Source organism: Romboutsia sp. D33t1_170424_H2, from assembly GCF_015669105.1.
Lineage (GTDB): Bacteria > Bacillota > Clostridia > Peptostreptococcales > Peptostreptococcaceae > Romboutsia_C > Romboutsia_C hominis.
The window spans coordinates 1-57,671 of sequence record NZ_JADOZQ010000002.1 but is presented as its reverse complement, the minus strand read 5'-3'; the positions used below and the strand labels follow the sequence as shown (position 1 = coordinate 57,671).

The window sequence follows — 57,671 nt, the reverse complement described above, 5'->3', positions numbered from 1 at the left end:
TAAACGCTCCAACTATTTCTTTATCTATAACTACAGTTGAACATCCTATTATTGTATTTTTTAATAGTCCTTTGTAGTTTATTTTTTTAGGTGCCTTTGCAACCTTTTTTGTTAATCTCCCGTCTTCTTTCATATATCTATATGATGTAAATGTAAACCCTAATTTATTTTCTAGCATATATTCTATTTGTATTTTTAACTTTTCTGGTTGCCATATATCATCACTATCTACAAATGCAATAAATCTTCCTTTTGCATTTTTTATTCCTGTATTTCTCGATACAGATGCTCCTGAGTTTTTCTCAAGCTTTATATATCTTATTCTGTCATCATTAGCTTGAAATTCTTTTATCATATCAGAAGATTTATCTTTTGAACAATCATCAACTAATACAAGTTCCCAATTCTTATATGTTTGGTTTTGTATCGATTTTATTGTATCACCTAGAAATCTTTCTGCATTATATACAGGAGTTATTATCGATACTAATGGTTCGTTCATATTTTATACTCTCCTTATCTAGTAGCAATCTTATTTGCTATTAATAAGTTACTCCTTTACAAATTTTCTTTGCTTTAAATATTTGTAATAACCTAAAGGGAAGCATAGTATATACATTATTTTATCCCCTATTTTATTTATTTCTTTAAAATACTTGCTATCTGATAATAATGAATATCTAGCTAAGTTTATATAATTCTTAATCCACATGTATGGAAAATCTTTTATTGGATAAGTATTTTGATTTGTTAAATATAAATACTCTAAAGCTCTTCCTTTTAAGGCGCTTTTTTTAAGGATATTTTTAGTTAATCCATCTTCTAAATATTCTCTTATTATCATGTGTTTGTTTATACATGTTACCTTATAATATTTAGAAATTTCATACCATACAACACTTTCTGGCAGGAATTTAATTCCTTCTCTTTCAGGAAATGGATACTTCTTTAATATATCAGTTACAAATACTATAGTTTTATCTCCCTTTACTCCAAATTTATAATATAACTGAGCAAAATGACTTATTTTATGCTCTTTTGGAATCTCAGTACCTAGAGTTTGTCCGTCTTCTTTTCTAGCGCAAAGACCTACTACACCACAAAACTCTTCCTTGTTATCTAACTTTTCCCATTCTTTTTCTACTAATTCCATAGAATCAGGCATTAATCCATCATCACTATCTACTATAAAGAAAAACTCTCCGTTAGCTTCTCTTACCCCTGTATTTATAGCTGTATGCTTTCCACCATTTTCTTTCTTTATATATCTTATATTTAATATTCCTTCATTTTTAAATTCTTCAACTAATTCTTTAGTGTTGTCTGTACTACCATCATCTACTATTAGCCATTCGAAGTCTTTATATGTTTGCTTTTTTAAGTCTTCATAAAGGTTAGCTAATATATACCCTCTATTATAAGTTGGTGTAAAAATAGTAAATTTATATTTATACATTTATCTTATGTCCTTCCTAACTTTTTTTTATCCCATTTATTCCGTAGTTTATAAAGTAGTATATAGATTTATGTAGTGGTATTTTTTCTATATTTCTGTATATGTTCCAAGTCCACATTGCTGATTTTACTTTATTTCCACTAAGAGATGTTGCTGATTTTCTGTATTGTGCTAAAACTTCATCTATTCCGTAAGCTAAATATCCTTTTTTAAGTATAGATAACCATAGTACATAATCTTCATGTTTAGCACCACTCATTTTTATCTTAAAGTCTAATTTTGATCTGTCTATTACAACTGTCAAACAACCTAGTATATTTCCTTTTAGTAGGGTTTTGTAATCTACACTTTTTGGTACTCTAACAACCTTATCTAGTTTTTTATTTTCTTCATTTATAAGTTCGTAAGATGTAAAAGATATTACACAATTATTTTTCTTCATAAATGATATTTGCTTTTCTAATTTATTTTTTTCCCATATGTCATCACTATCTAAAAATGCTATAAATTGTCCTTGCATTTGACTTAATCCTATATTTCTTGCATTAGAAACTCCTTGGTTAGTTTCTACTCTTATATATTTTATTCTTGAGTCTTTTTCCATATATTGTTTTACAATCTCTGGACCATTGTCAGTCGAACAATCATCTATTATTAGCATTTCCCAATAATCATAAGTTTGATTTAAAACAGATTCTATTGTATATTTTATAAACTTTCCTGAATTGTACATGGGAGTAATTATAGATACTAAACTTTTTTTCATATCGTCTTCCTCATACTTTTATATTATTTGTTTAATTTCTTTATTATACAGTTATAAATTCTTTCACAATTTTGATTATCATTATATGCAAAGAATTTATTTCTAGCATCTTCTTGGTCTTTTTTAACTTCAAAATTGCTTTCTATTAATTTTATTAATTCATCAACTGCTTGGTCCTTATTGTATGCTAGGTATCCAAACATTTCATTATCTAGATCTATATATGAATCTACCTCTTTTTTATACTTATCTACGTCAAATTGGTAGAAAAGTATCGGTCTATTCATATATAAAAAGTCCATCGCCACTCCAGAATAATCTGTTATATTAGCTATTGAAGATGTTATTTCATCTGCTACTGTTACATCTTTATCTAAAAATACTATTCTTTTACCTGTTATATTGGATTTTACATCATCTATAAATTCGTGCATTAAATGGTGCATATAAAACTTAATATTTACATTTTTTTCATCAAGCACATTGTTTAATCTTTCATCATTTAAAAACATCATTATATTTTTAAAATATTCTGTGTCAGTAAATTTACCTTCACCAAATTTTATCCAATCTCTCCAAGTTGGCATATACAATATGTCTTTACTTTTAGCTTCTTTATTTAGTGGAAGGTTGTCCTGTCTTGCGCTACCTAAAACACAAACAGCTTCATCATCCATCATCCACTCATTTACCATTATGTTTCTTTCAAAATCAGATATTGCTGTTGCCATATTGTAGCTTTTCATTAATTCATCTATTAATTTTTTAAGCTTTGCATTCATAGGCTTTCTCTTTTTAAAGCTTATAGCTCCATGATTTAAAAACACTTTAAATGTTTTTTTGTGGAATCTATTTAGCACAGGTACTGCAAAGTTATATGGTGCTATATCTGCTGATGGTGCATGCGAGAATATTATTGCTTGTGCATTGTAATAATATAAATAATTTTCTACGCTTCCTTTTATAAGCTTTTTGCCTGGTATTTTATTCTTTACCTTACTACTTTCATCTATCACCCAATAAATATCTATTTCTTTATGATTTTTTAGTATATATTCATATAAAAACTTTGAGTTATCATCATATATATCACCTGCATGTCCACCAATTAACCAAATATTTTTTCCTTTGAAATTAGATTTTTTAAATGGGTATATTGCTGCAGCCACAACCATGTTCATTAGTATCTTTATTTTGTTCATAAATTTACCTCATCGTATTTTTACAATTTGTATTGTCTAAATCCTTCTATTCTGCCCTTTATAGTAGCATCATGATAGTCTCTATCTTTATTTAATATGATACCACCAATATTTCTTATTATTTTATATCCCATTACTTTTATAAATTTATAGTTTTTTCTATAAACTATTTCCTTTTTACAAAGTGCTCCAAATCCTCTACCATAGTTAAAGTCTCTTTGGTATTTTTCCTTAGATTTAGAATGCTTTTTTGCTGGGTGGAATATTATCTTCTCACCAAAATATCTTCCTTTATATCCTTTGTTCATTAGATCTAGTACATAGTCTATTTCTTCTCCTGAACCAAATATCCCACCTACACCTAGCTTTTCATCAAATTTAGTATACTTATCATTTTTAAAGTTTATGAAAAATGTTATAGATGTTAATGTATCCATTATATTAGTAGTTGTTATTTCACACTCACCATCATACATCTTTTTAAAATAATCAACTTTATTAAAGTCCATAGTTTTGCAACTAAATAATCTATAGTCTTCGTTTTCTTTGAAAAAGTTTACTACTGTTTCTAAAGTGTCATCTTCATAGGCACAGTCATCATCTGGAAATCCTATTACTTGACCCTTAGCCATATCAATACCTATATTTCTATTTAAGCTTAATCCTGGCTTATCACTTTTTACGTATTTTATATCCATGTCATTAACATAGTTATCTATTATTTCTTTAACTTTATCATTTTTATTTTGGTCTATTACTATCAATTCAAAATTTTTATAAGTTTGTCTTTTTAAACTATCCATTAATAAATATATTTCATCATATCTATTTAAAGTTGGCATTATTAATGATACTAGCATATTAAATTCTCCTATCTCCTTATTTTGTCAAATATAAATCTAAATTTGTCTTCTAATATAAGTTCCTTTACTAAAAGCACTATCCCAAAACTAAATGCTGAGTTTACAAGCATATTTTCTGTAAATCCATACATTAAGAATATAAATACTACTACTAAGTACTCTTTTTTAGATTTTTTTATAAAACTGTCTATACCATGATATAATAAAAACATTAAAAATGCACATCCTATAACTCCAAGTGTACATAATATATACACATATGAACTATCTAGAGCATTTAATGCTATGGTAGTTTTGCTATATTTATTACCAAATAAACTTAAGAAATTACCTTGTTGATGTAAATATACATTCCAAAGTTTTGGTCTACTTGATAATAATTTATTTAATAAAACATTGTCTGTAAGTATAGTACCTATTGCTACACTTATAATAGTTAATAAAATTGGAGTAACCTTAAAAAGATTTGATAATATCTTATTGTTTTGTATATCAATTCTTTTCATTATCTCAACAAATATTAGCCCTCCTAATAATGAGTAGCATCCTGTTCTACTATAAGTTATAGAGTATATAAAAAGTATAGAACCAAACATAATTATTCTATCAATATTATTATAATTTTTAAATCTTAAAAATATATATGCCACGTATATTGGAACCATAAATAAGTATAAGAAGTTAGGATTTCCAAGACCAAAATCTAATCTAGGTATGAATATATTTAAAAACTTTATATATTTATAGTGAACTTCACTATTAGTTTGTAGCCATGGAAATGCATTAAATACAATAAGAGTAATTATCAATAATATAGTCGATATAATTAAATAATTCTTAGCTATATATTTATCACATATTTTCTTTCCAGCTATTGCTAGAAGCACTAGCACCAATATAGCTCCTTCTCCATTAAATACATATATTACTGATGATATTAGCACTAAGATTATTTCTGTTATATTTTTCTTAAAATCCATAAAAAACATAAGCCCTAGTATAGCCATAGAACCATAAAATAAAAGTGAACCTAATGGACCTGTATTTACTACTCTATTTGCAAATGTCATTATATATTTTCTAGATATTATAGCTATTAAAGCTAAAGTAAATAATATCTCCTTTATATGAAATTTCTCTAATCTTTCAAGCATAATTATCTTCTCCTTTTAATACTTAGTAAAGTATTACTTGCAAATATTTTTGCACACTTAACAAGTTTGTCTACTCCTTTTAAGTGTTTACTCTCTAAGAAGTAACTTCTTTTCTTAGCCCAACTTTTTCCCCACCAATGTATACTATAAGTATTTTCTGTTATACAGTCATAATAAAAATCTTCTTTATAACTAAATGGATAGAAAAATTCTTCATTGTATACTGCTATATTATCACTAAATTTATTTCTATCTATTTTTTCATATTTATTCTCTAATATGTAAGTTATTATTCTAGGAATTGTATAAAAATCTACATTCATAATATCTTCTTCATAGAAATCAAGCAATTCTTTTAAGAACTTGTGTCCTTTTGTAGAACCTATTATTGCTCCATTTATATATTTTTCGCACTCATACCCAAGTAATATATCACTCTTTTCAAGTAAAGGCGTTATATCTTTTAATACTTGCATATCAGTATCCATATAAAGACCTCCTTGTTCATAAAGAGCCTTTATTCTTAAATAATCTGATATAAAAGCCCATAATTTCTTTTCATAACATATTTCTAAGAATTTTTTCCCTTTTATGGCTTTTTCTATATCAACATTATGCTCATTCCATTCTACTATTTCATAGTCTGGCATTTTTTCTCTCCAAGAATTTATACATATATTCTCTATGTTTCCTTTAGGTCCACCTATCCAAACATAATGGATTTTCTTTGGTATCAATTCTATCACTCCTTTTATACACTTAAAATGTTAGAGATTAATCCCTAACATTTTAAGTTTTTATTTTATTAAATTATATCGATTCCACTAATGTGCTTATAGCATTCATTATATCTTCAATTTTCTTATCTGATTTTTTATGGCTATCTGAATTTACTCCAACATAGAACTTAATTTTAGGCTCTGTTCCTGATGGTCTTACTGCTATCCATGTTTTATCTTCTAATATAAACTTAAGTACATCAGCTTTTGGTAAATCATCTATACCTTCTTTGTAATCTAGAATTTTGTCTATCTTTATATTAGCTATTTCTTTTATATTGCTAGTTCTGAAATAGTTTATTATTTCTTTAATCTTCTCTATACCTTCTATGCCTTTTAAAGTTAGGGATTTTAAAGCTTCTTTATAGTATCCAAACTTTTCGTATGTATCTATTAAAGCTTCATATAAACTCATTTCCTTTGACTTATAATAAGCTGCCATTTCACATATCATAAGAGACGCTACAACCGCATCTTTATCTCTTGCATGAGTTCCTATTAAGTATCCATAACTTTCTTCATATCCCATTATGAACGTCTTTTCATTAGTTTGTTCAAATTCACTCATTTTTTCTCCTATGAATTTGAATCCTGTTAATGTATTTAAACAATCAACATTGTAATGCTTAGCTATTTCTGCTCCAAGTTCTGATGTTACTATTGTTTTTATTATTGTTGGATTAGATGGTAATTTGTTTTTATCAACTAAACTTTCAATTATATACCTAACTAATAATGAACCTGTTTGGTTACCATTTAATACAAAATACTCTCCATTGGTATCTTTAACTACTACACCAACTCTATCGCAGTCTGGGTCTGTCCCAAGTATTAAATCAGCACCATCTTTTTTAGCCATTTCTATTGCTATATTAAATACTGATTTTTCTTCTGGATTTGGATATGTTACTGTAGAGAAATTAGAATCTGGCTTTTCTTGTTCCTTTACTACTTTAACATTTTCAAAACCAACTTCTTTTAAAGCTCTTCTTACTGGTTTGTTTCCTGTACCGTGTATTGGTGTAAATATTACTTTTAAATCTTTTCCATATTCATTTATTATGTCTTGTCTTAAAACTTGCTTTTTAACTGCATCTATAAAAGCAGTATCTACATCACCATTTAGTTCTACTATTAATTTTTCATTTACAGCTTTATCAAAATCCATAGCTTTTATAGTGCTATAATCTTCTATTTTATTAACTTCAGCTATTATATCATTTGCCATATCTATACAAACTTGTCCACCATCTGGACCATACACCTTATAACCGTTGTATTCTTTTGGATTGTGGCTAGCTGTTATTACTATTCCAATTGAACAGTTTAAATATCTTACTGCAAAAGAAAGTTCTGGAGTCGGTCTTAACTCATCAAATATATATGTTTTTATATTACAAGCTGCTAAAGTTTTAGCTGCTTCTAATGTAAATTCTCTAGACATAAATCTACTATCATGAGCTATTACTACTCCTTTTTTAGCACCTTCTTCTCCCATATTTTTTAGTATATAATTAGCAACTCCTAGAGTAGCTCTTCTTATTGTATATATGTTTATTCTATTTGTACCAGCACCTATTATACCTCTTAGTCCACCAGTTCCAAATTCCAAGTTTTTATAAAATCTTTCTTGTATTTCTTTTTCATCATTTTCTATTGCTCTTAACTCATTTTTTGTTTCTTCATCAAAGTAAGAACAATTTATCCAGTTTTTATATGCTAATTTGTAGTCCATAATACTGACCTCTCTTTATGTCCATCTTCTTATATGTTATTTACGACTACCTTTTATCTTTTTATAGTCTTCTTTATTATATCAAATACTAATTTAACTTCATCTACTTTAAATAGTACTATTAATGCTGCATAAACTATTGCTCCTATTAAAACAGATAAGGCAACTGCTATTATTTCTTCTATTTTACTAGTTCCTATAAATGCATATAGGTACTTATATGAGACTATAGTTATTCCACCCATAATTATAGAAGCTATTAAGCTCTTTATACCTGTTTTTGCTATCTTATCTCCTCCAAAATATCCTTGCTTTTTCTTTAGAGATCTAAATAAAAGTAGTACTGTTACTATGGATGCAATACTTGTTGATAGTGCTAGTCCTGCGTATCCTAAGAACTTTATAAGTATAAAGTTAAGTACTATATTTATTAGTAAGGCTATACTACCATTTATCATTGGTGTTTTCGTATCCGCTAAAGAATAAAATGCTCTTATAAGTACATCTCTAATTGCTACTGCTATTAATCCTAATGAATATAATTTTAGTGCAATAGAAGTCATATGTGTTGATGTTGCATCAAATGCTCCTCTTTGGAAAAGTATCCTTACTATTGGTTCTGCAAGTACTATTGCTCCAACTGATATTGGAAGTACAATTAATGTTATACAATTTGAAGTTTTTACAATAGTGCTTACAAAACCTTCTTTATTATTTCCATTAGATAATCTAGAAAGTTTTGGGTATATAACAGTTATAATTGAGGCAACAAATAACGCCATTACAAAGTCATTTAATCTTGATGCAAAGTTTAAAGCAGATAATGGTCCGTCTCCTAATGTAGTAGCTAATGCTCTATCTACTGCTATGTTTAATTGACCTATTGCAACTCCTATAAGCATAGGTAATACTAATGCAGATAGTTCTTTTATATTTTCTTCTTTTAAATTGAAATATGGTTTATACCTATATGAACTTTTAAATGCAAAAGGTATTTGGAATATCATTTGACTTGCCATTGCTAATAGTGCACCTATTGCTAAGAATTTAAAATCAGTAAATGTACTTACTACTATTGCTAATATAATTATAAGATTATAAGGTATACCTATTAACGCTGGTACTGTAAACTTATCATTAGCTTGTAAATATGAGCTAAGTAATTTACTAGCACTTAAGAAAATAACTCCTGGCATCATTATTCTAGTAAATTTGACTGCTGTATCAAATTTTGCACCAGTAAATCCACCTGCAAGTACATCTATAAACTCTTTTGTAAATAATAATCCTAATATGGCTATTATAATTGCGATTACACAACAAATATTTAACATATTATTGGTAAACTTTAGAGCTTCTTCTTCACCATGTTTTTCTTTGGTTGAAATATATACTGGTATATACATAGTTGCAATAGCCGATCCTATTACTGCTATTATAAGACCTGGTATATTTAGTGTTACTAAAAATACATCAGTATGTGCACTCGTACCATAGAAATTAGCTAGTACAATCTCTCTAAAAAATCCTAATATTTTAGAAAGCATAGTACCTATCATAATCCATAAAGTTGCCTTAGCTGTTTTTGACATTTTTAAATCTCCTTACTTGTATATATACTAGGCTTTAACTCCTCTTATAAGAATTGCTATCATAGCTAAAATTATTATATAAACTCTTATAAACGATTTATTTTTTAATGTATCGATAATACTATAAGGTTCTACTGCTTCTCCAACCTCTATTACTTTATCTACATTTTTTTTAATAAATTCTTCTTGAGGGTATGTAAAGTTATCGTTACAAACTAATATAGGTATATCTTCCTTTGCTGCCACTACTGGTAATGATACATATTTACTTATATCTGCACGGTTCCCATAATCAATATTAACTGTATAAATCGTATCTAAATTTTTATTATTTTCTTTTATAGTATCTATGTTGGTTTCATATCTACTCATTTCTTTTATTATTTTAACATTGTTCATTTCATTTTTACTTGCATAAGTAAATCTAGCTGAATTTCCAACTGCATAAACATTATCATATTCTTGCTCTTCAACAAAATCTGAAGTATCTCTAAAAGAGTTATCATCTGCCCAAATTATTGGAGCATTCTTTTTACAAGCAAAATTAGATATTGCTATGGCATTTTCAAGACCTGCAGTATTGCTTATAACTACAACATTTGATATATCTTTTTCTTTTCCCATTTCTTCAGCTATACTTTGAGAGGTTTCATATCTGTTTTCTCCATGAATTCTATTAATATTTATTCCCATATCATGTAATTGTTTTTCAGCAGATTTTGAAACATTTTTAACGCCTCCGATTATAGTTACGTCTTTAACTTCTAATTCTTTAATATAATTAAGTATATCATTACTAATTTTTTTTCCATCTACAGCTATAATAGGCGCATCTTTTAAGTATGCTAATGGAGTTGCACTTATAGCATCTACTCCTGCGTTTTCATTTATAATTATTGCTTCATCAGCTTTTTTAAAATAACTTTTATTAAGCTCCATAGATATTTGCTTGTTATCTCCATTTATAAGTGTCTTTTTATAATTAGAGTCTGCATATACATCTATATATGTAGTAGCAAACATAAAGCCTACCAATAAAGTTAGAATTTTTTTCTTTATCATGTTAACCTCCTATCTTTTTTATAATTTAAAAAAAGCTCTTTAAAAAAGAGCTTTTTAGGTTAATAATCTAAGTTTTAAATTATCTAGCTCCATCACCTGTTAGTACGACCTTAACAGTTTTAAGAAGTATTTTCATATCTAGTAGTATGCTTCTATTTCTTATATAGTATAAATCTTCTACCAACTTTTCTTCTGGAGTAATATCGTAACCACCATTTACTTGAGCCCATCCTGTAAGACCAGGTTTTATCGCTAATCTATTTATAAATCCAGGAATGTATTCATTAAACTCAATAGTAAAAGACGGTCTTTCAGGTCTTGGACCTATTATACTCATATCACCTTTAAGTATGTTAAATAGTTGAGGTATTTCATCAATTCTAGTTTTTCTGATGAAACGTCCAACTTTAGTGATTCTTGGGTCATCTTTTTCCGCCCACTTAGCACCAAATTTTTCAGCATCAGTTCTCATAGATCTTAATTTATATATATAAAATCTCTTACCACCTTTGCCCATTCTTTCTTGCTTATAAGTCATTGGCCCTTTATCTTCTAACTTTATAAGGATACCAAATATGATCATTATAGGCACACCTACTAGTAATCCAATTAAAGATAGTACTATATCTAAACTTCTTTGATATACGCTAAATAATACTGAACCTTTAACTAAGCTGTAATCGATATCGTTGAATAATTGCTCTTTTTCACTATTATAAGTAGTTACATTCATTTCATTTCCCTCACTAGTATAATCATCCATATATTATGCCTCCATATATTGTTATTTTGCATAAAATATAATTCGACTCATTTTTATATTATACTCAATATTTTGTAGTTAATCAATAAAATAAATGCTTATTAGTTCAAATTATTCTTGATATTTCAATACTTTTGCTTATTTTCTTAAATTTTTCGACTAAATTTTTACTTTAAAGTTTGTTCTATTCCTTTACCTATTTGAACACCTAAAGTCTTTCTTTTTTCTAATGTATTTAATTTAGATAAATCACTAGAGTTATCTAAGAATGCACTTTCAACTATTACAGCTGGTGCATCAGTTCTTCTTATTACAGAATAGTAATCTTGACCACTATCAGTTGTTCTAGTTTTTACTCCTCTGTTTTTAAAGTCAAACTTGCTTAGTATACTATTTAATATATTAGTAGCTAGTGTTTTACTAGTTCCACCATTTCTGTCTTTATATTTGTAGTAAACTTCTGAACCACTTGCTTGTCCATTAAAAGAGTTAAAATGAACACTTACAAATAAATCTGCACCCATTGCATTTGATATGCTAGATCTTTCTGCTAGAGTTATATATTTATCAGTATCTCTTGTTAGAACTACATTAACATTTTTTGATCTTAGGTATTCTGTTGTTGATAATGATGTATCTAACGTATAATCTTTTTCTAAATTACTAGTTCCTGGGTCAGATCCACCGTGACCTGGGTCAACAACTACAGTTTTACTACCAGCATTATGAGGTGATAATCTATAAGCTATATCATCTATAACGCTTTGTCTCATTCCATCACCTATTTGATAAACCATATCTGCATTTTTAGCATCTAAGTTTGCTTCATGGTATTTTGATAAATATGTTTGTGGAGTTATAAGTACTGGTGAACCTAATTTTACTCCAAGTGGTCCTGCTACTAATGCATCTGTAAGCTTATCAGATCTTGCTACTAACATAGCATTTAAATTTGCTTGTGGATAGAATTTTGATATAACTTTTGCGTTAGTTTCATTTCTATCTGCACCATATACTCTATTTTTATATACACTTTGTCCACTAGCTACATTAGTTATATCTGCTATTTGGTCTATAACCTTAGTATCTAATGTTTCTGGTCCACCTATAAAATAAGCATTTTTTAATCCTTCATTTTTTAACCAGTTATAAGTAGCAGTTGGAACTTTGTATTTTTCTGTTAATATTACTGGTTGCTTATCTTGACCTGCTTTTGTTGCTATAGATACAGCATCTATATCTCCTTTAAATCCTTCTGCTAAATAGACTGTTTGAACATCATATTGATTATCCATAGCTTGTGCTATTTTTAAAGATGTATCGTGTCTATCTACTCCACCAATACGACTAATTCTAGCATTGTTTATTCCTGCTAATTGATTTTGTACTGATGTTGTTATAGTATTTGTTCCACCTACTATTATTATTTCACTTGGATTTAAACGCTTTATTTCATTTTTTATAACATCTGGTATATTATTTTGGCCAACTGTTAATATTGGTGCATTGTGTACTGCAGCAAGTGGTGTTGCAGTTATACCATCAGCTACTTTATCTCCATTTATTACAACTAACTTGTTGCTTCCATTTTTCCATCCTTCTTGACTTATCTTAGCCGCTGTTTCAAAATTATCGCTTCCTACAAGCTTTTTAACAGGTGATGAAGTTCTTTGTATATAGTTTGCCATGCTAGGTAAATCTGATACTATATATTCTTGAGTTATTTTGTAATCGTCTAAGTTTAATCCCATTTCTTTTAATTTAGACTTATCTAAAGTTTGTGCATTTTCATCACTATTTACTACTATATTTTCAATTTGCCAAACATTTAAATATTCTGGGTCTATATTGAAATTTATAGTTCCCTCATAAGATTTAGTTTGTGGATTGTAATTTAATGTTGTACTTAAAGTTTGGTCATAACATAAATAATTTAAAGTTATGCTATTTGCTTTTAAGTCTTCTTTAAAAGATATGCTTATTTTTGAAGTGTCTCCATATATAACACTTCTTTTTTCTAAGTTTATATTTATATCTGAACTGTTAACATTAGTTTCGTTAGCAAAAGCCATTGTTGGCACAGCTAACATAGTTGCCATTATTCCTGTTGACAACATCTTTCTTCTCTTCTTCATTAATATTCCTCCAAATTTACTTAATTAATATTCTCTCCAAATTTTGTAAAGCAAAAATTCTCCAAATTTTACTCAATATGTAACATTATATCATAACAACGTTGAAATTTACAATTTTTTACACACTTTTACTAACTTATCAAACTTTCAAATTTGTTCAATTTTTTTTCTAATTTATCGTATATTTATAAATTTTATAATTATATTTTTATATTAATAAAAGTAGGATAATTAATAAATTAATTTATTTTCTCGATTTATTTAAGTAATTTATTTAATGATATTTTGTTACATTTTTGTAATTAACTAACATAAATATTTACTTATTCACTCGACTTTTAAAATAAGTTATAGTATAATTGTCTTAGGAAGAAAGAAATTTCTAACATCTCTTTTTTCCGTATTTCTCACATAAAAGAGGTCATAGACTTAGTCTATGACCTCTTTACTTTTATAATATAAAAATAAAATTCCCCTAATATATAAAAAATTATATCTTAGGGGAATTAGCAAATTAGTTAAATTTATATAAATATTTTACAGTTTCAATTCTTATTGTTCTATTTAAATCTTCAAACATTTCATAACCTTGAATAGTGTATTCTTTAACTGGGTCTTTTTGACCAATAGCCGAAAGCCCTATAACTTGTCTTAACTGATCCATTGTATCTATGTGATCTATCCAGTTAGTATCCACGACTTCTAATAATACTTTTCTTTCTAATTCTTTAAGCTTATCTGGCCCTATCATTATTTTCTTTAGGTCATACACTCTCTTAGATAAATCATAAGTGTAATCAATTGTTTCTTCAACTGTCATTTTGTCCATACCAGGTATTATTAAAGATTCTTTTGGCATAAAACTAGCATTTAGACTATTTAAGAATCCATAGTAATCCTTTTGATGTCTTAAATATCTTTGTGCAGTTTCTTCTATTATATCTTTTACCATATTTTGTATTGATTCGCTTAAATCATCTTTATCTAGGACTTTGTTTCTTTCAGAATATATTACTTTTCTTTGCTCATTTATAACATCATCGTATTTTATTACGTTTTTTCTTATTTCAAAGTTTTTACCTTCTATTCCTCTTTGAGCTCTTTCTACTGCTTTAGATAAGCTCTTTCCTTCTAATGAGCCATCTTTATTTGGAGTAATTTTTTTAGCTATTTTTTCTATACTTCTTCCACCGTATAGTTTTATAACTTCATCTTCTAAACTAACAAAGAATCTTGAAGTACCTGGGTCTCCTTGACGACCAGAACGTCCTCTTAGCTGATTATCTATTCTTCTTGTTTCATGTCTTTCTGTACCTATTACATAAAGACCTCCAAGTTCTTTAACCTTAACTTCTTCTTCTTTATCTTCTGCTCCTAAAGATATATCTGTACCACGACCTGCCATGTTTGTAGCTATTGTAACTGCATTTAATTTCCCTGCATTTTTAACTATCTCAGCTTCTTTTTCATGATTTTTAGCATTTAATACTTCATGCTTTATACCTTTTTTCTTAAGTAAAGAAGATAAATATTCTGATTTATCTATAGAAACAGTACCAACTAATACAGGTTGTCCAGTTTTATGTATTCTTTCTATTTCATTAACTACTGCATTATATTTGTCTTCTTCTGTCTTAAATACTAAATCATTTAAATCAGCTCTAAGAATTGGTTTGTTTGTAGGTATTGTAACAACATTCATATTGTATGTTGATTCAAACTCACCTTCTTCTGTTTTTGCAGTACCAGTCATACCTGAAAGTTTTTTATACATTCTAAAGAAGTTTTGGAATGTTACTGTTGCTAGTGTTTTTGATTCTCTTTTTATCTCAACACCTTCTTTAGCTTCTATAGCTTGGTGAAGTCCTTCTGAATATCTTCTTCCATCCATTATTCTTCCAGTAAACTCATCAACTATCATTATTTCATTATCTCTAACTACATAATCAACATCTTTATCCATTAACTTATGAGCTCTTAGTGCTTGGTTAATATGATGATATATTTCTATATTTTCTATGTTAGTTAAGTTTTCTATACCAAAGAATTTCTCAGCCTTAGTCATACCACTATCACTAAGTGATATAGTGTTATCTTTTTCTTCTATCTCATAATCTTCTTCTATTAAGGTCTTAACAAAAGCATTTGCTAATTCGTATAGCTTATTACTTTCATCTCCAGTACCAGATATTATAAGCGGTGTTCTAGCTTCATCTATAAGTATAGAATCCACCTCATCTATAATAGTAAAGTTTAATTCTCTTTGTACTTTTTCTTCATTATTAGTTACCATATTATCTCTTAGATAATCAAATCCATACTCATTGTTAGTACCATATGTTATATCACAATTATACTGTGCTTTTCTTTCAGATGGATCTTGGTTTGCAAGTATAACCCCTACACTCATACCTAAAAACTCATACACAGGTTGCATGATTTCTTTATCACGCTTAGCAAGATAATCATTTACAGTAATTACATGTACCCCTTTGCCTTCTAGAGCATTTAAATATACTGGTGCTACTGCAACTAATGTCTTACCTTCTCCTGTTCTCATCTCAGCTATTTTACCCTGGTGAAGAACTATACCACCTATTAGCTGAACTCTATATTGACGCATACCTAAAACTCTCTTTGATGCCTCGCGACATACTGCAAAAGCTTCTACTAATATATCATCTAATGTTTCGCCTAATTTTAACCTTTCCTTGAATTCTTTAGTTTTTCCCTTTAATTGTTCATCACTTAAGCCTATCATACTTTCTTCAAGGCTATCGATTTGATCTATAATTTTATTTAATGATTTTATTTCATTTTCATCAGCTTTACTGACTAATCTATCTAAAATTGACATATATTTTTACTGCCTCCCCTAATATTCAATAGAATTCGTCTAGTTACATACATTTTTATCACTAGTTTTTTTAATTTATAACCTTATTATACCATATATCCCAAAATTACTTAATATAAGTAAAAACTATTAATTACATACCTCATTTTATTTTTTAATAATTTTTATATTATATATTTTAGTTTTTATATAGACATATATGTTTAGGTGGTATATAATGTAAATACTTGAAAAATTTAAAACATCTCTTTTTTCAAGTATTTCTCACACTGAAAAGGAGCAGACAATGTCTGCTCCTTTTCGCTTTATATTGTTGTTTTATTAACTTTTTGTTATTTCCTTATTTTAATCAAATCTATATCCTCTTTTCTCTGAGGCTTTGCATAAAAATATCCTTGTATAAATATATTATCGTAGTCTATGTTTTTTATAATGTCTACTTGTTCTTTATCTTCAACACCTTCTAATACTATACTTTTGTTATATTGCTTGCATATCTTACTTAAAAACATTATAACCTCATGATTAAATTCGTTATTTTTAATCTCATCTATAAAATATTTATCTATTTTTACCATGTCAAAATTAAATTTGGATAATATATCTAGATTTGAATATTTAATGCCAAAATCATCTGAAGCTATTTTTATATTTTTAGTTTGTAAAAACTCCATACCTTTTTTTATTTCTTTTAAATTCTCTGATTCTATATTTTCAACAACTTCAAATACAATCTTTTTACTCTCAAAACTCTCATCCATTTCAATTATAAAATTGACTGTTTGTAAGAATTTTTTGCTTTTTATCTCATTAAAAGATATGTTCATAGAAATATAGAACTTTTCATCCTTTAGATTTGTGTTTAATTTAAACCACTCATAATCTCTTAATATGGTTTTAAACACCCATATTGATAACTCCTCAGTCATATTACTATTTTCAATATCATTTATAAATAAATGTGGTGGTACTATTTTGCCTTCAGGATTTATATATCTAATTAAAGCTTCAAATCCTACAATTTTATCATTTTTAGGATTAACTATTGGTTGATAATAAACTGTATATCTATCTTTTATTAAGTCATCTTTTATTTTTTTTCTTAGATTATTTTTCTTTTTAGCTGGTATTATATATTTTATTAATATAAATAATATAAATATTGAGGATATTATATATAATAAAACTTCTTTCTTTGCAATTTTATTGTGAAAGTATTTAAAATATATCTTTTCTAATTCCTCTTTCTCTTCTTTAGTATAATTGTCTATAGTGTTATCAATTTTATCTATAATCCATCTATTATCCTTTGATGCTGCTATATATACAGGACCTGATAAAAACTGCTGAATTTCGTTGTATCTATCAAGTTTATTTTCGTCTGATGGGGAAATTGTTGCCACTACAGATTTGTCATCTAACTTTTGTAATGCTTCTTTATAATCATTTACCCATATAGGTATAGGATTTATATTATATGATTGTAAACAATCTAATAACCATTGTGATCCATATTCTTCTTTTATAAAAGCAACCTTTTTTTTGTCTAGATATTTTATATCTTCAGGTTCAGAATCTTTATAAGTGTAAATTGATATTCTCTCTACTCCAATATAATTTTTAGAATAAATAAACTTATCTTTTCTTTCCTTTGTATACTGAAGGTCCATCATAATGTCTATTTTACCTTCTTCTAAATCTTTGATTAATGAAGATACCTTTCCTTTTACATATTCAACCTTTATCTTTTTATTACTAGTACTATTTTTATTAACATCATGAATAATCTTATCTAAAATATCTTTATAATACCCTTTAACTTCTCCATCTTTAATATAAAAATATGGTTCATAATTATATACCCCTAACTTTATGGTTATATCTTTTTCATTGGCATATAAAATACTGCAATTTAATGCAACTATTACAAGTAATATATTTACTATTAAGATTTTATAAAACTTATTTTTTATCACATTCAGTTCTCCCCTCTAAGTTTCAAATACTACTTTATAATTAAGTTCCTTGCATTTTTAAATTTAATACTATTTCCTATTTTAAATTTTTAGTTAAATAACATTTTATTAATCTCAATTCAAAATTATTCTATCATTCAAATATTTTTATTTAATTTAATTTAATTTTAAAATTATTTTATTTATATATTTATATATGCTTTTCTACAAAATTTCAACACTTTTTTGATATTATTTGTATTTTTTGTATTTTTTTGTATGTTTTAGTATTTTTCTTGCCTTTGTGCTCGTTCTATTTTTTTTACATTGTTTATCTAAAAAAGGATGGCTTTTACAAACCACCCTTTTACTACTATCTATTATATTTTTTATACATATTATTAATTTTATATTTCCTTTACTCTGAGGCTGAGCATAAAAATATCATTATCTAAATACATTATCATTATCTATATTCTTTAAAATATCTACTTACTCTTTATTTTAAACACCTTCTGCTATTACTTTAATATTATTTACCATACAAAATATAGAAACAAATATAATATGCAAGTAAAAGGATATGATTATACTTCTTGATTTATATATTTATCACTATCTTTTTCTTTTCTATTTTTTAATGTTATCCAATAAAAACCTATTACTAAAATACCTATTATTCCTACTACTAGAGAGTACTTATTCATTATATTAACAATTAAATCCATATTATCTCCTATAAAATAGCCAACTAATATAAGAACTATATTCCATACAGATATTCCAATTGCAGAATACAATGTAAACTGCCATACATTCATTCTAGTAACACCTGCTACTATAGATATAAAAGTTCTAGCTAATGGAACTAATCTTGATAACATAACAGATATTTTTTCATATTTTGCTAACCATCTATACGATGCTTTTATAGATTTTTTAGTTTTTGGATATTTATTTTTTATAAATGATAATAGTGGTTGCCCTAATTTGTATCCTAAATAATAATTTAATACTGATCCAAATACTCCACCGATTATTGATACTAGTATAACTAAAAATATATTCATATCAAATTTAAATGCTAGTATTCCTACAAACGGTAATACTATCTCACTAGGTAAGGGAGCATTTGCATATTCAAGGGCTACTATTATAAAAATACTTATGAGTCCATAATTTATTATAAACTCTTCTATCAATAACTTTAATTACATTAAATTTATTTCCCCTTATATTATTTATCATGAAAATTATATACTAGAATAATAATATAATAATTCATGTTACTACCCATAACAAAACATCTATTTTTAAACTAGTATCACTTAATACCACATCTGTTGGTTTTCCTTCATCACTGGTATTAATAATATAATTGTGTCTAAAAATACCATATATTACAAATACAGTTGTAAATATCATATTAGGATTATCTATATTACTCGCAGAATAAAGCGCATATCAAACTATTGTACAACTTTGAACTACCATAATCATTTGATTTATTATTTCTTCATTATAATCTTTAAGTATCTTTCTATGATCACTTGCACTACTTTTTAAAGTATTTATCTCTTTCTTTTTCCAAGACCTAAATATCTCTCTGTTGTTAAATTTATAGTCTAGGTAACATTTGTACACCTAAGTTAAATATTTTTATAAAACCTTGCCCATTACTTAATATCACTGTAGTCAAAACTATAATTAAAAATAAATTTACACTTTTTATATTTTCACTTTTAATATTCTTACAAAAATGTGCTAATAATATTATTATTGCAAAACCAAAATGTATAGTCATTATATTAGCATTTATTAAATTAAATCCAACAATTCCATGCATAAAAATATTAAATAGTATTATAAATATAAAATATGGTATTAATATTCTAGGTATCCTTGAGATAATATATTTACCATATGATTTTTTATTACTTAATGAATAACTTGCTCCAGTTATAAAAAATACAACTGCCATCTCAAAAAGAAATAAGGATTTAATTTTAGTTCCAAAATTCGGAAACCAATATAATGTATGTATAAATCCAATGATATACATCATAATTAAACCCCTATATATATCTAATTTTTCATCCCTCATAATTATCCTATATTCTTAACCTCCTATAATTTTTCCTGTACCTTAATTTACGTTGCCTTATTGAATAGCTTAGAATATATTTAAATTCCAACCTTAATTTATATAAGTATCTGTATAAGCAAATAAAAAGGATATAACTATTATTGTTATATCCATAATTAATTACAATTTATTTGAAATTTTTGATTTTCTCAAATCATATTAACATCTACTCTAGTAATTATTAGATACTAAAATCATTTCAACATAATTTTCCATGTTTTTCACTATTTTTTACTTTTGCCTTTTTGCTTTATTTAAAGTTTTTATGTCTAATCTTTTAAATATTTATTTCAGCACAAACTATAAATGCTATATATATCAATAGATTGTTTTTTAATGTATCTATATATCATTTACTAGGAATGAGTGATTGTTTTTACCAAACATTTGTTTTAATTTTTTTACCATTTGTTTCCATATTGTGATACAATTATTTATAGATAGGAATTTCTATTTGAGATTTTAATTTATTTTATATAGTTTTATAACAGGGGGATTATTATGTTTTTTAATGATATTTTTATGGACAAAGATGTTGAAGGGTCGTACTCTAATAGCTATGATAAGATGATAAATTTAGCTAGTAGGGTTTTTGTTGATGATAATGTGGATGCTGATAGGAAAAAGGAGCTTTATTTGTTGCTTTGTTGTGCTTATGGGCAGTTGGATGATTTTGATAATAAAAAGATCTCTATTTAGTTATTGTACTAATACACAAAATTGAACTTTATACTGGAATGAATTTTCATTCCAGTATTTTTACTTTATGCAATCTTTAATTCTTATTCAATTCTATAATTTTTAATACATTTCTTGTTTCATTATTTCAAAGAAGTTTTCCATCATCTAAATGTGCTTGTAACTACATGAAATATTACGATAATAGCTGCTATGGCTATTATACTAGTTTTATACTTAAATAAGTTAACTATAAGCAACTTTAAAAAGAGTATAGACTTTCGTCTATACTCTTTTAGGAAGATTGATGAAATTATATTAAACAAATACTATTTTGTGAATAAGTTATTTATAGTTGACCAAACTTGAGCAGCTATACCTTCACCTATTTGAGTCTTATTTGTTATAGTTGGGTTTTTAGCTTTTATTACTGATTGTTGCTCAGCATTTACAGCATTAGTTGCTAATACTACTGGAGAATTAGTTTGACCAGCTAATACACCTGCAGATAAAGCATCAACTAATCCTTGGTTATCTGATTTAGCAACATATAAGTTTTTCATATTATCAGCTGTAGCAAATTCTTTTATAACTGCAGCATTAGTTCCTTGTCTATCAGCACCTGATAATCTTTCTGTAGCATTAGTCATACCAGCATCTTTTAATTGAGTTTTTATAGATTCTGGAGCTCTATCAGCACCACCTATTATATATGATTTAGCAGCCTTATTTCCTGATATATAATTTATTTGATCTGTACTTAATCCAGTTTTATCATTAGCTAATAATATTGGATTAGTAGCTCCTTTTCTAGCAGCGATCGGTGCTATACTCATAGCATCTGGTTCTGCATATCCACCAGCAACATATATGTCTCCATTTAATGTTGGTTCCATAACTTTAGCTATTGCTAAAGATGTTTGGTATCTATCGTCACCTTGTATTCTAGTTACAGTATATCCTTTAGCTTTTAATTGAGTTTCAACAGATTTAGATATAGTGTTTTCTCCACCTATAACATATACGTTTTTAGCTCCATTAGCTGGTAATACTCTTGCTATTTCTGCCATAGTCTTATCATTAACTTTATCTTTTCCTGTTAATAATATTGGAGCGTTTTTACTTGCAGCAAATGGAGTAGCTGTTAATCCATCAGCTAAGGCAGTTCCTGAAACTAAAACAACATTTTGTGCTGAGTTATTAGCTGTAAATGCAGCTTTACTTACTTGTACAGCTGTATCATATCTATCAGCACCAGCTAATGTTTTTATTGGAGCATTGCTAGTTAATGCTTGTTTTAATGCATTTAAATCATTATTACTTCCTGATATAACTGTTTTAGCAAATGCACCATCAGCTTCATTTGTAGCTACACTAGCAGCACCAGTCATCTCTTTAGTTTTGTCTACTGGGAATGTTATAGTTAATGTACCGTTTGTAACATCACCTATAGTAGCATTTCCTGCTGGAGTTTTTATTGCATTGTAGTCTTGTATAAATTTATATAATTGATTTCCTGCATCTGTAAATCTACCTATTGAAGAATCATATAAGTCTTGTGCTTTATAGTTAGTAGTTGCAACTGCTTTATAATCAACACCATAGTTTCTATTAGCTTCAAAATCACTTGCTTGTCCATTTTGAGCTGTTTGTAAGTTTTCTCTAGCAACTTCAAATCCTGTTACTACTGTATTGTCATTAGTAGCAGCTTGTTCATTAGTTGTTACACCAGCTATTACTTGTCCATCTTTATCTAAGTAACTTCCTGATTTATCTTGAGAATATATAGGAGCTTGTAAGTTAAGTATAGTATCTCCTGTTTTTATAACTAATGGAGTTTTGTTATTTTTTAATGTTAATGATACAGTATTATCATCTACTTTTGTTACATCTTCTATACCTGTATTACTTTGAGCTTTAGCTACTGCAGCTTGAGCATCTGTTACTGCCTTATCTGCTGCTGTTTTTGCTGCTTGTGCAGCTGTTAATTCAGTTGCTGCATCTGCTGCTGCTTTCTTTTGTTCTTCTGTAACTGAACCTGCTGCCTCTGTTACTGCCTTATCTGCTGCAGCTTTTTTAGCTTGTGCCTCTGTTACTGCATTTGCTGCATTTGTTGCATTTTGTTGTGCAGTTGCTAGAGCTTTTTGTGCAGCTTCTTTATCTAATGGTGTATTTAATAAAGCTTGTACCTCTTCTTGAGTGTATTTTCCTTCTTTCCAGTTAACTATTTGTCCATTAACTGTGTTATGTCCATTATCTATTACTTCTATATTTAAAAATCTATTATCTGTATTATTTAGTTGTGCTAAAGCAACATCTAATTGATCCATATCTGTTAAGTTAGATATGTTATTTTTAGCGTTCTCACATTTTACTTGTATAGTATAAACACATTGTCCTGCTACAGCTTTTGTTAAATTTTGTTTTTCTGAATTTTGATATGTTACATCCTTTAACATATTTGCTTCGTTAGTATACTTAGTGTTTAAAAATCCTTGTATTTCCCCTTTTAATTGATTAACTGCGTTAGCATCAGTAGAAGCTATTACTTGATTATCTAAAGTATCAGCAAAAGCTAAGGCTGGAGCTACTGAAGTTGCCGCACTAACTGCAGCTATTGTTATAGCCATATTTCTTTTTTTCATAATATTTCCCTCCGATTTATGTTATTTTAACATCTCTCAGGTCTTTGTATCTCTCACAAGATTAATCATAGTCCAGGAAAATATTTATTTCAATGATTTTAGCCAATATTTCAAATTTGCGAAGCCCCCTTTTTTCGACATTTTCTAACATTCAAATCCATTTTTTTACATTTTAATTTCTCTATATACTGCCATTACATAGCTAAAGCTATCCCCTTTTTTCGACACCTTTCCCCTTTTTATTTGAAATCACTACATTTTTGAACAAAAGATTCAATTTCTAACTTTATCATTTCAAACATTATTCACAAATATTTTTCTAAATCTTAACCGCATTTAACTATTCTTCTTATATGATTTACGCTCATTTTATATTCCCTAGCTAATATAGATGCATTAACTCCATTAAATCTTTTAATAATTTCTTCATTCCTTTTATCCCTTATAGCACTACTATAAGTTGGAACATATAAACTGTTACCTCCATATAGTTTGCATATCTCTAAATATACTTCTTCACCAACTAACTCATATAAAGCCTCTAAGTCTTCCCTTATCATACTTTCCTCCTGTTTTTTATTATTTTCCTTACTTTTTCCTTCTATTTATATAGTAGTGTCACTAAATACCTCTTTCCACAAAAGTATTTGAGAAACATATATCCCTTACATAAGTTGTCAACCTACATTATAACTACATATAATTTTTCTCACCTATTATATAAGTATAAGCAAGGCAACTTGCTAAAATAACTTAGCTAATTGCTAAGAATATAAGGAGGATTATTATGGCAGTAGTAGTAACTAAAAACCCATCAGGACTTAAATTAAGATATGATTGTGGAAAGGATGATGAGACTGGAAAAAGCATAGTTAAAAGTAAAACTTATGCTAATATATCACCAGATGCACTAGACCAAGATGTATATGATGTTGCAGCAGCAATTTCATCACTTCAATCTAATACTCTTTTAAGTGTATCTAAAATAGACACTAATACCTTATCAGAATAAAATTACTTATTTTATATGTTATTTTAAAAATTTAATTATTAAAATTAGGGGGATATATTATGGAAATAAAAAAGAAACTTGTAATGACTTTTAAAACTTCAAATGGAAAAAATATTTCTTTATCAGTAGATGATCCTAGAGAAAATCTAACTGAATCTGAGATAAAGTCTGCTATGACTTTAGTTTTATCAAAAGGTGTATTTGTTGTAAATGGAGAGGAATTAGCTGCTTTAGTAGATGCTAAGGTAGTTCAAACTGATACTACTGAATACGACTTAGTTGTATAATTAGTTGGAAGAAAACTTGCAAAATCTGATTGCTAATGTTGGCTTTCCTATTGCTCTTTCTATGTATTTATTAGTTAGAATAGAAGGAAAGCTAACTAAACTAACAGATAGTATTAGTGAACTCTCTAAAAATATAGGGGCTGTCTCTAAATAGAGGATAGCTCCTTTTTATTTTTCCTCCACTAAATAACATTAATAATTAATAGACTGAAAATGAAGTCTTTTTCCATTGTAGCAATAATGCCTATATCCAGTTTCTCCATCTCTACATTTTGCAACTATTAAATCAACTAGCTTTATTCCATTTTTCCTAGAATTTATAACCTTATCTCTATTTGTACCTATAGCTTTTATAGCATCCTCAAAATCAGAATTAACAGGCTCATGAATATATACTACATTGTTACTATCGTGAAATATAGCCTTACTATCTCTCATTGGTCTCTCTCCCCAAGGTCTAAAATCCTTCATCTCATCATTTAATTGACTAAGCTGAATAACAGGTATATTAAAATCTAAAGTTATATTTTTAAGCTCCCTAGATAAACTAGCCACTTCTCTTTCTCTATTTTGCATAGTAGATTCAACATTCATAAGCTGAACATAATCTATAATAACTAAATCTGGCTCTAACTCTCTTATCCTTCTTTTTAATGCACTAATAGTACTTATCTTATCATTTATATACATTAAGTTTTGACTAGAGTACTCCTTAAAAGTATCTATAACCAATTTCCACTCATCATCTTCTAATTGTTTATTTTTCATTTTCTTAGTGCTAATTCCAGTTTTTTTTGTAATATTTCTCATAAAAACTTGCTCATTACTCATTTCCCTACTAATAAATAATACCTTTTTCTTTTGAAAAACACAGTTTAACATAATCTGAAGAGCTAGAGCAGTTTTACCAACACCACTTCTAGCAGCAATAGTTGTAAGCTCACCTTTAAATAACCCTCCTATAATATTATCCAAATATTCAACACCAAATTTTATTCCCATATCTCCATCATTTTCTAAATAATCAAGCAACCTTTCACAAATATCTTTAACACTATCATTATAGTTTTGAGTATTTTTATTTAAAATTTCCCTCATTCTTTTCTCAAAATTATATACAACCAAATCCATATCCTCATCATCGCCTAGGTCTTGAAAAAGATTAGTACAATTTTTGATAATCTCTCTTCTTAAATACTTGTCCTTTAAAATTCTAATATGACTATCTATAGAATAATTTTCTCCAATAGCTACCATATCAGTTAAATAACTTACCTCTATATTAACATCTCTGTCTTTAAGTTTTGTATATACACTTTGAATATCAATAGCCATATTATTTTTATACAAAACTTTCATAACATTTAAAATATACTTATGAATATTTATAGTGAATAAATCCTCATATAACTCTTCTAGCTTAAAATTTAAAGTATTATCACTTATCAAGCTCCCAATAATACTTTGCTCTATATTAATAGCATCAAACTTTTTCATAAATCCCCCTAATAGTCAAATTCAATATCCCATACTTCACTAGACTCTTCTTTTATATCTTCAAAAATCTCTTCATTCAAATATCCTTCAAATTTATTGCTAAACAAAGTCTCAGGTCTTAAATACTTTTGCATATCACTATACATCCACTCCTTTGACTTAATATCTATGACTTTCTTAAAATCATATAATTCAAATCCTTCATTTATCCTTGCATTGATAAGATTTTTAGTTTTATTGGTGGTTGGTTTAAAATTCTTTTTGCACTTTTCATTCAAATAATTTACTACATCAACATATATATTATTTATTTTTTTATTTATATTATCTTTTTCTAAGTTACCTTCTTTAGTTACGCATTTAATATCATTATTAGTATCATCATCTAAATAATCTTTAAAATTTACATCTTTAAAATCCTTAAAATCACTAATGTACAATTCTTCATCCAAATTTATATTAGTATCATCTTTAGTAGTTTTTTTAGTATTAATTTTAGTATCACACTTAAAATCAGTAATGTACTCATATACAGAACACTTATTGGTTTTATTCCCTTTAACTACCCTATTAATAATACCTAACTCCTCAAATGTCTTAATTAATCTTTGTACCTTGCCCTTAGAAAAGCCAAGCTCAATAACTGCCCCACTTATAGTAAATGTAAAATACCCAGCTTCAAGTTTTTTGTAAATATTATTAGCATTAACCCTCCTCATAAGATAATGATTAAATATAATCTTATCTACATCCTTAATTGGATTAAACCTAAGGACTCTAATATTTAACTTACTATACATAAAATCCCCCTTTAAGTTTTGTATTCGTTAATTAGTTTTATTTTTGTTATCTTTAATTAAATTGTAGTTCTATTTACGTTAACTTTCAATACATTTTTAATATTTTTTTCTAATATTTGTTTTTTAGTTTACACCAACGAAACTTTATACTATACTTTAAGTATGGTGAGGTGGATTTAAAATGACTTTTGGACAAAGATTTAAAGAACTTAGGATTCAAAAAGGTCTAAAACAACAAGAGTTAGTAGATGATTTTAATAAGATATATGGTTATACATTCACAAAGTCAGCAATATCTCAATATGAAAACGACAAGAGAAAGCCAGAAACAGAAGCACTTAGAGATTTCGCCCTGTACTTTAATGTATCTTTAGATTACTTACTATGTATAAATGAAGACAGAGATATTAATATAGATATAAAAGACCAGTTCTTAGATTTTGTTGAAGAATTCTTTAAAAACAAAGATATTAGTAGAGATGAAAAAGACAAACTATTTAAAGAGCTATCTGCACTTTATTTTGATTCATTAAAATAGGCTACGCAAAGCGTGGCTAATTTTTCAGCTTAGTGCAAAACATATATTCTATATATTTACGAACCTTTGCACTATATATACTATTTATTTGAATTTTTGCTTCTTTTGGTTATTTAATGTCATTTTAAACAATTTTAATTATAATAATAAACTCAGGGGGATTTTTTATGTTTAGTGAATGTAAGTTTCTTAAATTTGAAGGTGAAAAACCTACGTCTAAGGACTTTGATAAGATAATGGAAATTGCTAGTGTAGTTTTTTCTAGTGATAATTTTAGTTCTGAAGAAAAGAAAGATCTTTATATGAAAATTAGTCTTATGTATGAAATGTATAAATAAAAGCTAGGCAAATGTCTAGCTTTTATTTTACTTGTTTTAATTATATATTACATATCTTTATAAGATTGTAATAGTCTTATATAATAAATTACTGATGTTCGTGAACATGACATTTATGACAAAGTGCTATAAGATTTTTATCCCTACAGTCACTTTTGCAACTATTTATATGATGAACTTCTAGTTCCTATCTTCTGTTAGAAAAATCTTTGCCACATTTTTCACATTTCCAATTGACCTTTTTTCTATAGGTTCTAGATAATTCATTCCAATTCTTAGGATACTCATTATCCTCTTTTATTATCCAACTTTTAATTTCAACATCTTTTGGTAAAAAACTCTTTTTCCTTCTGTTTTCCTCTAAAAACTTTTCTAGAGAAAATCTATTATAAATTTTATCTTTTTTAGCATAGTTATGTCCCGCTTTTTTGTAACCTTCATAGTCTAATTTTCTAAGACAAGATCTACATACCCTTATATGAGAAGAAGTATTCTTTTCCATAATACAATGTGTTTTTTTATTAATAAGAGTTACATTAAAGTTTTCATCATGTTTTCTAGTTATAACATATCTATCTATTTTATTTTTATCTTTTCTTTCTTGTAATGTATCTCACCATTCTATATGATATTTATATTCATAATCTGATGTATAATATTGATCTCTAACATATAAAACAACATTTACATTACCAACCCTTGTTCTATCTTGCGATAATTTCATATTATTAGAAAATGCATTTACATTTAACTGACTACTATCCTTTGTCCACTTGCTTGAAGTATGTTCGATTCTAGCTTTCTATACTAATCTCACTTTATCATAATTCGTTCTATTATGTATGTATATAATATTATACTAAAATCAATACTTCTAATTCTTTTAGTTGTTGAATAATCTGGAGCTGAAGCTCTGTCTAATAAATACATAAATTTGATATATCTTATGCATACTTTTTCAATTTCTCTAGATGAATACATACAGTTCATATTTACATAAATTACAATATTCAACATATTTTTTTGGATTATTATATTTCCTCTAATTTAAGAATAAGTCTTGTATAACTTTTCTAATTTAATCTCCTCAATAATTTGTCTTAATAAACTAATTAAATCATCTTTCAGAATTCTACAATCAACATTTAATAGTAGTTTAAATTTATAATTATAACTATAGTAGTATAACCAATTTGTTTAGTATTTTATTTTGCATATAACTATTATACAAAACCACAATCTTCTTTTAAATTTTGGCTTATTTTTATAAAAAAAAGGCGTCGCCCTATTTTTAGTGCGACAGCCCTTACATCATTTCTTATTATTCATAGTAATAATATAATTAAATTAAGCTTTTGTAGTAAATATACGTTCTATAAATTTAACAACAGATCTTGATACGCCATGACCTATGTTGAAAGCTTTACTAGATAATAACTCTTTATCTTTTACTTGTACATTACTTCTTATAGCAGTTTCTTGAGATTTAGTTATATTATTTGTTCCTAAAACTACAGGAACATTCATTTTAGCTGCTAATGGTCCTGCTGATAATGCATCTACTAATACTTTATCTTGAGCTATTAATAAACCTTCTGAACCTTTGTGGAATTCATTTATTACAGCAGCATTAGTTTCTTGTATATTTGCTCCGTCTATTCTTTGAGCTTGATCTACAACGATTTTATCAAGCTGTTGTTCAACATTTTTGTCTACTGCATAAGTTCCACCTATTATAGTACCTCTTGTATTCTGCTTTTCTATCCATATTTTAACATCGTCAGCAATTCTATTCTTATCTATTAATAATATTGGTTGCTCTACTTGACCAGCATGAGAAGCTATAGATAATGCATCTGCCTCTCCATTGTATCCACCTGCAACATATACATCATTTATTTTCTTTCCTTCAGTTTTTACTACCTCTTCTAGAGTTTTTGCTATTTCAAAAGATGTTCTAGTTCTATCTGATCCAGATATTCTCTTAACATTTAATCCCATACCTTCTAATTCTTTTATAACATCATTACTAACATGAGATTCTCCACCTACGATTATAACATTTCTAGCTTGTAATCTATCTATTTCAGTCTTTGTGAAGTTGTTAACTTTATTCTTCTCAGTTAATAATATAGGTGCATCTAATGCTGATGCTAATGGTGTTGCTGCTAATGCGTCTGGAGTACCATTCCATCCTGCTATTACTACTGTATTTGCAGAACCGTCTACCCATCCTTCTTGACTTACTTGTGCAGCAGTTTCGCATCTATCTATTCCTGCTAAAGACCCTATTGCAGAATCTTCTGTATTAACTGAAGGTGTTCCCCATACTGTTAATATAAATGATTGAGTATTTCCTGAAACTGTTAGTTTTTTTCCTGTCTTGTTTCCATCAGCTACTGTTTCAGTTTTTGTTATCTTAGATTGATCTTTTTTAAAGTGTTCTTTTAATCTTTCACCCATTTCGCTATACTTTCCATTTGATTTAAATAATAAGTTAGCATCTATATTATATTCATTAACATTAGTTTTAGTAGTTATAGTTATTTGAGCTACTAATTTTTCCGGTAAGTTATTTCCCTTTACATCATGATCATAAGTAACTTCTACTATATCATTTCTATTAGTAGTCGGATTCCATCTAGTTTCAAATTCTTTTCTATGTCCTCTATCAACTACTTTTATTATTTCTTTTCCCGCTTCACTAGTTCTTTCCACTCTATAAACCGGAACATTTTGACTAGTTTCACCTAGTGAATTCTTTTCAAATTTTACATATCTTACAGTATACTCGCCTTGACTATTTGTTGTTTTTCTATCTGCGCTATACATTATCTTTTCTGCTTCAGCTAATTTTTCATTTATTTTTGCTATCTTTTCAGTTTCTCCACTAGATACTTCTATATTCTGAACTCCTGAAGTATTTGCAAATGCTGGAGCAACACTAGTTGCAACCGTAGTAAATGCCATTGCCATTGCTATATTCTTTTTCTTTAACATGTTCGTTCCTCCCCAAAATTATATAAAATAATTACATCTCTTTATTTATGTAAATTCCGTCTACCATATTTCTCACAAAGTTGTATTTCTCACACAAGTAGATGATAATATAATCTCTTGTAATTTTCACCTATTTTTGTTTTACATTTTTCTGCATATTATTACATTATCTTCTTTATATTTTTAATTTTTCTATTTTTATACATTTTTCTATATTTTTCATCGTTTCATCCCTGTCTTTTTATGTCATAAATATTATTTTTATTTTATAAATATTTTAATTTTAAAATGTTTTTGTCGTAAAATGTATTACACTTTTTTACTAACTTGATGTGACTTTTTATGACTAACTGTAATCTTTTTGCCAATTCTATAACCAAGACCACTTATATCTTTTTTTGAATACATTTTTATTTGTTCAAATTATTCAATACGCTAAATAATAATAAAAAAGAAGGCTCAAAAAATTTTGACCTTCTTCTCTTTATTCATTATATTTTTATGTGTATTTATTTAAGTTTAACTACTACTTGATTACCTCCTAATGAGCTATCAAATTGTAATTCTAATCCTGTTGCATCTTTAGGAACTTCAACTACATATTCTCCAGTCATTTTTCTTCCTGGTCCTATTGTTCCATCTAATTGACCGTTAGCATTTTCTACTATAGTTTGTTTCATAGCTCTTCCATCTTTATCTACTACTTTAAACATTAGCACAGATGATACAGTTTGTTCTTTATCTGATATATTTTCTACTGTTGCATCTACGTATAAAAATTCATTATCTTCTTGTGGCTTTATAAAGTCACTTCCATTTGTAGTTTTTACTTCGTTTACTGTTATTTTAAATTTATCTAATTCAATAGTATCTCCTATATTGAATACTTCTGTTTTATTACTTTTTTCTTCTTTTGTTACTATAGGTTTATCTTCTGAAACTAATTTTGGTTTGTTTGAACCAGCCCCTCCAATTGCAGCTATTATTATTACAACTAAAACCCAAAACCATATCTTTTTATAAAATGGTTTAGAATTTTTTGCCCCACATTTAGGACACGCTTTTGCGTTAGATGCTATTTCATTACTGCAGCTTTTACAATTTATTAATTTTGCCATTATGTAATCCTCCTACAAGTTGTCTATATTTTTTAAGTCCAAGGTATATTATACATATTTACTTTGTAGTTTTTTGTCATTTATTGTTAGAATTAGAACTTTTTTATAATTTTTTCTTAATAAAAAAGGAACATCAATGAAGTCCCTTATTTGTATTAATATATTTTAGTTTAAATCTATTATTGTGCATCCTTTAGTGATGTATTCCAGATTACACCTACTTTTTCAGTTTCAGTTTTTCCATTTACATTAACGTCTAAAGTAAGTTCCATAGTTAGATATTTTATCTCCATGTCGCCTAGTATTGTACTTCCTTTTATATTCGTTTCTTTGAAAAATTTTGTAAGCCCAAGTATATCTATATCTAGACCATCTAAATTAATTTTTTCACCTGACTGTGTAGATATTTTATTTAATACTCTATCACCTATAAATGCTTCTAATTCTTTTTTATTAGCTGTATTAGATGTAGTATAATTAATATTATATTGTGGTTTATCTTTACCTACACGATTCACAATATCTAATCCTTTTATAGTAACTTGAGTATTATTTTTTGTATTTTTATTTAATACTCTATAATTATCCTTTATAAAACTTCCATTCATATTTTGTGGTTGATCTTTAACTAAGCTATACTGTAATGACTCTATATCAGTAATATTTGGTATTAAATCAACATCTATTGAAGATTTACAAATAATTTCACCATTAGTTAATACATTCTTAGGGTCATATTTTGATTCGATAATAGGCTTTACATCTGGTTTTACAACGTATACATTTATCTTTCCAGGGTATGAATTTTTCGGTATTGTTAGTGAGTTTAATTGCCCATTTTCTTGTGTATAGCCAATTTCAGCATTCATTATTGCAGGATTTGAACTTCTACCTACTAGATTTCCATATACTTCGAATCTTCCTAGTACAATGTCTTTACCTTCATAGTATCCACTATCTTCTACTCCTGTTTCAATATATATAATTTGATCATTCAGACCCTTAAAGCGTTCAAAATTAGTATTTACTTTTCTTCCAGTTTCACCATAATATACATTATCACTTAGAGCACCAAATTCTGTTGTTAAATTAGCTACTTTTAGCTTATATATCACTATCTCCTACTTGTTCTACATCTAAAACTGTTCTAGTATTTACAAATTCACCATATTTATCTATTTTAGGAACATTTTAAATTCCATACCTTTTAATTCAAGAGCTTCACTATTTTCATATTTTATTGTAATTTCATCATTTTTGTTATTGCTGTTATCTTTTATTGTATTAGAATTTATTTTTATAACATTATTTGCTTCTAATTCTCCACTAAATAGTGTCACTAATTTATTTTCCTTTGTATATGCTGTTTTTTCTATATTTATTGTACTTTTAGCTTCATTATTTGATATTACGCTTATTTCATTTGATATATTATTTATAGCACTATTTATCTTTTCATCTATTTTTGTTTATTAAAGTAATAACTATATATCTAAGATTTCTTTTATATATGGTATAATATTTATTTGGATATATTACATTTTACAAGGAGTTGACATTTTGAGAGACAAAAAACTAGATATTTATCGTGGTCTTATAATGATGTATGTAGTCGGAGTTATACATACTCTATTTTGGTTCCCTGTTTCTAATCACGTTTTAAAGTCACTTTTCTTATTTGAAATGGCTGTGGTATTTTTTATTACTGGTGCTAGTTATTCACTTAGCTCAAAAAAAAGCTACATTAAATACCTTATATCTCGTGTTCCAAGGGTTATAGTTCCATATCTTATTTTTGGACTATTTGTTATTTTCATTCAATATATAGCTTATATTTTAGGAACTTCTATTACTGATTCTCCTATAAATATATTTGTATATGATACACTACATCCTTTAAAGAAACCTGGGATTTTCATACCTTTTATTACTTGGCATTTATGGTTTATGCCTGTGTACTTATTGTTAGTACCTTTCATACCCCCAATGTTTAAGTTATTTGAAAGTCTAAAAGGTATTTTTAAATTTATCCCTTTATTATTTATTTCAATATTAGTATTCTATTTTGAAAATACTACTCTTAATATTGATTTTAAAAGTGTTATTTTCTATGCTTTTTGGATTTATACAGGATTTTTCTATACAAAATTTAAGGATGTTAATATTTCAGTAGTCAAAAATATAGCTATATCTTCGATTCTTTTTATAGCTTTAGTTTTAATTGTTAAGGGTGATAGATATGTTTTAAATATGTCTACTAATAAATTCCCCCCAAATTTTGCATTCTTAGTTTTTACTATGACTGCTTTTAGCTTTTTATATATGTTTAGAAAAGTTATATTAAAATTTGGGGATTTACCTTATATAAGAAATATTGTTGATATTTATAGTGCTTATGGTTTTACCCTTTATTTATATCAACCTTTTACTTATTTATTACTACAGCCTATTTATCTGTATTTATTTAATTTAACTGGATACAACTTTGTTTTAAGATGCGCTTTAACTCTTATAAATATTGTTGCTGTTATTTTAATTAATATTATATTTGCCAAAACTTTTGGTAGGTTTGAGAATTTTAAGCTTAAATTTAATTCATCTAATATAAATATGAAAAATAATATGGATATGAAAAAAGCGTCATAATTTTATGACGCTTGTTTTTTAAATATTATTACTTTACTTAGTACATAGTTTAGTACTATTACTAATATGTTTGTAAATATCTTTGTTATAAAGTCATTTATTCCCATCATATCTATCATCACATACATTAATATCATTTCCATTACACCTGATAATAGTCTACAACTTACAAATGACGTAAATTCTTTTATTAAAAATTTTAGCTCTGTATTATTACTTTCAAATACAAAAAACTTATTTGTTATATATGCAAATATTACTGCTACTATCCATGCTATTATATTTGCTACCATATAGTTTAGTTCTATTATTCTTGTTAATCCTATATATGTAGCTATATTAACACCTACTGTTAGTCCCCCAAAGACTAAATACATGATGCTTTCTCTATACTTTTTTAATATATCCATATCATTCTCCTATTTAGTATTTAACCACCAATTTTTAATACTGGTGGTTAATGGTTATAGCTATGCTTTTTGTATATATTTATGATTTATTTTTTCTTTTATACTTCCATCTTTTTTGTTTACTAGATATGCATTTTTTACTAATTCAAACATTGGCATATCACTCATTGAATCTGAGTATGAATATGAATTTTCATAGTCTATTTCTATATCTAGTTTATTTAGTACTTCTTCAATTCTTTTTACTTTCTCTTTTCCCTTACAGTTGTTTCCTATTATTTCATTTTTATATCTATTATTTTCATATAATAATTCTGTACCTATCACTTCATCTGCATATTTATATTCTTTGAAATATTTCATATATGCTTTTGGTGATGCAGTTATCATTATTATTGTTGAATCTTTTTTTGATTTTTCTATTATGTCTTTTATATTTTTATTTATCTTAACTTTTAATTTTTTATCAAAAAATTCTTTTAATTCTTCTTCACTAAAGTTTACTATTGGGCTAAATACAGCTTCTTTTGCTTTTTTCAAGCTAGTTAACTTTAATGCATACCCTACTAGAGTTATAAATATATATGGTATTTTTATTATTGTTTTTAATGGCTTTGTTTTTAGTGAGTATAGTATAAAGTCTATCATACTATCTGTATTTATTACTGTATAGTCTATATCTAGTAATAGTACTTTCTTTTTCATATACCCTCCTACATTAATATTAATAGGCAACTTAATACCCATAATATCACATTTATTTGTAGAGTTCTATCTTTTAATACTACATCAGTTGGGTTTCCTTCTTCTGTTGTATTTATTATATAGTTATATCTAAGAACTCCATATACTACAAATATTGTTGTATATATCATTTGAGGTTTATCTGGATTACTTGTTGAGTAAAGTGCATAACATACTATCACAGAACTTAATACTACTCCCATCATTTGGTTTATTATTTCTGGATTATACTCTTTTAGTATTTTTCTATGTTCTCCTGCTTGATTTTTAAGTCCTTCTATTTCTTTTTTTCTTTTACCTAGCCCTAAGTATAAAGATAAGAAGAATGTACATAATATTATCCAACTTGATAATTCTACTCCTATTGCTACACTCCCTGCACATACTCTCAATATAAATCCTATTGCTATTGAAAATACATCTAGTAGTACTACATTTTTTATTTTAAATGAATATAATAAGTTGTTTATTAAGTATATAAATATTATGGCTGTTAGTTTTAAGTTTATTTTTGATGATAAAACTAGTGCTACTGCTATTAATCCAATTAACAATACTACTGCATTTTTTATTTTTATTTTCCCACTTGCTAGTGGTCTTTTACATTTTTTAGGATGTAATTTATCTTTTTCTATATCTACTATATCATTTAGCACATATACAGCTGATGATATTAGGCAAAATGATATAAATGCTATTATTGTTTTATATATTAAATCTAAATTTCCTATGTTATTTGAAAATATTAATGCTGCTACTACAAATAAGTTTTTTATATATTGATGTGGCCTCATAAGCTTTATGTATTGACCTATTATGTTTTCTTTTTCTCTACTTTCCTCTAAAGAATTTTCTATCACTGAGTTTTCCATATACTTCCCCCTTTATATTTTATTTAGGATAATTATTTATCCCTATTTCTAATATTTGTAAAAATCCTTGTATGTTGCTTATTATCATAGTTAATAATACTACTACTAAGAATATAATGAATATTTTTGTATATTTTTTAGGTAAAGATTTTGCGAAATAAGCTAAAAGTATTATTATTGCAAATGAAAAATATATAGCCATTATGTTTGCATTTTTTAAGTTATATCCTATTATTCCATGTAATGTTATATTCGCAAGTATTGCCCCTAAACATAATTGAGGTATTCTTTCTTTATAATGTTTTATACCTCCTATTATTGCACATACAAATAATACTAAAAATAATATGAAGAATAGTAAATTTGGAAGTCCTTGTTGTAAAAACATCCCATTTTCAAATTTTGCACTAGGAAAATACATTGTTGGGTATAGTAATCTTACTAATGTCATCTTTAGTTTTTCAAACATAGGTATTACTTGTATAAATTTTGTATCACTTTTGACTATATCTTTTACCATGAAAAAGCTATTATATGCTCTTGATGATACGATAATTGCATATGTAGCTAATACAAATACTCCAATATGCTTTACTATTTTTTTTATGTTTATTTTAAACTCTAATAATAAGTTTATTCCATACATATATATATTAGTAAGAGTCATTCCAAATAGAGGTATTGCAGCTATATCTATCCAGTATGATTCTTTATTTTTAAGTTTATTTACTAAGAATACAAAGAATACTAATGATAACTGGCCATATATAAATCTCTCTACATTCATAGTCATAAATATTTGAGGGAATGAAAATACCATCATACTTATTATTAGTGCTAGTATTTCCCTTTTTATATTTAATTTCTTTATTGTACTATATACCATTGTTATTGACGCTGAACTTACTAATATTTGTAATAGTATTAACCCCATACCATATACATGGTTAAACCCTATATTAAAATTAGTAGCTATGTTCGTACTCAGTAAATGTATTGGATATCCTATTAATGATACTATCTGCATGAATAGTATATGTTTACTATTATCTTGCGCTAACGCAAATGTATTCCAATTAAATAATACACCTGTATCTGTATCTAATAATACATCATACGTATTATTTGTATCATAGAATATTGTTGTTTTTGAATAAAATATTATAGCTATTGCTAAGTATATAATTGCTACTGATATAAATAACAATATCTCTGATTTATGTTTTGCTATTTTTTCTGTCAAAGTTTCCACTCCTTTTTGCATAAGTTTATAGCTTGTTTATTATACCATATAATCTCTATTTTTATATATGAAAAAAGGGATGTATTTCTACATCCCCTCTCCGAAATCAATTATCACTCCATTTTCATCTATTATTACTCCATTACCTACTACTGTGTTTCTTTCCATCTCTCCATATTCATTAAAGTAATAGCTTTTACCATCTATCTCTACTATTCCTTTTTGAAGCACTCCATCACCATTAAAGTAATATGTTTTTTCATTTATATTTTGCCATCCTGTTCTAACTGCTCCATCAAATCCAAAGTAATACATATTTCCATCTAGTTCTTCCCATCTTTGTTGCATTGATCCATCTGGATTAAAGTAATATTTTTTACCATCTATTATTTGCCAACCAGTTCTTACTACTCCATCATTTCCAAAATAATATTTATTACCATCTAACTCTTGCCAGTACCATAATGATACTCCATTTAGTGGATTCAAATAGTATCTTTTACCATCTATTACTTGCCACTTTATTTTCATTACTCCGTTATTATCAAAGTAGCTTCTTCTACCTTTTATGACTTCTTGCCATCCTGTTCTCATTATTCCATCATTTCCAAAGTAATATTTTTCATTACCTACTGTTTGAAGTCCTGTTCTTAACACTCCATCTGGTCCAAAATAATATTTATTACCATCTAGATATTGCCAATTCCAAAGTGCCACTCCATTTAATGGATTTAAGTAATATTTTTTTCCATCTATTACTTGCCACTTTATTTTCATTACTCCATTGCTATCAAAGTAACTTTTTCTTCCCTTTACTACTTCTTGCCATCCTGTTCTCATTATCCCATCATTTGCAAAGTAATAGCTATTTCCATTTAAGTTTTTAAGACCTGTCTGCATTACTCCATTAGCATCAAAGTAATATTTTTTTCCTGATATTGTCTGCCATCCTGTTACTTTTTGTCCTTTAGAGTTGTAGTAATATTTTTTTCCACCTATAGTTTGCCATCCTGTTTTTATTTCATTTCCATCAGTTAAACTTATTTTATAGCCTGCTGCTATTTGTTTAAAGCTTTGATCTGTATACTTTATTATTACTTCACTTTTATTTGGTATTTTTTCAAATAAATCTCTAATTTCCTTGTTGTGCATTCTTATACATCCACCTGATACATGTTTACCTATTGAGCTTTCATTATTGTTTCCATGTATTCCATATGTTGTTCCATAAGTTAAGCCTACTTGAAGCCCTAACCATCTATCACCTAATGGATTTCTAGGATCTCCTCCTGGTATCCCCCCTGAGTAATATGGTCTATTTTTAATCTTATTTACTATTTTAAATTTTCCTTGTGGAGTTGGTGTACTTTTTTTGCCTGTTGCCACCCTGTATTCCCTAACAAACTTATTATTAACATAATATCCCATCCTATTAGTTTTTGAATTTATAACTAATAGATGTGCACTCGCTGCTTCTATGTTTATTATGTTTATAAAAGAAAATGCTAATATTAATACCATTGTTGATATTATAGATATGTATTTTTTTAGCTTTTTTTTCACTCTTATTCCTCCCCCCTGATTTCTAATATATTGCTTGAATTACTTAGTTAGACTTATTTAAGGAGGTTTCCTTTAGTGTTATTAATTGCTATTTTTCCTTGTTTTTTCATTTACTTTTATTTTATTATTTTTATTTCATTATTTTTTGTTATGAAATTAAATTTTTTATTACTTTGTATATATATTTGTATATATATTATTACAATTAAAAATCCAATTTGCTAATTTAACTAATACTATCTAAATGTTTTATATAAAAAATCCCTTGAAATAATAACTATATTATCTCAAGGGACTTTTTACTATTATATTTTTAATATATAATCTTAGTTTTTACTTTTACAGTTTGATTTTTTTATGTTTTTTATAAATAGTATTATTACTATTCCAACTACTAATACTGTTGTCACCATTACTATAGTATTTATAATTCCGCCACTTGCTAATACTTTGTTTCCTATAAAGTATCCTCCACCTATTAATACTAAGTTCCAGAAAAGTATTCCTATACTTGAATATAGTATAAAATACCATACATTCATTTTCACAGTTCCAGCTACTAATGAAATAGCTGTTCTTGCTACAGGCACAAATCTAGATAACATTATAGCTGATTTATTATATTTTTTTATAAAATTATAAGATGCTGAAAGAGATTTTTTAGTTTTTGGAAACTTTTTTCTAATATAATCTAAAAGTCCATCTCCAAATTTTGCTCCTAACCAATAATTTAATAAAGATCCCACTATTCCCGCTATTGTTGTTGTTATAAGTATAGTCACAAAATCCATATCATATGATGCTCCTACCATACCTATAAGTGGTAGTACTACTTCACTAGGTAGTGGAAAATTTGCATATTCTAATGCTACTAATAAAAACATACTTATTAATCCATATTCTCTAATAAAAACTTCTAAAAACTGTTCTAAAGCCATTGAATCTCTCCATTTATAAATTTAGTCAGTTTCTATTATACATTATTACAGTTTCTATTAGTAGTCATAAATGGTTAGATTTTCTATATTTTATAATAACTTATGTTATTTTATATTTCAAAATATAATTCATATGTTTTGTATTCATCACTTTGATTAATTATTTCGTAGTTATTGTTTATATAATCTTTCTCTAAATTTTCTCCTAATATTATTTTATTTTTAGGTGTATTTACATCTTCTGTTATTTTATTTTCAACATATATAGAAGGGATCTTGCTGTATATAGTATCACTTGATTTTATTACATTTTCATCATTTAAACTATTTGTCACCCTTCCTTCTAATATAAGTTTTGATACACGATTTTTAATATAAGATTCATTTAAACTAATTGTAGATTTATTACTCTTTCCTACAATATTATCTACTTTAACATTTGAACTTGAAATACTTATAGCTGGTAAAATTTCCGATTGTGTTTCTATATTCATATTTTTAAGCTTTATATCTGAACACATTTGTATAGATATAGATTCTTGTCTTGATTTTATATTAAAATTTCTAAGCTCTACTCCATCATGACCTATAAATATTCCTGGATTTTGCAAACTTAGTGTTTCTATACTATAATTTTCTTCACCATTACTTCCATCTATAGTTACTTTACTATTTATATTTAAATAGTTGTTTGTTGCTATTTTAATATGATTTTCTAGTTTTATTATAGTTTCCTTGTCTTGTGATGCTATTTTTATATACTTTCTTATTTCATCTTCATTTTTTACAAATGCTATATTTTTATCTACTCCATCTAAGTTTTCTATTATTATATCTTCTTCTATGATATTGCCATATTTATCTTTTATGCTTTCTTTTTCTATTATTATCTTACTATCTTTACCTACAATTTCTTCTTGTAATTTTATTATTAGGTTGTTGTTATCTATTTTTACATCATCATATTTACTTAATTTAATATATTTTACTTCATCTAAAGTTGTATTAAAATCTTTATTTTCTAATTTTAATATACAATTAGGATCTACTTCTATTTTTATTTTTTCTTTTATATAATCTACATTGCTATCTATGTCTTCATCAAATTCTATGTTTATTATTCTCTTTTCATTATCAGTACTATGATTCACATAATTCGGTGCTAATTTATCTTCTATCTCTAGAGGTGGTTCTATTGTTGTTGGTGGTATTAATTCTTCTGGTTCTGTTGGTGGTTCTATTGGCGCTGGAGGTATTGATTCTTCTGGTTTTATTGGTGGTGTTGGTTTTGATGGTTTTGTAGGTGGATTTACTGGTTTTGGTGGTTTATAATTTTCTTTAATACTAATTAGTTCATTCTTTGCATTTTTATGTATCCCATACCCAACTTGTACAAGTTCTTTTATTTCTTTTCCTTTTAGCACTTTTTTTTGAGTATTGTCAATACTCTTGCCTAATACTACAATAGGAGATTGTTCTTTTGTAGCTAACGGTGTTATTAATACTCCGTCTACTAAATCTTCACTATTTCCTTTACAGTAATATAATTTATTTAATTTATCAGGATAAAATTCTCTTATTATTTTCCCATTAGTTTCATATCTATCTTTACCACTTATTCTTTTTGGATTTGGTAGTTTTTTAAATATTTCATTACATATTGAATCTTCCCCTCCTATAACATAAGTCTTATCTATATACTTATCTTCTATCCATCTATAACCATGTTCTATGTTATCTCTTTTTGATAATATGATTGGGATATTTTTACTTCCTCCTACTGGTGCTATTGATATTGCATCTACTAAAGTTTCTTGTCCATTAACAACTATTACTTCATCACATTTTTCATTGCTTATGCTGTTTATTTTATTTGCTATTTGGACTGACGTTTCATATCTATCTTTTCCATTTATTCTTTCAATTTCTAAGTTATTTTCCTTAAGCTGATTTTCTACGTTTTTATGAATTACGGATTTCCCACCTATTATATATACTTTTTCTGTTTCTAGCCTTTTGATTTCTTCTATTGTTTTATTATCTATTTTGTTATATTTAGTTAGAAGTATTGGTGAGTTTATTTGAGATGCTAATATACTTGCACATAGCATATCTGGAATTGACTTTGAATTTACTATTATTACTTCTTTAGATATTTTAAAATTCTTAGATATTTCTATAGATGTTTCAAATCTATTTTCTCCTCCTATTACACATTCTGATGCATATATTTGTATGGGGATTAGTGTACTTACTATTGTTACTAAACTTATGAATTTTTTTATATCAATCTCTCCTTTTAATTATTTTTATTTTACATTATTTCCTTTTTGTGCTTTTTTATAATAAATTTTAAACAAAATTTCATCTACTTAAATATTTATTTTCTTTGTAATTAAAAAAGCTATTTTAATATGTTCTACATAGAACCTATTAAAATAGCTTGTATACTATTCTTTGCCAATTGCTACTTCATCAAACTTTTTTACTTCATATCCATTTGGATTATTACTTTGCCATCTCCATGAATCTTCACACATCTCTTCTATTCCATACTTAGCTTTCCATCCAAGCTCTTTTTCTGCTTTTGAAGGGTCTGCATAGCAAGTTGCTATATCACCTTCTCTTCTTGGTGCTATTTTATATGGAATTTCTTTATTACTTGCTTTAGAAAATGCCTCTACAAGTTGTAATACACTATATCCTTTCCCTGTTCCAAGGTTGTATGTAACTAAACCTGGATTTTCATCTAGTTTTTCTAGTGCTTTTACATGTCCATATGCTAAGTCTAATACATGTATGTAATCTCTAACTCCAGTTCCATCTACTGTATCATAATCATTTCCAAATACATTTAAATATGGAAGCTGACCTACTGCAACTTTAGTTATATATGGCATTATATTATTTGGTATTCCAACTGGTTCTTCACCTATTCTTCCGCTCTTATGTGCACCTATTGGATTAAAATATCTAAGTATAGCTATATTTAAATCTTTATCTGCATAGCATATATCTCTTATCATATCTTCTATTATTAATTTCGTTCTTCCATATGGGTTTGTTACTGATAGTGGGAAGTCTTCTTTTATTGGGCAAGTTTTAGGACTTCCATATACTGTTGCTGATGAACTAAATACGAAGTTTTTAACATTATATTTTTTCATAAGTTCAAATAGGACTAGTGTAGTTATTAGATTATTTGAATAGTATTCAATAGGCATAGATACCGATTCTCCTACAGCCTTAAGTGATGCAAAATGTATTATGGAATCTATATTATTTTCTTCAAATACCTTATCCATCTTTTCTTTATCTGTAATATCTATTTCATAAAATTTTGGAGTTTTACCACTTAGCTCTATTATTCTATTTACAACCTCTTTGCTACTATTACATAAGTTGTCAACTATTATTACTTCATGGTTTTCTTCCAATAGCTTTATTACAGTATGGCTTCCTATGTACCCAGCACCACCACTTACTAAAACTGCCATATTCATCACATTCTTTCTCTAATATTTTTTATTTTTAAAGCCTAGTCATAATATTTTTGCATAAATTTATGTCTAGGCATACTTAATAGTTTAAATATATATTATTGTTTTTAGTCTTTGTTTTGGAATTTAAATATATAAACTATTACTCTTTATCTGATGCTACTTCTTTATCTGATACTAATTCTTTTTTATCTTCTTCATTTACTATTTTTCTCATGTAGTTCATTAAATCATCTCTTAAGTTATCTCTTTTTAAAGCAAAATCTATAGTTGCTTCTAAGAACCCAAACTTATCTCCTACATCGTATCTTCTTCCTTCAAAGTTGTATGCATATATTGCTTCTTGGTTTCCTAAAGTCTTAAGAGCATCTGTTAATTGTATTTCTCCACCTTTTCCTGGCTCTTGATTTTCAAGTATATCAAATATAGCTGGAGTTATTATATATCTTCCAAGTATAGCTATGTTTGATGGAGCTTCTTCAACAGCTGGTTTTTCAACCATGTCCTTAACTTTATAAACTCTATCTTCTATGTGTTTAACATCTAATATTCCATATTTACAAGTATCTTCTTTAGCAACTTCTTGTACTCCTAATATACTTGTTTTGTACTCATCATAAGCACCTATTAATTGCTTTAAACAAGGAGTTTCATTGTCAACTATATCATCTCCTAAAAGTACTGCAAATGGTTCGTTTCCTATGAAACTTTTAGCACAATGTATAGCATGACCTAATCCTTTTGGTTCTTTTTGTCTTATATAGTGTATATTTACCATATTAGATATATTTCTTACCATTTCTAACATTTCAGTTTTTCCTTTTTGCTCAAGTTCAAGTTCTAATTCAACAGACTTGTCAAAATGGTCTTCTATTGACTTTTTATTTCTTCCTGTTATTATTAATATTTCCTCTATACCTGATTCTATTGCTTCTTCTATTATATATTGTAAAGTTGGTTTATCTACTATTGGTAGCATTTCTTTTGGTTGAGATTTTGTAGCTGGTAAAAATCTTGTTCCTAATCCAGCCGCTGGTATTATAGCTTTTTTAACTGTCATCGCATTTACTTCCCTTCATAAATTAATATAATAATTTTCTATTGTATATTTATCTGTAATGTTATTAACATTTTAATTATCATTCTATATTATACAACAATTTTCAATTTAATGAAGTTTATTTGATAAACTTTATACTAAATTATCTAGTTTTATCATTTAAAGTAATATAATGCTACTTCATATTCATAAATTTAATACCTATACCTATACCAAATATCGCTATTGTTGTCATCACTTCTGGTGTTAATAAACTACTTTCTTCTTTATTTTCTTCCTTCTTTACTTCTTGTTTTTGACTTTTCTCTTTGCTGTCTTCAATTTTACCATCATCGGTATTTGTCACTTCATTATTAGAGTTATTTTTTTTATCTATATTTGCTTCGTTTACATTTATATCTTTGTCTATATTATTATCTGTTCTATTATCATTATCAACATCTTTATCATTGCTTGAATCTAAATTTTCACCTTTATTTGATTCTTGATTATTTTCTTGTTTATCATTATTTATTGAGGATACATCTCCTCCCACTTGAAGATACTTATATGCTCTACCACCAAATACTAAGTGCTTCCCATCTTTGTTTACATTTTCTTCAAAGTTATAGTATAAGTTATAATCCTTAAAGCTTTCTAAATCATCCCACAGTACATTACCTTCTACATATTTTCCATTATCACTTATATAATTTGGTACTATTTGCTTGTTATCTAGATTATCTATACTATTATATATTTTATACTTATTTTCTATTATACTCTCAATTCCAAGATCTATGATTTGATTTGATATATTTACACTTTTTAGTTTTCCATTTGTAAATAAGTTTTTTATTTCATTTATACTTTCTATATTATTATTTGATAAATCTATACTTTCTAGATTCGTTGCATATTCTAGGCCTGACAGACTTTTTATATTTTTATTGCTTCCATTATCTGAGCTTATACTTTTAAGACTTTCTATTTCTGATTTTGTTACAGACGAGTTTATATCACTTTTATCTAATTCTTTATTTATTGCTCTTTTTAAATTTACATCGCTTATATTTATAATTTCACTTATTTCTTTTTCGTCTATTGTTTCTTCATTATTTTCTGGTTCTATATTTTCTAATTCTTTATAGCATTTGTCCTCTGCATAAGAGTTAATTTCACTGATGCTAACCAATAAAAATATAGCAATTAACATTGTTACGACTTTATTCTGCTTCACACGCTGATTCAATATTTATTCCTCCATAGTATCTTTTCTACCATTCTAGTATCTAAAACTTTATGATATTTTTATATATTAATTTTACGTATTGTAACTTTTATTATTTATAGTGAAATTATTAATTATAAAAAGCTCCACCAAATAATTTAGTTTATTCTTTTTACTTATACCTTTCATAATTAAATCATTTCATTTATTTTTTATTACTTGTTATTATATATTCTTATGATTCACTAACTATATCATTAGCCTTTTTATCTTGATCTACATTTATACTCTAAAAATTTTTATGCTAAAACAAAGAAAAACAATACTATATTATGGAATATATGGTGAAAAGTATAATTAATATATTGTAAGCCTTATATTGCAATTAATTGATTTTGATTATATATAATCAAATAGTATAATCAAACTAGAATTACAATATAAAAACCACATTCATCTACTTATTAATAGTAAATGGATGTGGTTTTTATATTATTTTACTAAACTACTCCCAAGTTCGCATTATATTAATAATGCGAATTAAAAAATATTATTTTTATACAATAGATTTTAATGTAATAATTGTATTTTTCATTATACTTTTTTTATTTATAAAAATACTAAGTCATCTGACTTAGTATTTTGTTTTTATTAATACTTCTAGGTTGTATACTATTTTTATAATAATCTTTAAATTTACTTAAAGTATTAATTAATCTATTTAAGTAAGCTTTCAATATCTTTTTCTATCTTTTCTGGCTCACAAGTTGGAGAATATCTTTTTATTACATTCCCATTTCTATCAACAAGGAATTTAGTAAAGTTCCATTTTATTTCATCACCTTCTGTTGTGAATCCACCTTGCTTAAGCATAGCATAAAGACCTTCTGAAGCAGCATCTTCTTCTGCATTTGGAGCTTGCTCTCTTAAGTATTTGTATAACTCAGATGCATTTTCTCCGTTAACATCTATTTTAGCAAAAGTCTTAAAAGTAGTATTGTATTTAAGTTGACAGAAAGTTACTATTTCCTCATTAGTTCCTGGTGCTTGCCCGAAGAATTGATTACATGGGAAATCTAATATTTCAAACCCCTTATCATTGTATTTATCATATATTTTTTGAAGACCTTCATATTGTGGAGTAAATCCGCATCCAGTTGCAGTATTTACAATAAGTAATACTTTTCCTTCATAGTCTTTCATTGTAGCCTCATTGCCACCTATTTCTTGTACATTGAAAGTATATATCATATTTAATCTCTCCTTTTATTTTATTATTATAGATTTATTATTTGTTTAAGCAATTTTCTATTTTTTCAGCAAGAATTTCTTTTGGTGAGAACCCTACTATCATATCTTGCTTTTGACCCTCTTTGAAAATTGCTATTGTAGGTAGTCCAGCAACACCATACTCCTGTAGTATATTTACAGACTCATCTGCATCTACCTTTATAAATTTAACGCTATCCTTCATTTCTTCTGCTAAACTATCAATTATCGGAGATAGCATTTTACATGGACCACACCATGTTGCAAAAAAGTCTACAACAACAACTCCTTCGCTAATTTCATTTGCAAATTTACTTTCATTTATTATTTCAACCATTTTTGAACCTCTTATTCTTTTCTATAATGCAATTTCATTTATTTTATTTTTTGAACATCTTTTTAGCTCATCTATATATGACACAGCTGATAATGCAGCGATATTTCCTTCACCTGCTGATTTTATATATTGGTATGGAGTTCCAACAATATCACCAGCTGCAAAACATCCTTTTAAATTAGTCTGCATTTTTCTATCTACTTTTACATGATTTCCATCCAGCTCTAACCCTGGAACAAGTTGCCCTGGCGATATACTATCTCTAAGGATAAATATTCCGTCAGTATCTATTTCTGAATTTTTTAGAACTAACTTTTCTACTTTCATACTACCTTGTATTTCTAATGGAGTATCATTTATTATTTCTATTTTTTCGTCAACTTCAACTTCTTCTTTATACATTGGTATATAGTAAACCTTAGATGCAATTGTACCTATAAAGTTCGCCTCATCTTCATCATGCTTATTATAAGCAATTATTGCAACAACTTTATCTTTGTAAAGAGGAGCATCACAAGTAGCACAATATCCTACACCTTTACCTAAATATTCTTCTTCACCTTTAAATGTCTTTCCGAAATTAACACCAGTGGCTAATATTACAGCAGATACTTCATAAATCTTATCCTTTGCCATTAATGAGTAGTAATCTCCCATAGCATATATGTTGTTTATCTTTTCTTCTGTAATTTCTATATCCATTGACTCAAGATGGTTCATGAATTCATCTCTTATTTCTTTTCCACCTTTTCCATAGAACCCTAAGTAGTTATTTATCTTTTCTGCTTTAGTAAGCTTTCCACTAAGCTCTTTAGTTCCAAATATTATAAAACTCTTCTTTCTTATTTTGGCATTTAATGCTGCTGATAATCCAGCAGGACCACTACCTATTATAGCTAAATCATATCTTTCGCTCATATTATCTTCCTCCTCTTTATATTTTTAATAGAAAATACTACTTTTATGGTAGTAATTTTTCTATATCTTTTCTTATTTTACTAGGAGTTGTAGTAGGTGCAAATCTATCAACAACATTACCTTCAGCGTCTATAAGGAATTTAGTAAAGTTCCATTTTATTTTATTTCCTAATATTCCTTTTGCATTACTCTTTAAGTATTTATATATTGGATGTGCATTTTCTCCATTAACATCTATCTTTTCGAACATTGTAAATGTAACTCCATAATTTACAAGACAGAAGTCACTTATTTCTTTGTTTGAATCTAACTCTTGATTAGCAAATTGACCACAAGGGAATCCAAGTATTTCAAACCCTCTATCTTTATAGTCTTTGTACATTTCTTCAAGTTCTGTTAATTGTGGAGTAAGCCCACATTTACTAGCTGTATTTACAACTAATAACACCTTTCCTTTATACTCATCCATTTTAACTTCTACACCATTCATTTTATTTGCAGTAAAATCATAAAATTTCATAATATATCCCTCCAAATATTTTTAATTTATATAAATTTAATTTAATTCAATCGATTAGTATATAAAAATTAATATAATTGATACATGAAAGTATCAATGTAATCAAAGATGATGAATTCACTTAAAAAGTGAACTACATCTTTAATTATATAAAACCTTCTAATATCTTATCTAAATAATATTTAAGTTGAATAGCATCTTCTCCAGAAATTTTAGACTCGCAAAATACTTTTTCTGGAATTGTAATAGCTTCATCTTTAAGTTGTCTTCCATTTTCAGTAAGCTCAACAATTACAATTCTATCATCTTCTTTACTTCTGTACTTTACTATAAACCCCATAGACTCAAGCTTTTTTAATACAGGAGTAAGAGTTCCAGAATCTAAATGAAGTTTTCTTCCAAGTTCTTTAAATACTATCTTTTCCTCTTCCCACATTACAAGCATTGCAATATACTGAGTATACGTAAGATTGAATTTATCAAGATAAGGCTTATATAGCTTTATTATCTCTCTTGATAATGCATATAAAGGAAAGCAGATCTGGTTTTCCAATTTTAAAACATCGTATTTACCCATAGCAACCTCTTTCTTGTAATTATTTTAATTAATTAAAATTTAATTTAACTCAATTAATTTATCTTTATAATAATCGATATTTTTTTAGTTGTCAATAATAAAGTAAATATATTGTTGGTTTCCTATAAATTATTAATCATTTTTCTAATTCAAAAATTTCTTATTCGTGGATTTATTCTTTTACTAATATTAAAATCATAGGAATTGAGCTTAGTATAAATCTATCTCTTAATTAATAATTACTTCGTAATATATAACAATTGTGATTTAATTAGATTATATCATTATAGCTTGATTATTGATTATATATTTTACCTTATATTTATAAATAATAACGATAAAAAAAGATACTGTATATTAGCCATACAGTATCTAAATTAGTAGTTTGATTATATAAATTTTACCCTATATAATATAAAATAGTATTGTTTTTCTTTGTTAATACTTATCTATTATTATTTTACTTAAAATAGTATTTATATATTATTTAAAACTGGTGCTAATGTATTATCAGAGAAAAATGTATTAGCATTATATAAATAAAGCATATCAGTTACATTTTCTTTGTATATTAATTTTTCTATATCTTCATAGAAATATCTAGGGTCAACCATTATTATCTCGCTAAAATAAGGAGTTAAAAACTGAACCATACTATTTGCATAAGAATCCTTAACTAATAATAGCTTTCTATCACTAGTTGATGTTGTACTTATCTTAACTAATGGATGGTTGCCTCCTAAGAATACTCCATACTTATCCTTAGTTTTTAACTTCTCACTATTATATATAGATGGTGCTTTTTTCTTTTCCTCAACATAATTAACTACTACTTGGTCACTATCGTCCTTTGGAATATATACATCTATAGTATCAGTATCCTTAGATGCAAATCCACTTTTTGAGTATAATGTTCCATAAAAATCATTAGCTACTGGTTCTATATTATATTCTTTTCCTTTATTATCTAACTTCATAGCTTTAGCAGTTTCTAAAAATCCATAATAAGCTCCTAAAGTCGTCCAGTGATGGTCTGTTTTATAGTATATATATTCATCCTTATGTTTATCTAGTGCATTATATGAATCTATAAAGTTTATTTTATTATCTAAAGATTTATTTAAATCATCTAGATATTTCTTTTGATCTAATACTGGAGCATATGTAGGTAATTTATCATCTAGTATGCTAATTGCATTTGGTGCTATAAACATATATTGATTTATATCCTTATGCTTTTTAGCAAAATCATTTATAGCTTTTATATTTTCATTTAAACTTTCTTTATCTGGCTTACTAAACTCTTCCATAAGATATCCATCATCACATATATATACTCCGTTGTTTTGTTTTTTTCCAAGCATTCTATCTATATGTGACTTTACATTTATAAAGAAATCTCTTCCTATAAATTGGTCTACCTTATACTTTTCATATTTTGTTGTAAATCTACCTTCTAATAGTCTCTCAAAGGTAAACTTTGGTTTCTTTGCAAGCATTCTATTTTCCGATTCTGAAAAGTCCTTATCCTTAGTTACAATATTTAATGTAAATACTAAAAATATAAATACTAAAAATACTATAGTTAAGACTTTAAAATATCTATTTTTATATCTAGTTTGTTTATATATTTTAGATTCATTTTTATTTTTTAAGCATCTTTTTTTCATAATAATCTCCCTTCCTAGAATCTAAAGTATAAGAAAGGATTGTAGGTTGCATTTACTAGATATGCCGTTGCTATAAATAGTATTATTAAATTTATAGCTATTCCTAGTATAATACCCCATTTTTTCTTATACACTATCTTTTGATATACCATGTTAACTATTGGTGTTGAACATAGTATTATAGGAATTAAAATTATTATATTAGTATAGAAATAATACATAAAAGTACTATCTATGATTGGATTTCCGTTTAATCCAAACATAACACTTATATACAAAAGTCCAGTTCCTAGATTATCATATGAGAAAAATACCCATCCTATCATAACTAGTATCATAGTGTATAGATGTCTTATAAATGATGGAATGCTTTCTAGTACATTTTTTAAGAATATCTTCTCTATAAAAAGTATTACTCCATAGTATAATCCCCAAACTATAAAGTTCCAACTAGATCCATGCCATAGACCTGTTAAAAACCATACTACAAATAAGTTTCTAACTTGCTTTGGTATTGAACATCTATTACCACCTAGTGGTATATATACATATTCTCTAAACCAGCTTCCAAGACTTATATGCCATCTTCTCCAAAATTCTGTAACACTTTTAGATACGTATGGATAGTTGAAGTTTTCTATAAAGTCAAATCCAAACATTTTTCCAAGACCTATTGCCATATCACTATATCCACTAAAATCAAAGTATATTTGAAGTGTGTATGCTATTATTCCTAGCCATGATGTAAGCACTGAAATAGAGTTTATATCCATTGCTTGTACACTTGTAAATAACATACCTATGTTGTTTGCAAATAAAACTTTCTTTCCTAGACCTTGTATGAATCTTTCTGCACCTTCTCCAAATTTACTAACAGTTTCTTTTCTATTATCTATTTGGTAGTCTATATCAGAATATCTAACTATAGGTCCTGCTACAAGTTGTGGAAACATAGATACATAAAGTCCAAATGATATAACACTTTTTTGGACTTTTACCTTATTTAAATACACATCTACTACATAAGATAATGTTTGGAATGTGTAAAAAGATATTCCTATAGGTAAAGGTAGTTGTGAATAGGAAATATTTAAAGAAAATAAAGTATTTATATTTTCTATTAGGAAACCATAATATTTAAAAAATCCTAATATTCCTAAGTTAACTACTATTGTGAGTATAAATATACCCTTTGACAAACTTTTGCCTCTATGCTTGTCTATAATAAGCCCCATAATATAATCAAATATGGTTGTAAATATCATTAAAAATACATACACAGGCTCTCCCCATGCATAAAACACTAAACTTATAAGAAGTAATATAAAATTTCTAAAACTTCTAGGAGCTATATAATATAGCATTAGTGTTATAGGTAAAAAAGTAAACATAAAAATTATACTACTAAAAACCACACCTTTACCTACTTTCTATTTTCTTTATTTAATTAAATTAATCAATTTTTACTTAATACTATTACGTTTAAATATAAATATTTATTTAAAGCAAATTTCAAATCTTAATAAATATTAATTTAAAACTTTCTCATTTTATAAAGTATACGTTAATTGACTTTTATATCGATACAAATCATATATTTTGCATAATTTGCCATTTGTATATTGTATTTATTTTAAACTATATTACTTAACAATACTTTCTTTAAAAGCCTCTTTCATTTCTTCTGCCTTTGGTGATACAGCAAAAAATATGTACTTACCTTTAACTTTTAATTCATAATTATCTAAAAGCTCACATTGCTTTGGTCCATACCCACTAAAGCTTTCTAATTGTTTATTAACTCTAGAGTCTATAACATCTTCTATGAACTGAACTTGACTTTCATCCTTAACTTTTACTATTAACATCTCATCTACATCCATAGTAGACTTTGGAGTGTATAATATAAAACCATCTAAGTCATTTGAATTTAATCCATAGTATCTTTTTAAAGTTTTGCTATTTCCTTTTTCCATCTTATCTAAGCTAACTTTACTACTTATATCTTTTTCTATATCTTCTAGTTTCTTATTTTGATTAATTCCACATACGCTCATAAAAATCATAGAAAACATAACTACAAGAATCATTAGACTAACTTTTAATTTCTTTTTCAATATAATCACTTCCCTTATAGATTTGTCCATAAATGCTAATCTTATAAATTCATTTGTGATACCATAGAATTTAACCACAATTTATAAGCACTTGGTAGAAAGTGTATTCCATCTGGTTCATAATACTTAGAGTCTAAAGTACCTACATTTATATATCTAATTCCTAATTCACTACACATATTTTCTAATGCTATATTAAAACTATCTAAATTTTTAAGCATAGGTTGTTTGTTTATGGCTTTTTGTTGTACTGGGAAAATAGATGTTAGATAAATTTTAGAACTTGGTAACTTACTTTGAACTTCTTTGATTAGTTTTTCATAGCTTTTTATAAAATCTTTAGGATTACTGTATAATTCTAAGTCATTCATTCCATAAGTCATAATTACATTTGAAGGTGATAAATCTACTACGGTTGATACATCATCTTTTGCCTCTACAGTAGTTCTACCTTTATAGGCAACTACTGATGATCCACTTAATATCTCATACTCTGTAAGACCTTCCGCCCTTGAATCTCCCATTATAACTGAGTTTTCAAACAAAGTGCTATAGTCTACCTTCTTATTTTTATCTTTAGGTTCATTCTCTTCTTTTTTACGTTTAATATCATTTATTTCTTCTTGAATCTCTGTAATATTTTTACTTTCTAATCGCTTTACTGCTTTTACACCTGACTCTACTGTTTTATCACTATTAGCCATTTCAAATACTTCATTGCTATTAGTATTATCGTTGTTATTCTTGTCTTTACTTATTTCTTTACTATTACTAATTTTTTCATTACCTGAGTTTTTCATTTCTCCTCTAATTACTGTGAATAGGGCTAGTATAGCTACTAGTGGTAAAAATGTTGCTATTGCTACTCTTTTTTTATTAAGTTTTCTTTTCATAGTAGTTCTACCCTTCTCTTAGTTACTTTTTAATTATTATGAATTCTATTATAATATAAATAAAATTTTTTATTAAATGTAATTTTTTCTAATTCTAAATTTCTCAATTTAAAATCTATGTTTATATATTTTTTTATATAAACATTTCTGTATTGTTTATATTTATTTATATAATCGATTATCTAAATAAATATAATATTATCACTTTAATCTTTATTTAGATATAAGCACCACCTCTTGTCGAATTTTGTAAGTTGCAATGCTAATTATAAGGTAATACTTTTGGTTAGTAAAGGAACAAATTGGATAAACAATATGTCAGAAATGTAACAATTTTACCGGAAACTTTTTACAATAATTTAATTCAATATATTCTAACATATGTATAAATTTATACATATATTATCAATGCTTCTCTTGATATATAGCTCTATTTTAATATTAGATATGATATTTTAAAAAGATTATTTGAAATTTTAATAGAATATAGTTAATATAGATTTTTTTATTTTTCAATACATTTTACGTATAAGCTCTATAGTTTCTTTTAACCCCAATATTTATCCTCTTTATTTTTCGATATACTCAATTTAGTTTAATTGTTTTTTATATAAATTTGTGCAATAAAAAAACACTAGCTAAACTAGTGTTATAAATAATAAGCAAGTCTATAAGCGGAGTTCTGTATTTGACAATCATCTTTCTAGGCTTATTGTCACCAATAAACTCAAGCGGCCTACCAACCGGAGGGTACGAGCAATACCCTTTTTATCCTATTCTGGCCTTGCTCCAGGTGGGGTTTACACGGCTTTGCTAGTCACCTAGCAAACGGTGAGCTCTTACCTCACCTTTTCATCCTTACCACAAAAGTGGCGGTTATTTTCTGTTGCACTTTCCTTAAGATCACTCTCACTAGGCGTTACCTAGCACCCTGCTCTATGGAGCTCCGACTTTCCTCACGTAGCTAAAAGCTACCCGCGATTGTCTGGCTTACTTAATATTTAATTGATGTATATAATATATCATATATTATTATTTATGTCAAAATTTAAATTTTACCTATATTTCTATCATCTGGACTAATAATTAATTAGCCCTATAGGTATTATCTAATATTTTATATATACGTTTTAGAATTGCAATCATTAATTTTTAGCTGATAATATTGCTTTTTTCATCTTGCTTTTAATACACATACTACATGGTATTAAAGCTATAAAAAATCCAAAAGCTCCTCCTGCTATCATATAAACAATAAATTTTAGGCATTCATATACACTTGAATCTATTGCCATATTCTCCATTATATAAGCTATTAATCCTGATATTATCGCTATTACTACTGAGTAGATCGCGGTCTTTTTAACACCTTTATTCATAGCCTTGTATTCCTTCATAAGAAGTTACATGAGTCCATCCGCTTTCTTCTATCAATTCTATATAAGAATCTAAATCATCTTTATTTTCATTATAATCAACACAGTATATAAGATTTTGAGGTTCTCCTTTTACAAGCTTATAAGATAACTTCTCAAAACTCTCAAATATCCATCCTTCTTTAGCTAATTTTCCTAGCTTTTTCATTTCTTTTTCTTCCGCAAATCCTAATCCCATTGATGCTATATATTTTACATTTTTACTCATAATTATCACCTTTTTAATATCATTAATTTATTATATTTACCCTTTATAACTAATCTACATTATCATTAAATCGTTTTGATTTACTTATATCTATCTCTCTAATCTACTAAAGGCCTCTGCACCATGAAGAGCCATCTTATATCTTCTTTCTTTTTCCATAGTTATAACTTTTAGTCCTCTCTCTGTAAGCTTATATATCTTTCTTCTTCCTTCTTCTCCAGCTAATTCTATATAATCTTGTTCTTGCATCTTCTTTAGCATAGTATATAAGGTAGCAGGACCTATTATAACCTCTTTTTCAGTCAACTCCTCTATATATTTACTAATTCCATAACCATGCATAGGTACTAATAATGCTAAAAGTATATAATACCCTGATTCCGTTAACTGCTCTTCTTGTAGTGAATTATTTCTACTCACTCTACTCACTTCCTTTCTATAGGTATAAACCTAGTTCAATATTTAATCTCTCTTTAGCTTTACATTTTTATTTTTTGCGCATATTCAAATATTTTTTCTACATGTTTAATGGAATCTTTTTTACCCATATTAACTATTGCTGATTCGTTTATTCTACTTATAACAGCTAACTTAACAACAAAACATAAATCAAAAATTATTATTAAAGCTACTCAACCACTAATACCTATTTACTCCCACATAATCTACTCTTCTCTTGTACTTATATGTCTAGGTATTGATTAAACAATTTTACTATCTATACCTCTATATCATTAATTAATATATCCATTGTTGATATATCTAATTACAATATATCATAATTAGATTATATTGTGTATAAATTTTATTATAAAATATAATTTATATATAATATTTATTTTTATATAATATAAAACTCTATATTTTGATTTATCATTAGTTATAATATTGCAAGTAATTTATTATAACAAAAAAGACTATGTATAAATACATAGTCTTTTACTGGAGCTGGTGATAGGAATCGAACCTACAACCTGCTGATTACAAGTCAGCTGCTCTACCGTTGAGCCACACCAGCATATTATTTTTTTGATTAAGTTTAGTACCCTCAAAACTGCATATCATTTAGTCAATCATTTTATTTTGGTCAAGTCCTCGACCTATTAGTATCGATAAGCTAAATACATTACTGCACTTACACCTTCGACCTATCAACCAGGTA

The 57,671-nt window shown here is 26.8% G+C and carries 55 protein-coding genes, 1 tRNA gene, 1 rRNA gene and 1 other RNA gene (1 of these 58 running past the window's edge); 7 read left to right on the top strand and 51 right to left on the bottom strand.

All coding sequences use genetic code 11. The annotated features are described in order from the left end of the window. The 16 genes from I4U66_RS03260 to I4U66_RS03175 all read right to left on the bottom strand — a co-directional run. Positions 1–502, bottom strand: the 5' portion of a protein-coding gene (locus I4U66_RS03260; protein ID WP_195928481.1) for a glycosyltransferase family 2 protein. It extends 251 nt beyond the left edge of the window; 502 of the gene's 753 nt are visible here — the first part of the coding sequence; it begins with the start codon at positions 500–502; the stop codon falls past the left edge of the window. A 48-nt stretch (positions 503–550) separates the two neighbouring features. Beyond that, entirely contained in the window at positions 551–1,456 is a 906-nt protein-coding gene (locus I4U66_RS03255) for a glycosyltransferase family 2 protein (protein WP_092923957.1), read from the bottom strand. Between the two features lie 16 nt (positions 1,457–1,472). Continuing rightward, positions 1,473–2,222 (bottom strand): glycosyltransferase family 2 protein, encoded by a 750-nt coding sequence (locus tag I4U66_RS03250; RefSeq protein ID WP_092923954.1) that lies wholly within the window; start codon positions 2,220–2,222, stop codon positions 1,473–1,475. A gap of 23 nt (positions 2,223–2,245) precedes the next feature. Then, positions 2,246–3,424, bottom strand: coding sequence for a CDP-glycerol glycerophosphotransferase family protein (locus I4U66_RS03245; protein WP_092923951.1), 1,179 nt, complete (start codon positions 3,422–3,424; stop codon positions 2,246–2,248). A gap of 20 nt (positions 3,425–3,444) precedes the next feature. Beyond that, a complete protein-coding gene (locus I4U66_RS03240) occupies positions 3,445–4,284 on the bottom strand; it encodes a glycosyltransferase family 2 protein (RefSeq protein WP_092923948.1) in 840 nt (279 codons plus the stop codon). A gap of 11 nt (positions 4,285–4,295) precedes the next feature. Next, positions 4,296–5,441 carry a polysaccharide polymerase gene (locus tag I4U66_RS03235; RefSeq protein WP_092923945.1) on the bottom strand — a complete coding sequence of 382 codons (1,146 nt, stop codon included), beginning with the start codon at positions 5,439–5,441 and terminating at the stop codon, positions 4,296–4,298. Positions 5,442–5,443: 2 nt separating this feature from the next. Next, on the bottom strand, positions 5,444–6,187 hold the full coding sequence (locus tag I4U66_RS03230; RefSeq protein ID WP_242871295.1) for a glycosyltransferase: 744 nt from the start codon (positions 6,185–6,187) through the stop codon (positions 5,444–5,446). Positions 6,188–6,251: 64 nt separating this feature from the next. Then, positions 6,252–7,955 carry a phospho-sugar mutase gene (locus I4U66_RS03225; protein ID WP_195928480.1) on the bottom strand — a complete coding sequence of 568 codons (1,704 nt, stop codon included), beginning with the start codon at positions 7,953–7,955 and terminating at the stop codon, positions 6,252–6,254. A 53-nt stretch (positions 7,956–8,008) separates the two neighbouring features. Further along, entirely contained in the window at positions 8,009–9,547 is a 1,539-nt protein-coding gene (murJ, locus tag I4U66_RS03220) for a murein biosynthesis integral membrane protein MurJ (RefSeq protein WP_195237165.1), read from the bottom strand. Between the two features lie 27 nt (positions 9,548–9,574). Further along, positions 9,575–10,609, bottom strand: a complete 1,035-nt coding sequence (locus tag I4U66_RS03215; protein WP_195928479.1) for a cell wall-binding repeat-containing protein — start codon at positions 10,607–10,609, stop codon at positions 9,575–9,577. Between the two features lie 79 nt (positions 10,610–10,688). Beyond that, positions 10,689–11,342: a sugar transferase gene (locus tag I4U66_RS03210; protein ID WP_408638361.1), complete on the bottom strand. Its 654-nt coding sequence runs from the start codon at positions 11,340–11,342 to the stop codon at positions 10,689–10,691. Between the two features lie 197 nt (positions 11,343–11,539). After that, positions 11,540–13,507, bottom strand: coding sequence for an N-acetylmuramoyl-L-alanine amidase (locus I4U66_RS03205; protein WP_195928478.1), 1,968 nt, complete (start codon positions 13,505–13,507; stop codon positions 11,540–11,542). A 514-nt stretch (positions 13,508–14,021) separates the two neighbouring features. Beyond that, entirely contained in the window at positions 14,022–16,364 is a 2,343-nt protein-coding gene (secA, locus tag I4U66_RS03200) for a preprotein translocase subunit SecA (RefSeq protein ID WP_195928477.1), read from the bottom strand. Between the two features lie 332 nt (positions 16,365–16,696). After that, positions 16,697–18,340 (bottom strand): EAL domain-containing protein, encoded by a 1,644-nt coding sequence (locus tag I4U66_RS03195; protein ID WP_195928476.1) that lies wholly within the window; start codon positions 18,338–18,340, stop codon positions 16,697–16,699. Positions 18,341–18,906: 566 nt separating this feature from the next. Beyond that, positions 18,907–19,521 (bottom strand): DedA family protein, encoded by a 615-nt coding sequence (locus I4U66_RS03190; protein WP_195928475.1) that lies wholly within the window; start codon positions 19,519–19,521, stop codon positions 18,907–18,909. A 416-nt stretch (positions 19,522–19,937) separates the two neighbouring features. Next, positions 19,938–20,423, bottom strand: coding sequence for an acyltransferase family protein (locus tag I4U66_RS03175; RefSeq protein WP_271933001.1), 486 nt, complete (start codon positions 20,421–20,423; stop codon positions 19,938–19,940). A gap of 543 nt (positions 20,424–20,966) precedes the next feature. Here I4U66_RS03175 and I4U66_RS03170 point away from each other — a divergent pair. Next, complete coding sequence (locus tag I4U66_RS03170) at positions 20,967–21,164, top strand: hypothetical protein (protein ID WP_195928474.1); 198 nt, start codon at positions 20,967–20,969, stop codon at positions 21,162–21,164. Positions 21,165–21,472: 308 nt separating this feature from the next. Here I4U66_RS03170 and I4U66_RS03165 read toward each other — a convergent pair whose 3' ends face one another. Both I4U66_RS03165 and I4U66_RS03160 read right to left on the bottom strand, forming a co-directional pair. Continuing rightward, positions 21,473–23,788 carry a cell wall-binding repeat-containing protein gene (locus I4U66_RS03165; protein ID WP_195928473.1) on the bottom strand — a complete coding sequence of 772 codons (2,316 nt, stop codon included), beginning with the start codon at positions 23,786–23,788 and terminating at the stop codon, positions 21,473–21,475. 326 nt (positions 23,789–24,114) lie between these two features. Next, a complete protein-coding gene (locus I4U66_RS03160) occupies positions 24,115–24,393 on the bottom strand; it encodes a Mor transcription activator family protein (RefSeq protein WP_330383783.1) in 279 nt (92 codons plus the stop codon). A gap of 182 nt (positions 24,394–24,575) precedes the next feature. Between I4U66_RS03160 and I4U66_RS03155 the strand changes: the two genes are divergently transcribed. Genes I4U66_RS03155 through I4U66_RS14985 form a run of 3 tightly spaced genes read left to right on the top strand, consistent with a single transcriptional unit; the run spans position 24,576 to position 25,241 of the window. Beyond that, positions 24,576–24,800, top strand: a complete 225-nt coding sequence (locus I4U66_RS03155; RefSeq protein WP_092923904.1) for a DUF1659 domain-containing protein — start codon at positions 24,576–24,578, stop codon at positions 24,798–24,800. A gap of 59 nt (positions 24,801–24,859) precedes the next feature. Further along, complete coding sequence (locus I4U66_RS03150) at positions 24,860–25,087, top strand: DUF2922 domain-containing protein (protein WP_195928472.1); 228 nt, start codon at positions 24,860–24,862, stop codon at positions 25,085–25,087. A gap of 4 nt (positions 25,088–25,091) precedes the next feature. Continuing rightward, entirely contained in the window at positions 25,092–25,241 is a 150-nt protein-coding gene (locus I4U66_RS14985) for a YvrJ family protein (protein WP_092923898.1), read from the top strand. 38 nt (positions 25,242–25,279) lie between these two features. Here the strand turns inward: I4U66_RS14985 and I4U66_RS03140 are convergent, their stop codons facing one another. Both I4U66_RS03140 and I4U66_RS03135 read right to left on the bottom strand, forming a co-directional pair. Next, positions 25,280–26,584 carry a replicative DNA helicase gene (locus I4U66_RS03140; RefSeq protein ID WP_195928471.1) on the bottom strand — a complete coding sequence of 435 codons (1,305 nt, stop codon included), beginning with the start codon at positions 26,582–26,584 and terminating at the stop codon, positions 25,280–25,282. A gap of 8 nt (positions 26,585–26,592) precedes the next feature. Next, positions 26,593–27,384, bottom strand: a complete 792-nt coding sequence (locus tag I4U66_RS03135) for a conserved phage C-terminal domain-containing protein (RefSeq protein ID WP_207743612.1) — start codon at positions 27,382–27,384, stop codon at positions 26,593–26,595. Positions 27,385–27,565: 181 nt separating this feature from the next. Here I4U66_RS03135 and I4U66_RS03130 point away from each other — a divergent pair, with 181 nt between their 5' ends. Together I4U66_RS03130 and I4U66_RS03125 are read left to right on the top strand one after the other, a co-directional pair. Beyond that, positions 27,566–27,922 (top strand): helix-turn-helix domain-containing protein, encoded by a 357-nt coding sequence (locus I4U66_RS03130; RefSeq protein WP_195928470.1) that lies wholly within the window; start codon positions 27,566–27,568, stop codon positions 27,920–27,922. 167 nt (positions 27,923–28,089) lie between these two features. Then, complete coding sequence (locus tag I4U66_RS03125; protein ID WP_195928469.1) at positions 28,090–28,260, top strand: hypothetical protein; 171 nt, start codon at positions 28,090–28,092, stop codon at positions 28,258–28,260. A gap of 187 nt (positions 28,261–28,447) precedes the next feature. On the opposite strand, the gene I4U66_RS03120 is transcribed toward I4U66_RS03125, so the two are convergent. The 6 genes from I4U66_RS03120 to I4U66_RS03095 all read right to left on the bottom strand — a co-directional run bounded on the left by I4U66_RS03120 (position 28,448) and on the right by I4U66_RS03095 (position 33,718). Next, the gene (locus tag I4U66_RS03120) at positions 28,448–28,762 is read right to left on the bottom strand and encodes a hypothetical protein (RefSeq protein ID WP_166505961.1); all 315 of its coding nucleotides are present in this window, start codon (positions 28,760–28,762) and stop codon (positions 28,448–28,450) included. 311 nt (positions 28,763–29,073) lie between these two features. Next, entirely contained in the window at positions 29,074–29,277 is a 204-nt protein-coding gene (locus I4U66_RS15010) for a transposase (RefSeq protein WP_166505962.1), read from the bottom strand. 330 nt (positions 29,278–29,607) lie between these two features. Continuing rightward, positions 29,608–31,260, bottom strand: coding sequence for a cell wall-binding repeat-containing protein (locus I4U66_RS03110; protein ID WP_166505963.1), 1,653 nt, complete (start codon positions 31,258–31,260; stop codon positions 29,608–29,610). A gap of 509 nt (positions 31,261–31,769) precedes the next feature. Then, positions 31,770–32,378, bottom strand: a complete 609-nt coding sequence (locus I4U66_RS03105; protein ID WP_195928468.1) for a DUF4352 domain-containing protein — start codon at positions 32,376–32,378, stop codon at positions 31,770–31,772. 179 nt (positions 32,379–32,557) lie between these two features. Beyond that, the gene (locus I4U66_RS03100; RefSeq protein WP_195928467.1) at positions 32,558–33,493 is read right to left on the bottom strand and encodes a hypothetical protein; all 936 of its coding nucleotides are present in this window, start codon (positions 33,491–33,493) and stop codon (positions 32,558–32,560) included. A 60-nt stretch (positions 33,494–33,553) separates the two neighbouring features. After that, positions 33,554–33,718 carry a hypothetical protein gene (locus tag I4U66_RS03095; RefSeq protein ID WP_166505966.1) on the bottom strand — a complete coding sequence of 55 codons (165 nt, stop codon included), beginning with the start codon at positions 33,716–33,718 and terminating at the stop codon, positions 33,554–33,556. A gap of 220 nt (positions 33,719–33,938) precedes the next feature. Here I4U66_RS03095 and I4U66_RS03090 point away from each other — a divergent pair, with 220 nt between their 5' ends. After that, entirely contained in the window at positions 33,939–35,024 is a 1,086-nt protein-coding gene (locus tag I4U66_RS03090; protein WP_195928466.1) for an acyltransferase family protein, read from the top strand. A gap of 2 nt (positions 35,025–35,026) precedes the next feature. Here the strand turns inward: I4U66_RS03090 and I4U66_RS03085 are convergent, their stop codons facing one another. The 25 genes from I4U66_RS03085 to I4U66_RS02965 all read right to left on the bottom strand — a co-directional run. Next, positions 35,027–35,434 carry a GtrA family protein gene (locus I4U66_RS03085; RefSeq protein ID WP_166505968.1) on the bottom strand — a complete coding sequence of 136 codons (408 nt, stop codon included), beginning with the start codon at positions 35,432–35,434 and terminating at the stop codon, positions 35,027–35,029. Between the two features lie 60 nt (positions 35,435–35,494). Further along, positions 35,495–36,139: an HAD-IB family hydrolase gene (locus I4U66_RS03080; RefSeq protein ID WP_166505969.1), complete on the bottom strand. Its 645-nt coding sequence runs from the start codon at positions 36,137–36,139 to the stop codon at positions 35,495–35,497. Positions 36,140–36,147: 8 nt separating this feature from the next. Further along, positions 36,148–37,050 carry a decaprenyl-phosphate phosphoribosyltransferase gene (locus tag I4U66_RS03075; protein ID WP_195928465.1) on the bottom strand — a complete coding sequence of 301 codons (903 nt, stop codon included), beginning with the start codon at positions 37,048–37,050 and terminating at the stop codon, positions 36,148–36,150. A gap of 19 nt (positions 37,051–37,069) precedes the next feature. Next, on the bottom strand, positions 37,070–38,302 hold the full coding sequence (locus tag I4U66_RS03070) for a DUF6080 domain-containing protein (RefSeq protein ID WP_442971177.1): 1,233 nt from the start codon (positions 38,300–38,302) through the stop codon (positions 37,070–37,072). Positions 38,303–38,380: 78 nt separating this feature from the next. Next, complete coding sequence (locus tag I4U66_RS03065) at positions 38,381–39,856, bottom strand: N-acetylmuramoyl-L-alanine amidase family protein (protein ID WP_195928463.1); 1,476 nt, start codon at positions 39,854–39,856, stop codon at positions 38,381–38,383. Between the two features lie 326 nt (positions 39,857–40,182). Beyond that, positions 40,183–40,794, bottom strand: coding sequence for a DedA family protein (locus tag I4U66_RS03060; protein WP_195237145.1), 612 nt, complete (start codon positions 40,792–40,794; stop codon positions 40,183–40,185). A gap of 110 nt (positions 40,795–40,904) precedes the next feature. Further along, positions 40,905–43,004, bottom strand: coding sequence for a cell wall-binding repeat-containing protein (locus tag I4U66_RS03055; RefSeq protein WP_271957201.1), 2,100 nt, complete (start codon positions 43,002–43,004; stop codon positions 40,905–40,907). A 240-nt stretch (positions 43,005–43,244) separates the two neighbouring features. Further along, positions 43,245–44,291 carry a UDP-glucose 4-epimerase GalE gene (gene galE / locus I4U66_RS03050; RefSeq protein WP_092927393.1) on the bottom strand — a complete coding sequence of 349 codons (1,047 nt, stop codon included), beginning with the start codon at positions 44,289–44,291 and terminating at the stop codon, positions 43,245–43,247. 145 nt (positions 44,292–44,436) lie between these two features. Next, positions 44,437–45,354: a UTP--glucose-1-phosphate uridylyltransferase GalU gene (galU, locus tag I4U66_RS03045; RefSeq protein ID WP_092923848.1), complete on the bottom strand. Its 918-nt coding sequence runs from the start codon at positions 45,352–45,354 to the stop codon at positions 44,437–44,439. A gap of 175 nt (positions 45,355–45,529) precedes the next feature. Further along, positions 45,530–46,585: an Ig-like domain-containing protein gene (locus I4U66_RS03040; protein WP_207743610.1), complete on the bottom strand. Its 1,056-nt coding sequence runs from the start codon at positions 46,583–46,585 to the stop codon at positions 45,530–45,532. A 696-nt stretch (positions 46,586–47,281) separates the two neighbouring features. Continuing rightward, positions 47,282–47,815 carry a glutathione peroxidase gene (locus I4U66_RS03035; protein WP_092923842.1) on the bottom strand — a complete coding sequence of 178 codons (534 nt, stop codon included), beginning with the start codon at positions 47,813–47,815 and terminating at the stop codon, positions 47,282–47,284. Between the two features lie 37 nt (positions 47,816–47,852). Then, the gene (trxA, locus tag I4U66_RS03030; RefSeq protein WP_092923839.1) at positions 47,853–48,170 is read right to left on the bottom strand and encodes a thioredoxin; all 318 of its coding nucleotides are present in this window, start codon (positions 48,168–48,170) and stop codon (positions 47,853–47,855) included. A gap of 21 nt (positions 48,171–48,191) precedes the next feature. Then, positions 48,192–49,088, bottom strand: coding sequence for an NAD(P)/FAD-dependent oxidoreductase (locus I4U66_RS03025; protein WP_092923836.1), 897 nt, complete (start codon positions 49,086–49,088; stop codon positions 48,192–48,194). Between the two features lie 43 nt (positions 49,089–49,131). Continuing rightward, on the bottom strand, positions 49,132–49,608 hold the full coding sequence (locus I4U66_RS03020) for a glutathione peroxidase (RefSeq protein WP_092923834.1): 477 nt from the start codon (positions 49,606–49,608) through the stop codon (positions 49,132–49,134). A gap of 145 nt (positions 49,609–49,753) precedes the next feature. Beyond that, positions 49,754–50,185, bottom strand: coding sequence for a MarR family winged helix-turn-helix transcriptional regulator (locus tag I4U66_RS03015; RefSeq protein WP_092923831.1), 432 nt, complete (start codon positions 50,183–50,185; stop codon positions 49,754–49,756). A 476-nt stretch (positions 50,186–50,661) separates the two neighbouring features. Continuing rightward, positions 50,662–51,855 carry a DHHW family protein gene (locus I4U66_RS03010; RefSeq protein ID WP_195928460.1) on the bottom strand — a complete coding sequence of 398 codons (1,194 nt, stop codon included), beginning with the start codon at positions 51,853–51,855 and terminating at the stop codon, positions 50,662–50,664. Positions 51,856–51,869: 14 nt separating this feature from the next. Then, positions 51,870–53,246, bottom strand: a complete 1,377-nt coding sequence (locus I4U66_RS03005; protein ID WP_207733522.1) for an MBOAT family O-acyltransferase — start codon at positions 53,244–53,246, stop codon at positions 51,870–51,872. Positions 53,247–53,498: 252 nt separating this feature from the next. After that, a complete protein-coding gene (locus I4U66_RS03000; protein WP_195928459.1) occupies positions 53,499–53,972 on the bottom strand; it encodes a DUF4358 domain-containing protein in 474 nt (157 codons plus the stop codon). A 41-nt stretch (positions 53,973–54,013) separates the two neighbouring features. Then, a complete protein-coding gene (locus I4U66_RS02995) occupies positions 54,014–54,865 on the bottom strand; it encodes a GDSL-type esterase/lipase family protein (protein WP_195237139.1) in 852 nt (283 codons plus the stop codon). Positions 54,866–55,520: 655 nt separating this feature from the next. Beyond that, positions 55,521–55,862, bottom strand: an RNA gene (gene rnpB / locus I4U66_RS02990) — RNase P RNA component class A. A gap of 148 nt (positions 55,863–56,010) precedes the next feature. Continuing rightward, positions 56,011–56,244 carry a hypothetical protein gene (locus I4U66_RS02985; RefSeq protein ID WP_207743609.1) on the bottom strand — a complete coding sequence of 78 codons (234 nt, stop codon included), beginning with the start codon at positions 56,242–56,244 and terminating at the stop codon, positions 56,011–56,013. Next, positions 56,237–56,509 carry a DUF2812 domain-containing protein gene (locus I4U66_RS02980; protein WP_195237137.1) on the bottom strand — a complete coding sequence of 91 codons (273 nt, stop codon included), beginning with the start codon at positions 56,507–56,509 and terminating at the stop codon, positions 56,237–56,239. Before I4U66_RS02980 ends, I4U66_RS02985 begins: the two co-directional genes overlap by 8 nt. A gap of 90 nt (positions 56,510–56,599) precedes the next feature. Next, complete coding sequence (locus I4U66_RS02975) at positions 56,600–56,929, bottom strand: PadR family transcriptional regulator (protein ID WP_092923816.1); 330 nt, start codon at positions 56,927–56,929, stop codon at positions 56,600–56,602. Between the two features lie 523 nt (positions 56,930–57,452). Further along, positions 57,453–57,527, bottom strand: a tRNA-Thr gene (locus I4U66_RS02970). A gap of 65 nt (positions 57,528–57,592) precedes the next feature. Further along, a 23S ribosomal RNA gene (locus I4U66_RS02965) occupies positions 57,593–57,671 on the bottom strand; the annotation flags it as partial.

Coding starts and splice junctions, on each gene's coding strand:
- I4U66_RS03255 (WP_092923957.1), bottom strand. CDS start 1,456: ATGTATAAATATAAATTTACTATTTTTACACCAACTTATAATAGAGGG.
- I4U66_RS03250 (WP_092923954.1), bottom strand. CDS start 2,222: ATGAAAAAAAGTTTAGTATCTATAATTACTCCCATGTACAATTCAGGA.
- I4U66_RS03245 (WP_092923951.1), bottom strand. CDS start 3,424: ATGAACAAAATAAAGATACTAATGAACATGGTTGTGGCTGCAGCAATA.
- I4U66_RS03240 (WP_092923948.1), bottom strand. CDS start 4,284: ATGCTAGTATCATTAATAATGCCAACTTTAAATAGATATGATGAAATA.
- I4U66_RS03235 (WP_092923945.1), bottom strand. CDS start 5,441: ATGCTTGAAAGATTAGAGAAATTTCATATAAAGGAGATATTATTTACT.
- I4U66_RS03225 (WP_195928480.1), bottom strand. CDS start 7,955: ATGGACTACAAATTAGCATATAAAAACTGGATAAATTGTTCTTACTTT.
- murJ (WP_195237165.1), bottom strand. CDS start 9,547: ATGTCAAAAACAGCTAAGGCAACTTTATGGATTATGATAGGTACTATG.
- I4U66_RS03215 (WP_195928479.1), bottom strand. CDS start 10,609: ATGATAAAGAAAAAAATTCTAACTTTATTGGTAGGCTTTATGTTTGCT.
- I4U66_RS03210 (WP_408638361.1), bottom strand. CDS start 11,342: ATGAATGTAACTACTTATAATAGTGAAAAAGAGCAATTATTCAACGAT.
- I4U66_RS03205 (WP_195928478.1), bottom strand. CDS start 13,507: ATGAAGAAGAGAAGAAAGATGTTGTCAACAGGAATAATGGCAACTATG.
- secA (WP_195928477.1), bottom strand. CDS start 16,364: ATGTCAATTTTAGATAGATTAGTCAGTAAAGCTGATGAAAATGAAATA.
- I4U66_RS03175 (WP_271933001.1), bottom strand. CDS start 20,423: ATGAGGGATGAAAAATTAGATATATATAGGGGTTTAATTATGATGTAT.
- I4U66_RS03170 (WP_195928474.1), top strand. CDS start 20,967: ATGTTTTTTAATGATATTTTTATGGACAAAGATGTTGAAGGGTCGTAC.
- I4U66_RS03165 (WP_195928473.1), bottom strand. CDS start 23,788: ATGAAAAAAAGAAATATGGCTATAACAATAGCTGCAGTTAGTGCGGCA.
- I4U66_RS03155 (WP_092923904.1), top strand. CDS start 24,576: ATGGCAGTAGTAGTAACTAAAAACCCATCAGGACTTAAATTAAGATAT.
- I4U66_RS03150 (WP_195928472.1), top strand. CDS start 24,860: ATGGAAATAAAAAAGAAACTTGTAATGACTTTTAAAACTTCAAATGGA.
- I4U66_RS03140 (WP_195928471.1), bottom strand. CDS start 26,584: ATGAAAAAGTTTGATGCTATTAATATAGAGCAAAGTATTATTGGGAGC.
- I4U66_RS03135 (WP_207743612.1), bottom strand. CDS start 27,384: ATGTATAGTAAGTTAAATATTAGAGTCCTTAGGTTTAATCCAATTAAG.
- I4U66_RS03130 (WP_195928470.1), top strand. CDS start 27,566: ATGACTTTTGGACAAAGATTTAAAGAACTTAGGATTCAAAAAGGTCTA.
- I4U66_RS03125 (WP_195928469.1), top strand. CDS start 28,090: ATGTTTAGTGAATGTAAGTTTCTTAAATTTGAAGGTGAAAAACCTACG.
- I4U66_RS03120 (WP_166505961.1), bottom strand. CDS start 28,762: ATGGAAAAGAATACTTCTTCTCATATAAGGGTATGTAGATCTTGTCTT.
- I4U66_RS15010 (WP_166505962.1), bottom strand. CDS start 29,277: ATGTTGAATATTGTAATTTATGTAAATATGAACTGTATGTATTCATCT.
- I4U66_RS03110 (WP_166505963.1), bottom strand. CDS start 31,260: ATGTTAAAGAAAAAGAATATAGCAATGGCAATGGCATTTACTACGGTT.
- I4U66_RS03105 (WP_195928468.1), bottom strand. CDS start 32,378: ATGGCAAAATTAATAAATTGTAAAAGCTGCAGTAATGAAATAGCATCT.
- I4U66_RS03085 (WP_166505968.1), bottom strand. CDS start 35,434: ATGGATATATTAAAAAAGTATAGAGAAAGCATCATGTATTTAGTCTTT.
- I4U66_RS03080 (WP_166505969.1), bottom strand. CDS start 36,139: ATGAAAAAGAAAGTACTATTACTAGATATAGACTATACAGTAATAAAT.
- I4U66_RS03075 (WP_195928465.1), bottom strand. CDS start 37,050: ATGGAAAACTCAGTGATAGAAAATTCTTTAGAGGAAAGTAGAGAAAAA.
- I4U66_RS03060 (WP_195237145.1), bottom strand. CDS start 40,794: ATGGCTTTAGAACAGTTTTTAGAAGTTTTTATTAGAGAATATGGATTA.
- galE (WP_092927393.1), bottom strand. CDS start 44,291: ATGGCAGTTTTAGTAAGTGGTGGTGCTGGGTACATAGGAAGCCATACT.
- galU (WP_092923848.1), bottom strand. CDS start 45,354: ATGACAGTTAAAAAAGCTATAATACCAGCGGCTGGATTAGGAACAAGA.
- I4U66_RS03035 (WP_092923842.1), bottom strand. CDS start 47,815: ATGATATATACTTTCAATGTACAAGAAATAGGTGGCAATGAGGCTACA.
- trxA (WP_092923839.1), bottom strand. CDS start 48,170: ATGGTTGAAATAATAAATGAAAGTAAATTTGCAAATGAAATTAGCGAA.
- I4U66_RS03025 (WP_092923836.1), bottom strand. CDS start 49,088: ATGAGCGAAAGATATGATTTAGCTATAATAGGTAGTGGTCCTGCTGGA.
- I4U66_RS03020 (WP_092923834.1), bottom strand. CDS start 49,608: ATGAAATTTTATGATTTTACTGCAAATAAAATGAATGGTGTAGAAGTT.
- I4U66_RS03015 (WP_092923831.1), bottom strand. CDS start 50,185: ATGGGTAAATACGATGTTTTAAAATTGGAAAACCAGATCTGCTTTCCT.
- I4U66_RS03010 (WP_195928460.1), bottom strand. CDS start 51,855: ATGAAAAAAAGATGCTTAAAAAATAAAAATGAATCTAAAATATATAAA.
- I4U66_RS03005 (WP_207733522.1), bottom strand. CDS start 53,246: ATGTTTACTTTTTTACCTATAACACTAATGCTATATTATATAGCTCCT.
- I4U66_RS02995 (WP_195237139.1), bottom strand. CDS start 54,865: ATGAAAAGAAAACTTAATAAAAAAAGAGTAGCAATAGCAACATTTTTA.
- I4U66_RS02985 (WP_207743609.1), bottom strand. CDS start 56,244: ATGAATAAAGGTGTTAAAAAGACCGCGATCTACTCAGTAGTAATAGCG.
- I4U66_RS02980 (WP_195237137.1), bottom strand. CDS start 56,509: ATGAGTAAAAATGTAAAATATATAGCATCAATGGGATTAGGATTTGCG.